Raw genomic sequence first — 57,671 nt, forward strand, 5'->3', positions numbered from 1 at the left:
GGTGCACCGGTAACGGCATCCGACAGTCCATGGGAGCCACCGGGGTGTGCTGGGACAATGCAGTGGCCGAATCGGCGTTCTCATCCCTGAAAAACGAGTTCTATCACCACCACAGCTTTACGACCCGCCAGGAGGCCCGGCGCGGAGTGATGAACTACATCGAAGTGTTCTACAACCGATGGCGACCCCATAGCAACAATGACGGCCTGCCGCCGGCCACCGCAATGGCGGCCTTCATGCCCACCGCGCAACCGCTTCCCGCGGCTGCCTGACCAAAAAGAAACTACGCGACTGTCTCACATCCTTGACACACCTCAGTCTGACCTTCCATAGGGTAAGAACCGAACCGACCAGGGCGAGGACAGCTGCCACTATCACAATCATCCTCTCTTCTGCTGTCTGCTCGCCCCATAACAGCAGAGATACCATCGCGATCAGCGCAACGACGCTGAGCACGAAGAGCGTTGAGAAATACCACCTTGCGCGGCGCTCCCTCGGGTCAATCCACGGTTTCATACCTTGCTCGCCTCTTTCTTAGATTGGCTTACGCCCTTGCTGCCGCATTCAATGGCAAACCAGAACGAGATTGGGTCGCCATCAAAGTCGTAACCCCCCTCTCAAGTTAGGACTATATAGTTCTTCGCGGGCATTTAATCTTCGTTCATGGAAACTTTTGCGTTTTCCGTGTTTTGATAGAAAAGGCCAACCATCAACTCGGAAGTCCGCTTCGTGCAGCGAAATATGTGTTGTCCACGGCCGGTATGCGAGGGTTACCACGCTGGACCAGAATGAACAGCGCAAGCTCGGCGGCCAAGCCTTGGATTAGATTTTCAGCGACAAGGCTTCCGGCATCTGTACCCTCAGGCCTCAATTGGCCGAACTGCTGCGCTCCGCTCGTGACGCAGACATCGTCGCGTTGGGCAAACTTCGTGTTTGGCAGGCGGAACCAGGAGCCAAGTCAAATGCCTGGGGGCCTCCCTGATCAGCCTCAGGATCGTGCCATATCCACATAGCCTGCCCGCCCATTGACCCCGGCGCCCACAGGGGATGCAATGGAAGGAGCAACCCGGAATCCTGGGCCGGGCCTTACGCGGGGAGGTGCCGCAGTGCCGGCATTCGCAGAATCCGTCCTGTTTGGAGCATTGCAGCTGAGTTTCTGGGGTGCAGTGCTGGTGTGCGCGGTGGCGGCCACCGTCCTGGCTGTCCGCCGGCATTCGACGCCGGACCTTGCCGTCCGCGCCCCGGACCCCGTGTTTTGGGACGTGTTTATGGGCTCTGCCGTGGCACTTCCGGCGATCCTTATTCCCACACTCGCGTCACCCTGGTTTGGTGTGGTCCTCGCCACGCTGGGCGCAGGGGCGGGCGTGGCCGCCTACCGTGGCAGCCCCCAGATCCTGGCGTGGCAGGAACGCCGCCGGCAGCTGCGGCTGGACCGGCCCGTTCGCACTGCGGCGCAGGCTGAACATGACGCACTCCTGGCCCGGTGGAGCCGCTACGAACTGGACCCTGCAAGCTGCATCGACTACCCCGCCATGACGGACGTCCGGCTGCCCGAAACGTCTGCGCTGATCCGCGCCATGAGGGAGGCAGAGCAGCTGCGGGCGGTGCCGCACCAAGGGTACGCTCCCGCCGTCGTCCGCTTTGGCGTTGCCCTCGCCGCGGCGGAACGGGCAGCCGGGATCCCTGCAGGAATCACCGCCGGCGGACATTAACTGCTGTGTCGCCGCCACTGGAGTCCTGCGGCGGGGCGCCGTAGCATCCGAGGATGGAACCCACAGAAGCGGAAGTCCGTGACCAGTTCGGCAGGCGCCTGGAGGATAAGGGGGCCTGGCGGCAGGCCATCACTCTTGCAGCGGCCGGGGAACTGACGGCGCGCTGGCTGGAGGGCCGTAGCGAATACCAGGCCGCCACCTTTACGGTCCGCTACGACGACGAAACAGAACCGATCGCCACCGAGCTTGCCGCCCTCAACAGGAACGGGCTGTTTACCAAGGAATCCCAGCCTGGTCTGCGGACCGGCAACTCCGCCCAGCGGCAGTACGTGACCGGCTTCTGCAGTGCAGAGGCGGCAGTGGAACTCCTGGCCCTTTCCACCCGAACTGACCTGGTGACGGTGGCCCATGCCCCGGGCGAGGCCAGCAGCGCCGCCATCCCCGTAACGCTCGACGGCGGCGAGGTAGTTACCGTCCTCGGCTCCAGCGAGACTCCGGTGCAGGAAGAACAGATCCAGGACTGGGCGGAGGAAACCAACGAAACGCTGGCGCTCCTGCTCGCCGACTCCTGGTACGTGGAAATCCTCGACCCAGTCTGGGGCCGCAATGACGTGCTGCTGCCCGCCGTCCTCGCCGCGCTGACAGCCGCGCCGTAGCCTACGGTATTTAGAAGTCGGAGTTTCCGGCGTTGAGCGCAGGGGTCGGCCGTGCGGAACTTCCAACACGTAAATAGAAGGGCGCACTGTGGGCGGCGTTGTCTCCGGAATCCTGATCGTCTCCGTCGTCATTGCTGTGGGCTATTTCGCCGCCCGTCTGCGGATCCTGGGGCCGGAAGTCCAGGGTGCGCTGACCCGCACTGCCTACTACGTCACCAACCCGGCACTGCTGTTCACGGTGGTGGCGGGCAGTGACATCCGTGCCGCCCTGGGAACCGATGCCCCGCTCGCGCTGCTTTCGGCAGCGATAGTGGGGCTTCTCTATTGGCTGGCGAGTTTCCTGTTCTTCCGGCGCCCGGCGGCGGAGACCGCCGTCGGCGCCATGGCCAGCAGCTACGCAAACGCAAACAACATCGGCATCCCGGTGTCCCTGTATGCCGTGGGGACGGCGCAGCACGTGGCTCCCGTGCTCCTGGTCCAGCTCCTGGTGATGGCACCGTTCTACCTGACAGTCCTGGGGCTGGTCTCCGGTTCCAAAATCTCGTGGAAGAAAATGCTGCTGCAGCCGTTGGGCAATCCCATGATCGTCGCTTCCGCATTGGGTGTGGCCGTGGCCCTGACCGGCTGGACCGCACCGGACCTGCTGCAGAAGCCGATCGACATGCTGGCCGGCGGGGCCGTGCCCATGGTCCTGCTGGCCTTCGGCCTGTCCCTCGCCGGCCGCGCGCCGCTGCAGAAGGGCGACGGCCGCACCGAAACCCTCGTGGCCACGTTCCTCAAGATTGCCGGGATGCCGCTCGTTGTCTGGATTCTTGGCCGCTTTGTCTTCGGGCTCGAGGGACAGCATCTCCTCGCCAGCGTGATCATGGCTGCGCTCCCCACTGCCCAGAACGTCTTCCTCTTTGCCTCCCCCTACGGCCGCGGCATGACCGTGGCCCGCGACGTCATCCTGTGCACCACTGTGCTCAGCGTAGGCGCTTTGATGGTTGTTGCCTGGCTCGTGGGATAAGCTGCCGACGCGGATCTCCGGCTCTCCCGCCGGACCTCCAAAGGCAAGTCCGCCGCGTCGCGAGAGCGGGCATACCCCACTCCTGCGGACCGCAACCTGAGAGCCGGAAAATGGATCGTGTGAAGTCGATGAATGGGAATTGACGATAGGTCCATTATCGGCTGCCAGTCGCAAATTGGCTGGGGGAGGGCTTTTCGGGCCTTACTCCAGGTGTGGATTGCCAGCCTTGTTGGCGAATTGCCAAACGATCTGGCGAATTTGCCAGCGAGTTAGCGAATCGCCGGTTCCGATGGTCACGCGAGCCGCGAATGGTGCGTGTTGGACCGGGTCTGCGCTTGGCCTCGGCGACGCAGCCCGACCCTGAACTCCACTGGAACGAACTTTTCGCCAATTCTAGTGGCAACGCGAGCCGCTCGAGAGCTGCTTATTCAGGCGCGTTCTTCTGGGTCAGCTGCCCGCACCGTTGGCCAATAAAGGCCACTCGAATTCCCGCTTCGGCCCCGCTCCTCGGCTCGCCAACTGGGGTTGTCAGTCTCGCCAACTAAGCTGGCAAGCCACACCAGGTCAGCCTCTCGCACGCGATTCCTAGCGTAGTGACTCCTCAGGCTGATCCCATCGTGGTAGGGTCACGGCGATAAGCAGGTGGCCTGAGTTAGGCGGTTCTTCGAGCACACAATGCCATCTCTGTCCTGTCTCAACACCGCAGCGGAAACGGGCTGTTCCCTTTGGTTAGGTGACGGAGAGGCGTTTCACGCGTCTGGAATGTGCGGCATCCGCTCCCAAGCTCAAAGCGAGACCGGTGGCTAGGAACACGATCTCGAGGATTGGAAGTGATCGGATGCCTGCAACGTCTAGTACGAATCCGCCCAAAAGGGCACCGCCACCGATCCCCACGTTGAAAGCCGTCGTTTGTAGCGCTGCTGCAAGATTTCGCATCCGGAACGACGCGGTCTGCAGCATGCGGGTCTGCAGTATCGCCGGGAGGCCGCCGAACGCGACGCCCCAGAGGACAAATGCTACGACGACGATCACGGGGTTTGCCGAGACCAGTGCGAGCACGAGAACGGACGCCATCACGGCAAGGACAGCTAGAGCGAAACAGCGCCTCGGAAATCGGCTGGCAGCGAAGCCTGCGACCACGAGGCCCATGGCCCCGGAGCCGCCGAACAGGAAGAGTAGGAAAGCGATCGACGGCGGAGGGAAATCCGCAACCTGGATGAGCCATGGGGCGATGTAGGTGTAGAAGGTGTTCTGCCCTGCGATGATGATGACGATCACGGAGCACACGATGATCACCCCGCGAAGGCTGTGGTCTTTGTGTAGCGGCAGGGGGGACTCCCCGGTCTTGAGCGTCACCTGGTCTATCCCAGGGCTGCGCGAATACCTGACACCGCGTCCGGCTCAATAGCAGCATTGCCGCGCGCCGGCGTGTCTTAGAGGACGGGGGTGATTCCGGCGGCGGGTCGTACGTTCCCCGGCGGCTTTCGCGCCCGCCTTTACAGAGAATTCCAAGGTTCAGGTACCCATAATGAACCGAAGCTTCGGTCAACCGCTATTTGACCGGAGCTTCGCCAATTTAGCGGTTTCTGGTCGCAGCTGTGGGTCATTTGACTGCGGACATTCGGTGGCCGGCAATGCAGGAACCGCATTGGGACCCTATTCTGACGGTGCTTGAGCAGCTGCCAGACGTCAGGTTCGGGTGTACGTCAGCGAACAAACAGCAGACTGGGGGTGGCTTCCTCCTCGGCGCAACTACGGCTAATAGCATCTAAGCATGACAATGCAGACAAAAGACCAGCAAGTGAAGCACGTAGTCGAGGGACTGGCTCTAGGCGTGTTGTCACGCGGCGTGGTTCGTGTTGCTGGCGGGAAGATTGACATGGAACTGGCGTTTAACCGCGCGTGGCGTTCATGGGCACCTTACGGTAGCTTCCCGGCCATTGGTGGAATAAGTGCCGGGAATCAGATCTGGTTGGGCATGGGAAAATCCGAACGGCGGACCGGTGTCCGGGCAGGATGGGCGAACCACTCGGAGCCATATCTCTTGAACGGATTCGAGCAATGGAGCACAGGGGAATGCCTCGAATTCCTGGCCGACGATCGGGCTTCGGCGGAGGACTGGGTCACCTTGGGGGACTTGCTTCTTGACGGACTGAAACCTGGACACGTTCACACGCACGGTAATCGGTAGACCCGCTGGGGGCCGATGCAGTAACGGAGTGTCATATAGCATTCGCGGCCTCCTTGGCCACTACCGGCGCCAACGAAACCAAAGTGCGCGGGCCGAAGATCGGGGTGATTCCCATGGCCCTCCCTTCCTGGCGCCAGCTACTAGAGCTTCTTTTTCCCTCGAGCGCCCCGCAGCCGGACTGTGCTGCGCCGGGCGCTGGGAGGTAGTTTGGTGAACGTCATTTTGAGACCGCGCAGCGGCGCGATTTCTACAGCATGGTCGCGGTCGGTGGTTCGTTCTTGAGGCCTGCCCCGGTAGCGCGTCCCAATTAGCGACCCATCAGGCTGATAGAGCAGCAACATCGCTCTGTCAGAGTGCGTCTGGTACTGCTTGGCATCCATATATTCGGCCAGGTGGTCCGTGCTCGCATCTTTCGGCGCGACCGACATCGTGAGTAACCAGGAACCAAAGGAACTGGCACCATGCGTTGTCAGGCTACGCTCAATGCTGCCACCCCGGGCTGCGCGCCTTACTGCCTTCAGATTCTTCCCGATACTTCCTTGCGCGCTTTCGCTCAGCCCCACCAGATCGGCGCCAAACCGTAGCCAACCAGGAGGGTGGGTTGCCTCGCTAGCGGATAGGTACTGCTCAACCCATGGCTGCTCCTGCCTGGCTGGCTTTACCACCTGAGACTTTGAGAGGCCTTCTTGCCAATAGAACCATGCATCGAGTGGATCAGTGAGTGTACCTAGCCGAACACGAGGCTGCTCTTCGAAGCGGCGCAGCTCGGAAGCCTTGATAGGCGACTCAACTGGTATGTGTTTAGCGATCTCATGAGGTTCGGGATCGAAGTACATGCCTCCTGTGAGGAACCACATGAACATGTCCAACTCGTCGACGCCATTGACCATAGTTGCCAGCCTGCGGCCTCTGCGACGCCGCAGGTACTCGAGGAACTGGGCAGAGTGATCGACGGTTTGGCTTATCACGATCAAGTCATGCATGCTGACGATCCACGGGACTTCGTCGGACTCGATGATGCCTTTGTCCGCCAGCACGTTCATGGACAAGGATAGGGGCCCCATATCGTCTAGCATTACGACGATTGAGTGGATCTCAGACGCAGACGACAAGTCGATCCATTCACCTTCGACGCTCCAAACGCCTCCGTTGGTGCTTATGAGACGGGTCAATCGGTTGGCCTGCTCGTTGCCCTCTTTGAGAGTCTTCTGCAGATCCTTGGCTAACCGCTGTGCGTTGCCACCCCGGGATTTCTCGGTAATAGACGCGGCTTTCACCTCAACGCATAGAGCGACCCCGTCGACCAGGAACAATATGTCAGATTCGAACTTGTCGGTCACTACAGCAGTACGGTCGGAGTCCCTGCCCAGGCTGGGTGTGTCGTTGGTATCAACCGGGCCAATGTACTTCTGTCCTTCCCAATGCGGCTTAGCGCCTTGTAGGAGCTTGCCAATTAAGTTAGCGGATTTCGACTCGGAGTAAACGGCACGCCGTTTGTCATACTTCGGCCACATCTTCGCAGCATTATTCTTCTTCTCGGCCGCGGCTGCGATCAGCCCCCTTTCGAGATTCCGGCGCAACTCGTCTTCGCTCAAGAAACCGTTGAGAAGGAGGTATTCGTCCTGGTCAGCGATACATCCCCCCGGCGTGGGAAGCTCACCATCAACGAACCGCATGACCGGGTTGACGTCATTCTCCGCCGCCCGCGAGGTGCTGAAGAAGTCCAAGACTGCACGCGCAGTCGATTCCGCGACTCCGGAACGCTCGGCGACATCAGCGGGTGAAACAGCGCCGAACAATCGGCACTCGTTCATCATGAGATTAATGTCGTGCCTGAAGGACTCCGCATCGGCGGGTGGACCGGCTTTGCTGGCTTCCCCAAGTCGGTCCCGAGCCCCGAACAAGCGTTCGTTCATCAGAGCTGTTGACGCCTCGCGGACAGCACGGATGTCGTCGAGGGTGAATCCGAGCACGCTATTTATGACGGACGAAACTGCTGGGTGGCCCAGAAGCTCTGTATTTACTTCCTTGGCGATGGATTCATACTGACGTCCGCGGACGGACAGTTCGTACCCCATGAATTCACCAGCGAGAGCACCGAGCGGCTGGTTCGCTCGCTGGCCGCGAAAGAGGGCCAGAGTCCGCGCGGCGGTCACGATGTTGGCTGCCAGGCCTAGCGCTTCTGCAGGATTTGGTTGACCCGAGTTTTTCCCCGTTAACGGCTGCCGCGGAAGCCCCATGCCCAGTAGCGTTAGTGCCACGACATCCTGGGCAGCCTGAGAGCTCTCTATCTGACTTTCGCTCTCCCGGAGGTCAGTGAAATCCCACGGGCCGGCGGCGAGACGGATGAACGCAAGCGCGTCGAATGAGTCATAGCCCCGCAAACACTTCTCTAGTGAGGTGCGGGCAGCTGATATCGCCTCTCGCATAAATACATGGGGGTCCTCATCGGCCGTCATGTTCTCTGCCATGTGCTGGTAGTAGGCAACAGCTTTGTTGAGGTTGTTAGCCACGTTGCTGCCCACAAAATCTAGGCGTTGGGGTGCGGGGTTCATGCCGCAAGTATTGCAGCGGCCTATGACAAAGGGGGTTGCTGATACTGCTTGCTGGGGCTGGATTTGATACTGTTAGATGAAGGCCAATTTGTCCTGTCAAACTGACAACACGACATAATCTCCATTATCGGCCCTTAAACGACGGGAGTGGCTCCGAAAAAGAGCTGTCCGTTGTGGCTTGCCAGCCTTGTTGGCGAATTGCCAAACGATCTGGCGAATCTTGCCAGCGAGTTGGCGGAGCGCTGGTGAGATCGCCCGAAAACTTGCACATAGTCAGCTCTGGATCGGGTCGTCGCTTGGCATCGGCGCCGGAGACCAAGCCCGAGCGACCCTGAAGCCGAGCCTTTCGCCAACTCCGATGGCAACGCGAGCTGGCGGCGCTCTGTTTGTACGGGCGCATACTTCGGTCCGCTCGCCTGCACCGTTGCCAGCAAGGGACAGCGCGATTTCCCCGCTAGGCCAAGCTCCTCAGCTCGCCAACTGACTGGCAATTTCGCCATCTATCCTGACAAGCCACATCCGTTCTCATTACAGACGCCAGTTTTCGTATGCAGCATGTCTATTTCCGAATCCTGGCGGATTCTCGATCAAGTTGTCAGCGCGCCTAGGTTTTCTGAGTCTGCCCTGCGGTGGGCTACTCAGTTCATCGCCCAGTAGGCTTCGATGGCACTCGGGACGTCGGCCACTGGACATGCGACATTCGGCGATTGTTTCAGCTGCGGTGATATTGCAGTGCCGGCCATAGCCACAACCCTGGGCTCCATCCAAGCCTTATCTATGGTCCCTGGCTTCTGAGTCGGGTAGCGTTCAGCGTCTTCTAGCTCCTCGATGATTTTATCGAGATCTTCGGCGAGGAGATTGTCCTTACGCGCGAAGGTAAGAACCTCGATCAGGCAAGCAAGCAGGGAGTCGCCTAAATACACCCTTCGGAAGTCCCGCATTAGGATCGTCCCACCGGCCGGGAAACCGCCCGTTGGTGGCATGTTCCCATCCGGCCCAAGCGAGTGGTTCAGGGCGATACCCAACCCTCCAAGCCGGGTCCGCCGGTTCGGGTGCTACTACCAATGCCACAACCAGCGTGCGGCTGACACGAAGGCGCGCGCCGCAGCGAGCACTTCGGCGGCGACTTGTTCCTGGTCTCCTTCTCGAAGCAGCCGAGCAGGCGAGCGATCACCCAGTTGCGGGTTCATGCCTTGAACCACGCTTGGACGGTGTCCGCACCGCGGACGTGTACAAGGCGCCATGGCCGGTCATTTGAACCGGAACGGCCGCGGCAGTGTTGTCGTTTCCTAGGCCCCACTACCTCGCACCAGGCGCCTGCGGGGACCATTGCGGGACCATCCGTAGTCGACGGCTGCCGATGCATACCACGCGCCGCTGAGCAATTGACCTGATGTGGAGGCATCTTCACGGACACTGTGCTCCTGAACAAGCCACGACTGCGGACCGGTTGAATTAGTAAGCATCGACTATGAATAACGTAAGCAATAAGTATTAGAAAAATTCAATCCTATCTGTCAAAGTTGCTCTGAACGGGAGGCTGGTTTTGGCATATCTTGCAGTCAGTAGGGAAGGGCACAGGCTTGAGGTGACCTTGACGGATCCTCGACGCCGAAACGCCATGGGCGCGCAGATGCGCGACGAACTCATAGCGGAGCTTACGAAGGCCAACGATGACGCGGACATCCGCGTCATCGTCATCAGGGGAGCGGGCGGTGCTTTTTGTTCCGGTGGCGATCTCGGGGCAATGCCGCCCAAGGATAGGGATGAGGCATCCTTCCGCCTGGGGCAGGTCGAGGTCCTCATCAGACTGCTGGCGGAATCCCCCAAAGCGGTCATTGCGGTGCTGAATGGCCCTGCTGTAGGTCTCGGGGCGAGTCTTGCTGCTGCCTGTGACTACATCTTCATGACCACCGACGCTGTGCTCATCTTTCCGTTCACCCGTCTGGGACTGATCCCGGACGGCGGGATCCTGCACACCTTAGGGCTCAGGGTCGGTTATGCCAAAGCAAAGCAGATTCTCTTGGAAGCGCGCAGCATCGGCGCAGGGGAAGCGCTCAGAACCGGCCTGGCTGATGTTGTGCTCCCCGTGGAGGAGATAGACGCTGCTGTGACTGAAAAGGCGGACCTTCTTGCCAGCCGGGCGCCTTTGGCCGTTGCGGCAATCAAAGCCGTGGGCAGAGAAGGCCCGCCGGACATGGAACAGGTATTCGCAGCCGAACAGCGCGAGCAGCAAAACCTTTACTTCTCCAGTGATTTTACCGAGGGAAAGGCCGCTTTTCAGCAGCGCCGTGCTGCGGTGTTCACCCGCAGTTAGAACGAATGAAGGAAGAACTTATGCCGCTTTTGGAAAACAAGACCAGTGTGATCAGCGGTGGGGCCGGGGGCATCGGGCTGGCGACGGCGAGGGCGTTGGCTCAGGCAGGGAGCAACATTGTCATCGGTGACAAAGATCAAGGCCGCCTGAAACTGGCGCTTGCTGAGCTTGACCTCGGGGCGACCTGTATCGCTGTGGAGTGTGACGTCACCTCTTCCTCGGACGTGAATCGCATGGTGAATGCCGCCGTCGAAAATTTCGGTTCGATTGACGTCATGGTGAACAACGCCGGATTCACCCGGGATGGAACCATGCGGAAGATGCGAGAAGAGGATTTTGACTCGGTTATTGGCGTACACCTCAAAGGATCGTGGCTGGGAACCAGGGCCGCCGCGGACGTGATGCGCAGGGAGGGAACAGCGGGCTCCATCATCAACGTTTCGTCGATTTCGGGAAAGGTCGGCATGCCCGGCCAGACAAACTACAGTGCAGCCAAGGCAGGCATCATCGGGTTGACTAAAGCAGCAGCGAAAGAGCTGGGTTTCTCTGGAATCCGGGTGAATGCTGTTCAACCAGGCATCGTCCGCACCGAGCTCGTAGAAAACCTGAAGCCGGAGATCCTCAGCGCCAAGTTGAGTGAGATTCCTTTGGGGCGGTTCGCCGAACCTGAGGAAGTAGCACAGGTCATTCTCTTCCTCGCCAGCAACATGTCGAGCTATATGAGCGGCAGCGTCCTGGAAATAACGGGCGGAAGGCACCTCTGATCATGACGACACCGCTGCACCAAAAGTCTGCCCATCCGGAGGATACAAATCAGCCGCACAAGGCTTTTCGCTGCGAAATAGCTGTTCGATGGTCAGATCAGGACGCCAACGGCCACGTCAATAACGCCCGTGTTGTGACCCTGATGGAGGAGGCGCGGCTCCTGTGGCTGAACCAGCATGCGGTCGCTGCAGGCGTGGGGAGTTTTACCGATCCCAAATTTGTGGTGGCTCTCACAGTGAATTATCTGAAGCCCATATCCTACGGTCCGGCGCTGGTGCTTCTGCTTACTACCGGCCGGATAGGGAACAGGTCATTCACTGTTTCCTATGAGGGGCTGCAGGACTCAAATACCGTATTCCGCGCTAGTACCGTGCTCGTTCCCATCGACACCGGCTCCGGCAGGCCGCGGGCCCTGACGGACGAGGAAATCGCTTACCTCGGCGCATATGCCCCACAAGACTTAGAAACAAACGACATTGGAGTGAAAGATGACTGACTCAACCGATTTCTACCTCCTCGAGGAGGCGCTGAATGACGAGCAGCGTGAGGTGCAGCTACGCGTCCGGGATTTCGCCAGGACTGAAGTTCTTCCGATCATCAACGACTACTGGGACCGAGCGGAATTCCCTTTCGAGCTAGTGCCGAAGATGGCCGGACTGGGAATCGTAGGCACAACGATCGAAGGTTACGGCTGCCCAGGAATGAGCCGGCTGGCTTCCGCCATGGTCTCCCTGGAAATGTCGCGTGTGGATGGCAGTGTCAATACCTTTTTGAGCGTCCAGTCAGGGCTGACGATGGGTTCCATAGCTCTCCTGGGAGGTGAAGAACAGAAAGGCCGATGGCTGCCGGGCATGGCAGCGCTGGACAAGATAGGGGCATTCGCGCTGACCGAACCTGACCACGGCTCGGATTCCGTAGCGCTGGAAACAACTGCCCGCCGCGACGGGGCCCATTGGGTGCTCAACGGGAGTAAGCGTTGGATTGGCAACGCAAGCTTTGCCGACGTCGTCGTTATCTGGGCACGAGACGAGGCCGACCAGAAGGTCAAGGGCTTCGTCATGGAGAAGAATGCGGACGGGAGTTATCCCGAGGGCTATACGGCGGAACTCATTACCGGAAAGATCGGCAAAAGGGCTATTTGGCAGCCGGATATCACAATCAGCAACCTTCGTATTCCTGCTGAAAACCGGCTTGTTGAGTCGTCAGGTTTCAGGGATGTCGGGCGCGTTCTGATGGCAACCAGGGGCAACGCCTCGTGGGAATCGCTGGGACACGCCATGGCGGCGTATGAGGCGGCACTGGCCTATGCCAAGAACCGGGTCCAATTTGGGAAGTCGATTGCTAGTTTCCAGCTTGTACAGAACAAGCTGGCCAACATGCTGGCCGAACTGACGGCGATGCAGCTGATTTGTTTTCGGATAACCGAGCTCCAGGAAAAGGGAAAGCTCACCGGAGCCATGTCTTCCCTGGCGAAGATGCACACCTCCCAGAAGGGTCGATGGATCTGCGCTGAAGCCCGGGATATTCTGGGCGGCAACGGCCTCCTCCTGGAGTATCAGGTTGCCCGCCACATGACCGATATGGAAGTTGTCCACACCTACGAAGGAACCGACTCGATTCAGTCCCTCATCATCGGGCGTGAGATCACCGGTATTTCCGCCTTCGCCTAAGCGTTGCTAAGACAGGCTGGTCCTGTGCCGGCAGTCGGCACAGGACCAGCCTGTTGTAGAGAGCGGCGGTCTCTCAGCTCCAGCTGTAGAAACCCTTCCCGGATTTCCGCCCCAGCTCTCCACGCTCCACCATGTCCCGCAGGAGCTGCGGCGGGGAAAATCTTTCACCGAGGGTGGAGCTCAAGTATTCGGCTATCCCCAAGCGCACGTCGAGGCCGACGATATCCGTCAGCTTCAGGGGCCCGACAGGAAACTTGTAGCCCAGTACCATGGCCGCGTCAATGTCCTCGGCTGAGGCAACGCCCTGTTCGACCATGCGGATGGCCTCGAGGGCAATGGCAACGCCGAGCCGCGAGGAGGCAAAGCCCGGTGCGTCATTGACGACGACGGGGGTCTTCCCGAGCGCCTCCACCCAGCTGCAGGCAGCCCCGGCCAGTTCTGCGCAGGTGCTCTTGGCGAGCACTACTTCCACCAGCAGGGAGGCCGGTACCGGATTGAAGAAATGCAGACCGAGGAAGCGCTCCGGTCGCCGCAGGTTATCCGACAGCCCGCTTACGGACAGGGACGAGGTATTCGTTGCCAGCCAAGCATCTGCGTCCAGCCGGTCCTCAACCGCTGTCAGGGCTGCGACTTTGAGATCCCAGTCCTCTGGAACGGCTTCCACCACCAGCCCGCACGGTGTAAAGGCCGAGTAGTCGGTGGATACCGAGAACCGAGCCGAGAGTGTCTCCAGGGGTTCGGTGGAGGTGCCGCGCTCTGCGCTCTTTTTCAGGACGTCGGCAACCCTGCCGCGGGCCGCTTCTGCCGCGTCGCCGTCACGCTCGACGACGACGACGGTCGCCCCTGAGGCAAGGAAGGCATGGGCGATTCCTGCTCCCATCCTGCCGCCGCCGAGCACCCCTACAGCAGCAGGAATCTGAGCCGGGTTTTCCGGGTGGGCAGTGAAATTATTCATGGGTCTTCTTCCTATCCGCGTTCTTCTTGCTTAAGAATTCCTGCATCCGATCGAATTTCGCCTCGGATTCAAAGAGGATTCCCTGCGCCAGCTGGTCGATGACCGGATGAGCCCCGGCGGGTGAGTGGAACACCGATTTGGTGATGCGAACAGCGAGTGGATCCTGCCGGCAGATCTGGTCAGCTAGCGCGTCGGCGGCCTGAAGCAACTCTTCCGCGGGATAAATTCCGGTGATCAGATGGAGTTCCAATGCTTCCTCAGCTCCGAGGATGCGTCCTGCAAGCAGGATTTCCTTCGCCACCGGTTCACCCACGAGCTCACGCAGACGCCACGATGCGCCGGCTGCAGCGAGGATACCGAGTCCGGTTTCGGGGTTGCCGATCTTCAACCGCGGAGTGCCGATCCGGAAATCAGCGGCGTAGGCCAACTCCGCCCCGCCGCCCAGCGCATAACCGTCCAAGGCTGCGATAACGGGGAGGGGTAGTTTCGCAATCCGCGTGAAGACTCCGGAATTGATTCCCGCCAGCGCCTCGTTCCGGCGCCGCTCCCGCAGTTCGGCAATGTCAGCACCGGAAGCGAAAACCCCACCTGAGGGCGTTTGTGTGCCGGAAAGGATGAGTACCTTCGGTGTGTCCTCCAAGCTGGCGCAGATATTGTCCAATTCCCGTGCCATGACGTGGTTAATGGCATTGCGGGCCTCCGGGCGGTTCAGCCGCACATGCAGCCGGTCTTCGCGTTCCTCGACGAGCAGGGTCGTGTAGTTATCCGCCATCAGACGCCCTCAAGCAGCAGCGCCGTACCCTGACCGACGCCCACGCACATGGTGGCCAGGCCGATCCGGCGGCCGTTGCCGGCCAGCTCGCGTTCCATGCGGCCCAGTAGGGTGATCACTATGCGTGATCCAGAGGATCCCAGAGGATGGCCAAGGGCGATAGCGCCGCCGTCATTATTGACAATCTCCGGGTCCAGGCCCAATCTGCGGATACAGGCGAGCGACTGTGTCGCGAACGCTTCATTGAGCTCGACGCTGCCGATGTCCCCAATGCCCAATCCGTTGCGCGCAAGGATCTTCTGCGTGGCGGGCACCGGGCCGATGCCCATAATTTCCGGCGGGACTCCGGCGGACCCGCCGTCGATAATCCGGGCGCGGGGGGTTAAGCCGAACTTACGGATGGCGGCCTCGGAGGCGACGATGACCGCGGACGCTCCGTCATTCAGGCTGGACGCGTTGCCGGCCGTGACAATTCCACCCTGCTTTACCACGGGACGCAGTCCGGCCAGCACCTCCAGGGTGGTCCCGGGCCGCGGGCCTTCATCAGTGTCTACCAGGACTGATTTCTTGCCCTGCTGTGTGGGGACGGCAACGATTTCGGCCTTGAAGCGGCCATCCTCGATGGCGGCGAGGGCCCTCTCATGGGAGCGCACCGCGAACGCATCGGCGTCCTCGCGCGAGATGGTATCGACGGCAGCGACTTCCTCCGCAGTTTCCGGCATGGAGAAGGCCGTTTTCTCCTGAGCCTTAAATATCGGGTTTACGAAGCGCCAACCGATGGAGGTGTCGAAGATTTCGCCGGGCCGGGCGAAGGCCTTGGCCGGTTTCTCCTGAACCCAAGGAGCACGGCTCATTGATTCAACGCCGCCGGCCACCACAATGTCTGCAGCGCCAGCCTTGATCATATGGGAAGCCATGATGATGGCGGAAAGCCCTGAGGCGCAAAGCCGGTTTACGGTGATCCCGGGCACGGTTTCCGGTAGTCCGGCCAGCAATGTCGCCATGCGCGCAACATTGCGGTTTTCCTCACCGGCGCCGTTGGCGTTGCCGAAGATCACCTCGTCGATCGTCCCAGGGTCGACGCCGGCCCTGGCCACCGCTTCCCTGATAGTGAGCGCTGCCAAATCGTCAGGTCGGACTCCTGACAGTGCTCCACCATAGCGTCCAACCGGGGTGCGCGCCCCGCCAATCAGAAAAGCCTCAGCCAAAATATCTCCTCAATTAATGCCCCAAGATGTTGGGACGACGTGCGGATTAGCTTCCCGCTTCAGTCGGCAGCGAGCTGGCGCCCGCCGTCGATTATTAGGTTTGTTCCCGTGATGTAACCGGCGAAGTCGCTGAGCAGATATGCGCAGGCATTGGCTATTTCGTCTTTGGCCGCCATCCGGCCCAGCGGGATCCCGGCTATATGCTTTTCCATCTCCTCCGGCGTCCCGAAAAGTGCTTCCACGCCGCCGGTACCTTCGGTGAGGCCGGGGGTGAGCGTGTTGAGCCGGATTCCATGACGTGCCCACGCAGCGGCGAGTGACTTCGTCATGGTCAGGACGCCGCTTTTGGCGCTGGCGGAGTGGATTGTGCTTGAACTGCCCGTTAGGGCCGCCGTAGTTCCGATGTTGACCACGGATAGCGGCGCTCCGGATTCAATGGCACTGCGGCCGACGGCCTGAGTGACGTTCCAGGTGCCGTTTAAGACGATATCGACGACGGCGCGCCATCCGTTCGTGCTCAAATCCAGGGGATCGACCCGGAAATTCCCGGCGGCGTTATTCACCAGCAGGCTGATCGGACCAAGCGTCCGGTAGATCTCCGCGATGGTGTCACTGACTCCGCCCGCGTCGCGTACATCAACGCTGTAGCCCGCTGCTGATGATCCGCTGTGGGATAGTTCGCTCACCGCCGCGGCCAACCGGTCCGGATCCCGGCCAATGATGGCGACATTTGCCCCCAAGTCCGAGAGCCGGTGCGCGATGGACAGTCCAATGCCGTTGCTGCCGCCGGTGACTAGAGCCGTCCGGCCTTGGAAAGTATTTGGGTGCAGCATGGAAGCCCGCCTTTACCTGGTTTGATGGGACTAGCGGAGGTAAACCCTGGAAGGGTCTATTTCCTCTCGGAGCAGACGCAGCTCCTCCGGTGTGGGCGCAGCAGTTACAGTAATGCTCTCCATTAGCCGCAGCGGCCAGCCGGTAGCGGCGCGCACCTGTTCAACAGTGACCCCTTCGTGGACCGATGCCAGGCACAACTCGCCTGTTTCGTCGGCCTTGAGTACGCCGAGGTCGGTGATCACCGTGGTGACGCCCAAACCACGCGTGGGGACCTTTGGGGCCGCTTTGCGCGCCGCAGCGAGGGACGGGCTGGTGCAGAAATCCAATTTATCGACAAAGGATTCCGGGTTATGCCTGCGCAACACCACGAATACTTCGTGGGAATTGGCCATCACCTCCACGGCTCCGCCGGATCCGGGCAACCGGACTTTTGGAGCGTGCCACGGTCCGATTACGGTGGTGTTCAGGCTGCCGTAGCGGTCAATTTGCGCCGCTCCCAGGAACCCGACGTCAATCCAGCCTCCTTGGAGTACGTAGCCGAAGAGCACCGGCATAGTGAGGATTGCCTCGGCCCCGGTGGCCAGGGAAGCATCCGCGATTGTCTCCGGAAGCCGGGGTGGGTGGGCTCCGCATACTCCCGATTCGTAGATCTGCTCGATATCCGGTGAGCTGGACTTCTGGGCCAAGGCGACGGCGAGAGTTGGCAGCCCGATCCCGGCAAATACCCTGCGCTTTCCTTGGAGCAGACGGCAACTGACCGCCGCCAGCAGTTCGCTTGCCGTATAGGAATTGCGTGCCTCCTCCATGCGCTCCGCCTGTTTCGTGATCATAAGACGCTCCCATAGTTAACTGGTGTGGAGAGGAGCGCGACAGGTGTCAGACGCTCGAAGTAGTTGTTTCCTAGCTTGTTCAGGTAACCGGCGTGGTTTCCGACGTCGTGGATCCATTCCTGTATCCACTGCTCAAGTTTTTGAGGATCCTTGCTGATGTCAGACCAGGCCCGGTAAAAGTCGTTGTCGCGGTCGTAATATCCCTGGGCGAATGACGGGTGGGCACCGTAACCGCATTCGACAACGGCATCGACGGCGAAACCCGGAATGATGGTGCGGTTTGGATCCGAGCGGATAACGCCGTCATCGACGATCTCCTCGACAAGAACAATCGTTTTCCTGGATGCGAAGGCCACTTCCTGCTGTGGGCCCAAGATGCCCCAGCTTTGGACATTGCCGCTGGCGTCTGCCCGCTGGGCGTGAACGATAGCGACGTCGGGGTTGAGTGCAGGCACCACATAGGTTTCAACTTCGCTGTCGAAAGGAGAGGTAACCCTTTTTAAGTTTGGGTTGACGCCCGGAAGGTCGCTGCCGGCATAAGACCGGATCGGCATGAACGGAACCCCGGAAGCGCCGGCCTGATAGCGGGCCAGCAAGCCGTAATGGCTGTATTCCTCGATCTCGATTGGCGAGACGCTGCCGTTTTCAACGGCGCGTCGAATCGCATATAAGGATCCGACTGAGCTGTTGCCAGTGAAGGCGAAGATGAGCTTGCTTACGCACCCGGCGCCCACCAACTGGTCGGCGACGATGTCGGGAGTCATGCGTACAAGCGTGAGGTCACGGATTCCCTGCCGGATTATTTCATGACCGGCGGCAAATGGAATCAGGTGGGTGAAGCCCTCCAAGGCCACAACATCACCGTCAGAGACGAGTTCCGAGACTGCGTCCTGCAGGCTGAACTGTTTATTGGTCATTGGGAGCCCTTCATGCCGCAAACTTTGGTGACTCAAGCTTGCATGCCAGGATCCATATACGTCCAATACTCAAAGTATACTCTTCTTATGCATTTTACTTATCAACCGTTGAGGAGCTAGCCATGGAAATCAGGCATTTGGTCGGTTTCATTGCTACTGCCGAGGAATTGCACTTTGGGCGGGCTGCCGCCCGCCTTCACATGGCCCAGCCGGCACTGAGCCAGCAGATCCGCCAACTGGAGAAGGAGCTCGGTGTGGAGCTGTTTCACCGGAACACCCGCTCCGTAGCCTTGAGCGAGGCTGGCCATGCCTTGCTGGGGCCGGCGCGACAAGTCATCGTGGCGGTTGACATGGCCAAACGGGCCGCCGTTCTTGGAGCTTCAGAAATTGTGGGCCGGGTGGTGATTGGTTTCGCAGGGGCCAGCAGCCGCAACGTTCTGCCGCTGTTGGCTCGGGCGGTCCGTGCCGAACAGCCAGGTATCGAATTGGTTCTGCAGGGACAGACCTATGCGGGTACGGCACTGGCGGAAATTGTGGCGGGACAGGTGGACATCGGGTTTTGCCGCCTCCCCGTGATGAATCCTGCAATAGCAACGAGGATCTTCAACTACGAGAAGCTGGTTGCAGCCTTGCCGTCGGACCATCCGCTTGCGGCGCAGGAAACGCTAAACATGTCGGACCTGGCAGCGGAACCGTTCGTCACATTTCCGGGCAATCGTGGGTCAAGCGTGCGTGATGCTTTGGTCCATGAGGCGCTGAATGCGGGCTTCACGCCCCGGATAATGCAGGAGGCCCCGGACTCCTACACGATCCTGAGCCTCGTGGCCGCTGGAGTGGGTGTCACCATCACTGTTTCTTCGGTTCAGCACATTGATACGCCCGGGCTGGTTTACCGTCAGCTGAGCGGAAACATCCCGGATCTCGCCGCCGTCCTGGCATGGCGCAGGGACAACTCATCGCCAGCGGTTCAGGCCGTTCTGGATATTGCGGAACGGGTCTTGCCCACGCCGGAGAAAGCGGCAAGACCAAACGATTCATAACCACGTTCTCTGGGTCACGCACTGCAGGGCCGGAACACGTATACGGTCGTGTTTATCGGACCGTTTGTGAGGCCAAAATTCCAGGCTCGGGGCGACGTCACTCGCTCTGTCGAGGGGTTCTAAAGCCGGCGCCGTCACTCTGCGCCCGGTTACCGTCCGCCTTGCGAAGTCCACTATGGTTAGCAACAGCCAGCCTGGGCAGCGTAGAAGAATCCACTGATTCCGCTGTCCGAGATCCCCGCGGCAGCTCACTTTTAAAGCGCGGGAGGTGCATTCCTGGGAGGAGGGAGAATCATGTTTAGCCGCCGGCGAATTTTTGGTCTACTGCTGAATCTCCTGCTGGTGGCCGTCAGCGTATCGCTGTTCGTGCCCCAAGCCAGCCAGGTTGCAGGAGCGTTAATGATCTGTGGTGCCACTGTAGGCATCACCATGGTGTCGGCGCCGGTCCGTTTGGTATCAGGCATCTTGATTGGTGTAGGCGGAGCCGCGTATTCTGTGGCGCTGGCCCTTGGCCACTCTTTCGATCCGACGGAATTGCTGGCGGTGAATCAAACATTGATTGGCATGATTGCCGCAGTTTCATTCCTGCAGCTCATCACGCGGACGGAAGGCCTCGCGCAGCCCCGCCTTTCCGGCCGCGCTGCTGTCTGGCGAACCACCGGCGTCGTGCACCTGCTTGGCTCGGTAATCAACATCACCGTTGTCGGCTCGGCCGCCGATCACCTGCGCCGTCGCAAACCCTTGCAAATGACAGATGCGTTACTGGTCTCGCGCGCATTTTCCACGGGTTCATTCTGGTCACCGTTTTGGGCGGCATCCGCGGCTGCTCTTATCTACGCACCGGAAGCGGAAATCCAAATTATTATGGTGTGCGGCGCAGCCTTGGCGGGGGTGGCCATTGCGTTCACTTCGGAGTCTGCCGCGCGGCGCCTGGGTGAGCGGCTCGTGGGATACCAGGGCTATGCGCTGAGCCGGCAGTTGCTTGAAGTCCCCGCGGCCATGGTGGTTCTGATCGTGCTGCTGCATTTGCTGGCGCCGGAAATTCCCGTGGCAAAACTTGTGCTGGTGTGTTCCCTCGCTGTCACTGCCGTAGTTCTAGTGGTCCGTGGATACCGGCGCGGGTACCGACAATTCAGAGAACACGCAGCGCACCACATCCCCAAGCATCACGGTGAACTTACCCTGTTCGCTTCCGCGGGGTTATTGGCAGTGGGCTGTGAAGCACTGCTGTCTGTGACCTCCGTGCGCATGCCTGTCGAGGTGTTTGGCGCGTTTGAAGCCTGGCTTTGCATTGTGGTGATGGTAGCGCTCGCGCTGGTAGGAGTGCATCCGGTTGTCTCGATGGCCGCGCTGGCTGCACTTGTTGCCCAGTTGGATCCCGATCCAACTCTGTTTGCCTTGGCAACAATGATCGGGTGGGGCTGCTCCATACCGGTGGGACCCCTGTCCGGGTTGCTGCTGCATCTTGGCGGCAGATATGGCCTGGACGCTTTGGCAATAGTGCGTGGAAACCTTCCGTACCTTGTCTTCGTCACCGGCATGGCCTACCCAACACTGCTCCTATGCGAAGTCCTTGTCCGAAGCTGACACGCCGTAACTACCCCACTGGTTATAAAAAATTCCTCCGACTCTTGTACGAATTGAGTATTGGACTTTATGGGTAGGGGGCTGGCAATCTTAGTGACAACAAGAACCCTGGTGATCCATATCACGTGGCTCACCAACCGCACCTTGGCAAGTCCGCTTTTGCCTGCTGGGCAGTAGCCGCGGTCTTCACACCAAGGGACGGGGTTGTAGTCGTCAAGCTCGAAGGAACAAGAGATGTCAAAGACGCCATGCACTGCCCTCGGTTGGCTGTGCAGCCCGCTGGTCGATGACCGTCGTTGGGTACCCCGCTCGGCGGACCGGAGGCAGCCGCTGATCAGTGCGGTGCTTGAAGGGCGGTGCTAGGTGACGTCCCGAAACAGTCATGTAGGCGGCTCAGGAGACCAGGATCCACTTGCCGTTAATCTGCCGTCCGAAGAGGCCGCTGCACTGTGGGAACAGGACAAGCCGCCGGCGGCCGGACCGATGGCGAACGTGTCCAGCGCGGTGCTGGTGGGCGCCATTGGGCTAAGTTGCATGGCGGGAGCCCTCGCGCTGGGTCTGGGGACGCCGTCGGAGCCCGGCAGCGGTATGTGGCCGTTCATTCTCTCCGTCGTTTTGATCTCCCTCTCGGTGGCTCTGGCACTATTGGCGCGGCGCATTACCGACGTCGAGAAATTTTCCGGCGCCAGTTGGGCGGTTCTTGCGGGTACGGCAGGTCTTGTGGCCTTCGTGTTTCTGCTTCCCGTGATTGGTTTCGAGATTCCGTCTCTAGTGCTGACTTTCGCCTGGCTTCGGTTTCTCAGCAAGGAGACGTGGCGAATGTCTTCGTTGCTCAGCGTGAGCATCGTCGCTGCTTTCTACGCGATCTTCGTCCTCCTACTTGGCGTTCCATTGCCGCATTTGTTTTAAGGAACTGATATGGACTTTCTCGATCCGATGATTAATGGATTCGGCGTCGTCTTGCAGCCGGTAAACCTGCTCTACTGTTTTATAGGGGTAGCCATTGGGATGCTGATCGGCGTGCTCCCCGGGCTCGGACCTACCGCCACGATTGCCATCCTGCTGCCGTTGAGTTACGGCATGGAACCGGTGACGGCCATCATCATGCTGGCAGGAATCTACTACGGTGCCCAGTACGGGGGGACCATTACTTCGGTATTGCTCCGGCTGCCGGGGGAGGCCTCATCTGTGGTGACGGTTTTCGACGGTTATGCCCTCGCCAAACAGGGACGAGCGGGCACTGCGCTCGGTATTGCAGCCATCGGATCTTTTATCGGTGGCACCTTGGCAATTTTCGGCCTAGCGCTATTTGCTCCGATCGTAGCTAGGTACGCTTTAGATTTCGGTCCGCCTGAATACGCCGCAATGACAGTTCTTGGTGTGCTCCTGGTCGCAACCGTCGGCAATGGCCACAAGCTGAAATCCGTCATTGCAGCCACAGTCGGACTGTTACTGGCGACTGTAGGCCGCGACATCTTCACAGGCGCTCCACGGTTCACCTTCGGCAACTTGGCACTCATGGAAGGCATCGGCTTTATTGCCATCGCGATGGGGGTCTTCGGCCTCGGCGAGATTATCTATAACATCGAACAGCGACACCAGAGGGTCTCAGTCCCCGCCAAAGTGGCCAACGTCTGGCCGTCTGGTAAGGATCTCAAGCAGGCATCCGGCGCCATGGGACGCGGCTCGGTTCTTGGCTTCGCACTGGGAGTCCTGCCGGGCGGCGGGGCTACGTTATCGTCCATGGTCTCTTACTCCATTGAGAAGCGGCGTGCAAAGAACCCCGAAAGGTTTGGCCGCGGAGCCATCGAAGGCGTTGCCGGACCGGAGACTGCAAACAATGCGGCAGCAACGTCGTCGTTCATCCCACTTCTCACCCTGGGTATCCCAGCGAACGCCACCATGGCCATCATGCTTGGCGCTCTCCTGATCCAAGGGATCACCCCCGGTCCGCAGCTCGTCTCCGAACACCCAGACCTGTTCTGGGGAGTAATCAACTCGATGTTCATCGGGAACATCCTGTTGCTGATAATGAGCATCCCCCTCGTTGGAATTTTCGTTAAAATCCTCCGGGTGCGTGAAGGCATACTCGCGCCTATTACCGCGCTGATCACGTTACTGGGTGTCTACACGATCAGTAACAGCATCTTCGACATGGTGCTGGTAATCGTCTTCGGCGTCCTCGGTTATCTGATGAAGAAATTCGGCTTTGACGCCGGGCCGCTGGTGCTGGCATTTGTTCTCGGCGGGTTGCTCGAAAGTTCAGTTCGCCAGTCGATGAGGATTTTCGACGGCGACGCTACCGGGTTTCTCACACGCCCAATCTCGGCTACATTGATCGTGATGTTTTTCATCGTGGCACTTTTGCCGGCTATCCAGAAATTGTGGAAGCGCCGTCGCCTCCAGCTTTCTAAAAAAACAGAACCTGCGACTGATGAAAAAACGAAAGTGGAGTCAACCAAGATTGACTGACTTCACCAGATGCCGGGAAAGTGCGGCATAGATGTTAGGGCGGTCGAAAAAACTTTTATTACTCATAAGACAGTTCTTCAAACGGAAAATATAAGGGGAATGCATTGAAAAGAAAGACTATAGCTCCGGCGCTCGTCATGGCTCTCGCTTTGGCGGGGTGCTCCGGGTCCAACCTGGGCGGTTCCCAGGCAGACTCGGCTGCTTCCGGGTCCAGCGGCTGTGAAGGCGATGATTTTCCTTCAAAGACGATAGAAATCGTTGTCCCATATGCTGCAGGTGGTGGAACGGACACCGTTGCAAGGGCGCTGGCAGATGCCGCTAAGGAATATCTCCCGAACAAACCATCGGTCATTGTGACCAATAAACCGGGCGCTTCTTCTACGCTTGGTATTGCCGCAGTTGCCAACGCAAAACCGGATGGCTACACCTTGGCCGCGGTCACGAGTACGGGTCTGGCCATACAGCCTCACCTGCCGGAGACGCCATACGAAGTGGACGACCTGCAGCCCGTGGTGCAGGCAGTATCGTCACCGCAGGTCCTTCTTGTAAAGAACGATGCGCCCTGGCAGACCATCGATGAGTGGCTGAAGTACATGAAAGAGAACCCGGGGTTCAAATACGCTAGCGCTAATACTCTTGGTACCGCCAGCGTTGCGATGACGGCGCTGTCATCCGCTGCCGGTATCGAGACGAAGAACGTCCCTTTTGAAGGCGCAGCCCCATCTGTAACTGCGCTGCTCGGCGGGCATGTTCAGGGCGCGGCAGTACAGTCCTTTGAAGCGATGGCACAAATGAAGGCCGGTACAGTGCGCGCCCTCGTTAACGTCGGCAGCAGCCCGATCAAGGGGTACGAGGATGTACCGCTCGCTTCGGAGGTTTGGCCAGACGTGGAATATGACGTATTTACAGGATTGGCGGCGCCGGCAGGGGTCTGCGAAGAAAACCTCAAGATTCTGGACAAGGCATTTTCTCAGGCTCTGGAAAATCCCAAGGTGATCGAGCAGTTCGCGAACATCGGTGTAGAGCCCGCGTATGCCGGGCCAGAGGACTTTCGTGAAATTATCAAGACTTCCCATGACAAGATCGGCGCAATAGTCGAGGATACTAAGACGCCGTAACTACATTCAGCAGCCCAGTCGGAACCGATCGAGAATGTTCGATTGACTTCGCCCCAGGGATTGATTGAACTTTTGAAGTATCTGGTGTCGCGGCGGCCCGTGTATGCGGCCCGCCGCGACTCTGTATTTTCCGCCCGATGACACTATTTGAAGGCGTCGCATCAACTGCCGTAACAGGCCCTTCCTATTTAGGCATGGATGGTCTGTTTCATCCGGTACGGTCGGTGGCCGTCGGCGGCGGGTAGACATCTGATTCTGTAGCTGGGGAAATTGCGGAAACCGCGTGCGATTCGGCGGGTGGTTTCGATAATGCCGTTGTTCGTTTTCGTGGGTCCGTTGAACGATCCGTTGGTGTCGAAGTAGGCCAAGATCGCCGTCTTCCATTGTTTGACCGTGCGGGCGAGGCGGGCGACTTCGGGGATCGGGCAGGGCGGGAATGACGCGATGACCTCGTTGACGAGTTCTCGGCCCCGTTCCGGTCTGACTGTTAGATGTTGCTGAGCTTCTGGTAGCACTGCCAGGCAAGGGTAACTTCTAGCCGGGGTCCCGGCCGCGAGTTTCACGACGTGAAACGCGTACAGGACCGTGATGGTTTCGGGCAGTCGGGAGATCTGTTCAAAGAACTTCAGATAATCTACGTTGCTCAAATTTACCTTCAGTTTGGGGGCTTTCCAGCCAAGGCATTATTGCTCTCAGAGAAAGAGGTGTCCTACAGTTCTTCATCCATACACTGGTGTGAGAGAAGCGCAACGCACCACTCGGTGCCAACAGGCCTTGCACCTTTGCCCCAACAAGAAAGTCCCACCATGACAGAGACCCACAAAATTGCCGTAATAGCCGGTGACGGAATCGGGCAGGAAGTTGTCCCCGAGGGGGTCAGGGCACTCAAAGCCGCGGCAGAAGCCTTTGACTTCAAGCTGCAGACCACAGTCTTTGACTATGCCAACGGCGATTACTACCTCAAGCACGGAAAGATGCTTCCCGAGAACTGGTTCGATCAGCTCGGCGGCTTTGATGCCATCTTCTTCGGCGCCGTTGGCTCCCCGGAAACCGTCCCGGACCATATCTCCTTGTGGGGAAGCCTCCTGCAGTTCAGACGCCACTTCGACCAGTACGTCAACCTGCGCCCCGTGAAGCTACTGGCCGGCGTCAAGAGCCCTCTGGCGGACCGGGTTCCCGGGGAAATTGATTTCTACGTCGTCCGGGAAAACACCGAGGGTGAGTACTCCAGCATTGGCGGCAGGATGTTCGAAGGGACCGACCGGGAGACCGTCCTCCAGGAGACAGTCATGACCAGGATCGGGGTGGACCGCATCCTCAAATACGCGTTCGACCTCGCCGCCAGCCGTCCCAAGAAGCACCTGACGTCGGCAACCAAGAGCAACGGCATCGCGATCACCATGCCGTACTGGGACGAGAGGGTCGACGTGATGGCGCAAAACTTCAGCGACGTCAGGACCGATAGCTACCACATCGACATCCTCACAGCGAACTTTGTACTGCATCCCGAGCGGTTCGACGTGGTCGTGGCTAGCAACCTCTTCGGAGATATACTCTCCGATCTGGGACCGGCGTGCACGGGAACTATCGGCATCGCACCCAGCGGCAATATCAACCCAGAGCGCCGGTTCCCGAGCCTCTTCGAACCTGTCCACGGATCAGCCCCCGACATCGCTGGAAAGGGCATCGCGAACCCCATCGGCCAGATCTGGAGCGCATCAATGATGCTGCAGCATCTTGGCGAGGGCGCCGCGGCTGCCGCGGTGGTGCGCGCCTTCGAGAACGTCCTTGCAAGGGGGGACCTCTCGCTCACGCCTGACCTGGGCGGCAGCGGCACCACCGCACTGCTCGGGAAGACCATCGCCGACGAAATCCGTGCCGTCGCCGCCGGATGACCGCGTAGAGGACCAAGGCGGTGAGTCTTTGGACCTGCTCGGCCAGGTTGGCGACCTCGACCAGCCATGGAGCCCGAAGACATCGCCAACAGCGTGCTTCATTTTCTCGACGATCGATCCGGTTTTGTCACTGGCCAAACACTGTACGTGTGCGGGGGAAGACGGGGGCAGTGCAGGAATCTGATTTCCCGGTCCCACGCTCGACATCCAAGAACAACGCTCTCCGGGCCGAAACCCGGGCTGCAGGCACTTACTGGAGGTCCAAATGAGAGCAGTGCGCGCAAGTAAGCCGGGAGGTCCGGAAGTACTTGAAATTTACGAGATCCCCATTCCTGTTCCTGCCCCCGGCGAGGTGCTCATCGACGTGGCTGCCGTCGGGCTCAACCGCGCAGACACACTGCAGCGCGAAGGCAACTACAAGCTTCCTGCCGGGGCCAGTGATGTCCTCGGCCTGGAAGTATCTGGCACCATCTCGGCTCTCGGGGATGGAGTCTCACATTTTTCCGCGGGCGATGAAGTTGTCGCACTCCTCATCGGCGGTGGCTATGCGGAGCACGTCGCCGTTCCTGCAGGCCAGGTTCTGAAGGCTCCGGGCGGCATTGACCTGGTGAGTGCTGCAGCCCTGCCAGAAACAATGGCCACCGTATATTCCAACCTTTTTATGTCGGCGCGGCTCGCTTGTGGCGAGACAGTACTGATCCATGGCGGAGCAGGCGGCATAGGAACCACTGCCATCCAGCTGGCGAAGGCCTTCGGAGCCAACGTAGCCGTCACGGCAGGATTGCAGGAAAAGCTGGATGCGGCTGCGGGCCTGGGCGCTGACATCCTGATCAACTACAACGACCAGGACTTTGTCGCCGAAATCAAAATAGCTACGGCCGGGCGGGGCGCCGACGTCATCCTCGACGTGGTCGGTGCAAAGTACCTGTCCCGCAATATCGACGCCCTGAACTTTTCCGGCCGACTTGTCGTCATCGGCCTGCAAGGCGGAGCGAAAACCGAATTCGACATCCGCTCCCTGATGGCCAAGCGCGCCAGTGTGATCGGCACGCTGCTGCGATCGAGACCCGTCGAAGAGAAAACGGCCATCATGGCCGCTCTGGCCGAGCACGTCTGGCCGCTCGTGGCTGCAGGTACGGTCGAGGTGCCCGTAAGCAAGACCTTTCCCCTCGCGGAGGTGGCTGCCGCCCACAGCTACTTCGACTCGGGCACCCATATCGGCAAAGTACTACTTACGGTCTAGCCGTAGAGACGGCCATGGGATCACGTGTAGCGTCCAAACGTTGCGACCCGGCCGGACCGAGGTGAACACTGACGCCGCCTCCATGATCACCGGGCACACACGCTTGCCATAGACGGGAGGCTACACCATCCGTCAAAACGATCCGGTCCATCCGATCTGCCCGAACCATCTTTCCTAGGAGGATCTTCATGACAAGCATAGACACCATTAGAACCGCCCGCCGTTGTCGGCTCGGGCTACATGGCCAGGGAATCGCCCAAGTCCTGGCGATGCATGGCTACAAAGTCGCGCTGGGCGACGTCGACGGTGAGACAGCCGAGCGGGCGCATGTCCGTCTCGTCGAACAGGCTCGGGGGTTCGAGGCCCGCGGGCTGTTTCCGGAAGGGGCCTCCGAGGTCATCGGGGGAAACCTCGCCGCTGCCGGCAGCATAGAAGAAACCGTGGCCACGGCGGACTACATCGTCGAAGCCGTTCCCGAAGAACCCACATAGAAGGCCGGTATCCTCCGCAGGATCTCGGCCGCCGCACCGCCCACTGCGCCGGATCCCTCCAGAAAGAGAAGGCACTGCGGAAGCTCATGCCTGAGCCCATCCGCGCAGACGAAGCCTACGAACGCGGCGCGGTCACCAACTACACCCGCGACGAGAACGCACCCCGCGTCCAGGCAGCCGATCAGATCCTCCGCCGGATCGAAGCAGAGCAGATGCTGCGCCGCCGACTGCCCGAACCCGCGGCCACGGCCACGGCCCCGGACGGCCTGCCGGCATGGATGGCCCCAGCCGACGTCATCACCCACCAGGACACCCCGGCCCTATGGCGCAAGGAACTCGAAGGACGCCGCGAAGTCATGTCCCAGGAGGTCAACCGGCTCGGATCCCAGCTGGCCGCAGAACCGCCGGCATGGGCCAAAGCACTCGGGCCCGTACCGTCGGACACGCAAAAGCAGCAGCAGTGGCGGGACCTGGCTGTGGAAGTCAAGTCCTTCCGCGACACCTACCGGATCCCGGAAACGGAAACGACAGTCCTGCCCGCCGAGTACACCGAAAAGGGAACCGGTGCCGAGCTGGCCGCCCGCGTGACAGCCATGCACAAATACTCCGCACAGACCGCGAAGGAGCCGCTGTCGCCCGACGACGCCAAGCTCATGGCCGAGGCCGCCGAGGTCCAGGCAACGGTGGCCACCGAGCTAACTCCGGCAGAGCGTGTCGTGGACGTACTGCGCGAGGAACGCTCCCAGGACGTCACCCTGACGCCGGAGCAGGAACGGGATGAACACGTTGCCGCTACGGCCCGCAAGGTCCGGGAGAACCTGAAAGCACGCCAGAGTGAACAGGCGCCGGAGCAGGCTCCGGAAGCCGTTAACGAGGCGTTGAAGGACATTGCCTCACGCAGGGAGGCAGAGCGCTCCACCGGCGAAGCTGCTGGCGAGGAAGCCAACAAGTCATGGCAGGACCGGTTGGCCGCGGCACGACAGAAGCAGCCTGCGGCCAGCCATGACTTTGCCGAGAAACTGGCCCAGATCCGTAAGGCCCAGGAAGACCAAGTCGCGGAGGAAACACAGCGGAAGGCTGCACGCCGCGGACCCAGCGCCGGACCCGAACAAGGCCGCCGCGGCCCCACGCTAGGACGCTGACCTGTTCGCCGAATTGATCAGAGCCAAAAAGAAGTGCGCGACGCAGACACAGCGACGAACATTCGACCCTTGGCCTGATGAACAGCGTGCCATGGTCCAACTTCGAACAACAGGCCCGGAAGTCAACAGCGGACAAAAGCCCACAGAACAGAAGACACCCACGACTGGCGCCTGCGCCAAGCCCGGCTCCTGCCCAGCAGGCCGTCTGCGATCAGCAGCAGGCTGACCGGTCGCGCCGACCGTCCTGGGGTGGCGCTGCGTAACGGAGGACCGCCAGTATTGCCGTTTCGGGCGGCCCTTGATCGATAGGATCAAACGCATGACTGACGCACGTGACCTCGCCCTCCCCACCGGCTACACCGACCTCCTTGGCGAGCTCAAGAACCGCGTCCGCGCCGCCCGCACACAGGCGCTACGGACCGTCAACACCCAACTCATAGCGCTGTACTGGTCCATCGGAAACGACGTAAGTGCACAGCAGGACATCCAGGGCTGGGGGAGTGGTGTCATCAAAAGACTGGCCGAGGACCTTCGTGCGGAGTTCCCCGAGATGAAGGGATTCTCCCCCCGAAACCTCCAGTACATGACCACCTTCGCCAAAGCCTGGACGGGGACCTCAATTGCGCAACAGGCTGTTGCGCAATTGCCGTGGGGCCACATCACTGTGCTACTGGACAAGGTCAAGAGCCAGAAGGACCGGAACTGGTACGCATCGGCGGCGGTCGAGTACGGGTGGTCCCGCAACGTCCTGATGAACATGATCATGAACAAGACCTTGGAACGCACAGGAGCAGCACCCTCGAATTTCGCGCAACAGCTTGTTGCGCAAGACTCCGAGCTTGCTCAACAGGTGGCGAAGGATCCCTACAACTTCGAATTCCTCGGCCTCTCCGGTGAAGTGGCGGAACGCGACCTCGAAAATGCCCTCACCAGCAGGATCACCGAAACCCTCCGAGAACTGGGCCCAGGATTTGCCTTCGTCGGCCGCCAGGTCCACTTCGATGTTGACGGGGACGATTTTTACGTAGACATGCTGTTTTTTCACATCGAGCAGCTCCGGTACGTCGTCATCGAACTTAAGACCGGCAAGTTCCAGCCCGAATTCGCCGGGAAACTCAACTTCTACGTCGCCCTCGTGGACGACGTGCTCCGACGCGACCACCACAACGAAACCATCGGCATCCTCATCTGCGGCACTAAAAATGACCGCAGCGTCCGCTACAGCCTCGGGCGCTCCACGTCACCCATGGCCATTGCCGCCTACACGTTCGACAAACTTCCCCCGGCCGAACAGAAAGCACTACCCAACGAGGGACACATTGTCGCCGCCCTCGAATGGGCCGAACCGGACTCCGAGTTGATACAAAGCGACTAGAAAGGCTTCGCCGGTCGGCATTTGCTCCATGCCAATCCCCAGTTCCGGCGCAACCGAAGCCGGCGAACGTCCCGAGGAGATCACCAGCGCAACGGCATCGGCTTTGAACTCATCGGAATAGGTTGGTCGAGCAGACATGGGCACAATCCTTTCAAACTGTGTCTCACATCAGTAGTACACCTCAGACTTTGGTTCGACGGTTTCGAAAGTACTCAGGTCACCGCCGGTGTTGGCCAGAAACGTGGCGCCCGGCACGGGCCCGAATCCGGGCATGCTCAGCAGGATCTCCGCATCGATGCTGTTGATCTGCTCGGCCAGACGAACGACCAGGGCCGAGCCTGTGCTCTGGGTTGGCAGGACTGTGTGCTGGGCGTTCGCGGCGTCGACGGCTTTTACTGCCATGGCGACGCTGTTCCGGCAGCCACGTTTCCTCAGCCATCCCGTGAGCCGGGTCAGTCCGATCCGGCGGATGCCCTCCGGGGTTTGGTAGCCGCCCAGGAGGATCAGGGGCGCCTTCTTGGAGTAGTCGAACGCCCGCTCGAGTGCCGGGAAATATTCCAGCAGTGTGGCCCGGAGGCGGTTTATGGACCGGACCCGGTCACAGATCAGGTCGGTGCGGCGGGCGGTGAGCAGGCGCAGGTTACTTTGATTTCTTGCATCTCTTGTATCGCTTTCTGTATCAGCGTTCGCCGACGGCTGCTTGAGCCTTCTCGTTTGCCTCACGGATCTGGTCTGTCATGTCTGTGTAGAACTCGTCGTTGGGGTCCTTGACGCCCCAGCCGCGGCCGAGATTTTCGATGTAGCCGCACCAGTGCCATCCGATGATCCACGGTTCGGCGGCGACTCGAGCCAAGCCGTTGGCGTAGTCTGCACCGCGTTCGGCCTGGGTCTCCATATCGCTCGTGCGGTGCGGGTTCATCTCCGTGGGGACCCAGTTGCCGATGTCTGCGATCACGACCGGCTTGCCCGTGAGCTCGTGCCAACCACGGAGGTCTTCAATCATCGTGGAGTACTCTTCGTCGGACTTTCCGGTGAAGTACTGGACGGAAAGAACATCGATGAAAGGGACCATTGCGCGCAGGGCTGCTTCTGGGATGCCTTTATTGCCGTTGTACCGGTCCCCGAGGATCAGGTGGTTGGGGTCGTAGCGCCGGATGGCCTCGGTGATTGTTTTGTAGTACTGCGTGGCCACGTCGAACAGTTTATGATCGTGTTCTTCTTGCGTCAGGCCCTCGAATCCGGGCCAGAATCTGCCGGCAGCGTGGGGCAGCCAAGCGGGAATGTCAACGAGAAAGTAACCGATGAGGTTCGTGCTGTTCTTGTGATCGGACACCATACGGCGGGCTATCCAGTCGGCATACTTCTGGAAGTCTTCGCCAAAGACGTCCCTGAACGCCGGGTGGCCGTTCCAGTCTTCAATCTCTTGCGCACGGATCTGCACAACGTACGGGAATCCGGAGTCAAGTAGATGCTGGTCCGGCCACGGGGAGGAGTGGCCCAGATCGACCGGGTCGCCGAACCAGTCCAGCGCTTCCCCCCATCCGCCGCTGATGTACTGGGAGGTCCAACCGATGGTATTGAAGTTCAGTTCTTGCAGATCCCGGACAACTCCCTTGGTCCAGGCTTCGCGTGTGCCGTACTTGCGCTCGAAGATTTCTACGTTGTGCGGGTAGCGAAGGTCAGAGTCGTCCAGGTGGTTGAGCGCGAGAGAGATGAACGGCTTGCCCTGGGGGTCGATGAAGCTCCAGGCTCCGGTCTCGTTCTGACCTACCTGAAAGAACGAACGGGGTGCCGATGTATTTGATGACATTGCTGGTGATTTCCCTTCGATTTCTTGGCGCTGTTACTTCTTGCTGAGCGAAACGGCAGCGATGATGATGAGTCCCTTGATGATCTGCTGGACCGAGGAATCCACGCCCATGAGTACAAGGCCGTTGTTCATCATGCCGATGATCAGGGAGCCTGCGAGGGCGCCGATAATGGTGCCGCGCCCACCGAAGAGGCTCACGCCGCCAAGGATCACTGCCGCGATGACGTCAAGTTCGAGCCCGACGCCGACGTCGGGACGTGCCGCGTGGGCTATTCCGGTGAAAAGGAGGGAGGACAGTCCGACGAGCCCGCCGGTGATGACAAAGGAAAGGATGATTGTGCGCTGGGTGTTTACGCCCGTGAAGCGGGCTGCCTGGGGGTTGCCTCCGGTGGCGAAGACCCGCAGGCCGAAGACGCTTTTATGGAGGATTATGACCCCGAGGGCAACGATTACCACCGTCCAGACGACGGCTATTGGAATTCCAAGGATGTTGCTGTCACCGAAGATGCTGAAGAACGGACGATTAGCGATGAGCACAGGTCGCGTATCTGTGATGATCAAGGCGATTCCGCGTGCAACACCAAGCATGCCCAACGTTACGAGGAAGCTGGGCACCCCTAATTTGACGGTAAGTAAGCCGTTGATGAATCCAAATATCACTCCCACCGCAATGGCGGCCAGCGCTCCCAGGAGCCAGAAGTTGGAGATGTACTGCAGGGCTAGGCCGGAAACCATTCCACACAGGGCGAAAACGCTGCCTACTGAGAGGTCGATCTGTGCGTTGACGATGACAAAGGTCACACCGACGGCGATGATCGACACGATGGCTGTCTGTCGGCCGACGTTGGCGAAGTTCTGGGCGCTGAAGAACACCGGAGAGGCGATCGAGAAGAACGCCACCAACGCCACCAGTGCGATGTAGACAAAATATTCGCGGATGAAATTTCCCGCTGATCTGCCGCTCCACAGCGGCCGCACAAATCTAGTATTGGTCGCGCTCATGGCTCTCTAGAACCCTCTCGTTGAGTCTTGAATAGATATATTGATCAGTCGTATCGCTTGTTACTTTTTCCGGCTCGCTCATCGAGGTGGACGTCATGAAGTAGATTTCGTCGCAAAGTTCCTGAAGCTCGACGAAGTCCGACGAGGCAACAACAATTGCGGCCCCCTCTTCTGCGAAGCGATGAATCACCCGGTAGATTTCCTGCCTCGCCGCCACGTCGACGCCCTGTGTCGGCTCGTCCAGGAGAAGCACCTGCATCCCTGGTTGCATCCATTTGGCGAAGACGACCTTCTGCTGGTTTCCGCCGGACAGGGACTGTACAGGGCTGTCGATGGAGCTCGTCTTCACCTGGAGCGTGTCCACCAGTCCGTGAATCAGTGTGCGCGCGGCCTTGTTGTCGACCAGCCCGCCTTTACGCAAGGCCTTGTAGTGGGCGAGCGTTAGGTTACGTTGGATCGAGTGCTGCAGGATTATGCCGGACCGGTGCCGGTCCTCGGGCACCAGTGCGACCCCTGCATGCAATGCTTCCCACGGGTGCTTAAAACGCACGAAACGACCATCGAGCGTGATCTCTCCTGCTGTGCCCCGGCGCACACCTCCGATCGTTTCCAGCAGCTCTGTCCGCCCCGTTCCGATCAGACCGGCGATGCCGACAATCTGACCGGCAGAAGCCGTGAAGCTGATGTTGGAGAACCGGTCGCCCGCCAGACTTGAAACCTGCAGTTTCGGCCCGGACGACGAAGTGGTCGTCAGCTCCGGGTGCGTGTAGCGGTCGAAATCCTCCTTCGCCGGGCCGGGCTCATCCGGCTCGGTCCCAGTGATTTCGCGGACCAGAGATTGCATCTCCATGTCGGCTACGTCCGCCGTAAGTACTTTCCGCCCGTCTCGGATGATCGTCACGCGATCGGCGAGTTCGAACACTTCGGTCAGGCGGTGAGTAACGTAGATAATGCCCACGCCGGATTTTTGGATGTCCCGGATGCTCTTGAAAAGCAGCAGTTGGTCCGCTTTAGTCAGGGTGGATGTGGGCTCGTCGAGCACGAGCACGCGGGCGTCACGGTGTATGGCTTTGGCGATCTCAACGAGTTGCCGCGATGCCACCGAGAGGTTTTCGACCAGTTCTTCCGGGGGCAGATGAAGGCCGAGGCTGTCGGTGAGTTCCTTCGCGATGCTGTTCATTTTCTTCTTCTGAACGAGTCCGAGCGCGTTACGGATTTCGTTGCCGAGGAAAATGTTCTGAGCCACCGAGAGGCACGGAACGAGGCTCAATTCCTGAAAGACGGTCGCGATGTCAGAGTGGGAGCGTTCCCGCCCGTCGACCTCAACCGTTCCTTCGTCTTGGGGCTGCACCCCGTCAAGGATCTTGATGAGTGTCGACTTACCGGCTCCATTGGGGCCGAGAAGGGCATGGACTTCACCCGCCCGCAACTCAAAGTCGACGTCCTTGAGAGCGTATATTCCGTTGAATGCTTTACTTACTCCCTGGGCTACGAGAACGGTTTCACCTGCGGGGTGTTCGACTGGAATCGCTTCGGCGTGAGCATTCATGCCCTTATCCTTCCTGTAGTCCGCGTACGGTTTCTGGTCATTTGAATTGCTAGCCGCAGATGCCTGAAGACTTGCAGGCGTCGAGGACTTCCTGTGGCGGCTTCGTGTGGAAGATCGACTCATAGCTCTTAAGCAGGTTGCCGGGAGTCACAGCCACAGGGGGAAGGGCAACCCAGGCAGGGACCTTGTTCCCGATGAGTGCGTTGGCCGCGGCCAGCGCTTCCGCTACTCCCTGGTCATACGGCTGTTGGGCACCGATCGCTTTGATGTATCCGCCGCTGGCCATTTCCACCGCAACCTCTGTTCCCAGGTCGATGGTGGTGATAGGGATGTTCACGCCCGCGTTCCGGAGGGAAGCAACGGATTGCATTGCCGGGGAGTCCCAGATGACGAACAGGCCCTTGACGTCCGGGTTGGCGGTCATGAAGTTGGCAGCAACGGGCCCGACCGCGTTGGTGTCTGTGAAACTGACGGTCTTTACCTTGACGTCGGGGCGGTTTTGTTTGAACCACTCCGTGACACGCAGGGTGCGTTGGTTCGTAGTGTAAAAGTCCACACCGTAATCCACGATCCCGGCGGCGCCGTTTTGCGGAATGTACTTGGAGAGCCCCGCAGCCGCAATTTCGCCGTTGCCCTGATTATCCGGAGCAACCACAGCCTGGTAGTCGGCAGGATATGTCAGGCCGGACGCCGGCATGTGGATGAAGATCAGTTTGATGCCGGCAGCCGCAACCTTTTTATACGTCGCGGCTGTGGCCACATCGTCCGTGGGGATGCTGATGATGGCATCAGGCTTCTTCGTGATGAGGTTTTCAAGGTCAGATATCTGCTGCTGGACTTTGAACTTCGCATCGGTCACGCCGACGACCTGCACGCCGAGGCCGGTGAGTGTTTTCTGAATGCCTTCGATGGTCAAACGGGACCAGTCGATGTCCATGGTGTTCATCGAGATGCCCACAGAGAACTTTCCGTCAGCGACCTTCTTTTTGTCCGCGTCGCTGAGTTGGAGTTTGTCGACGAGGGCTGGTTCCTCACCGTTCTTTCCCTTGCCGACGATGCCGGCCGGGGCGATCGATGCGGCATCTACCACGACAGCTTTCCCGTCGGAAGCGCTTGATGTGCCGTCGGAGGCGTCGGACGAGCATCCTGAAAGGAGGAGCGCGAAGGCGGTGAGCAGACCTGCGCCTGCGGCAATTCTCTTCTTACTGCGTGTCATGATCCGTGTTTTCCTTCTCTTGTGGGCAGGCCTGGTGCGGGATGCGCATTACCCGGTGAAATCCGGTGTGGGTTGGGTAAAAAGATTCTTGAGGTCATTCCTACTGATTTCGGCTGCCTCTCGAGGATGGCCGTCATAGTAATCAAGTTCCACCATGAGTCAGCTGTCGTAGTCTGCTTTCCGAATGGCCCCGACAATGCCCGGGAAACGGCCATGTCGCCGTTGGTGCGATAATCACATCCCTGACGCTGGTGACGCCGCCTGGGGCGGCTACGCCGCCGCCCAGGCAATAGCCGGATAGCCGACTTTCGTCGCAACCTCCACGGAGAGAGGACACGGACTGGGCCGCGTCACTGCCAATGGCCCGGAATGGGGTCAGGCCGTGGTTCGAGGTGTTGCGGGCGCAGAGCCGCCGATTGCTGCTCCGTTCTATGCCCGAGCGGAAGTTATTCGCGACCGAAGAAGTCCAGGTAGGCTGCCGCCAGGGCCTCAGGGTCTTCTTCTGCAAGCTGGTGCCCCCACGGCAGGATGACTCCGCGAACGTCTTCAGCGACTTCTCGCATCTGCCGCTCGTTGTCTGCGCCGATAAAGTACTCGCTTCCGACGGCCAGCACGGGCATTTTAAGTTTTGTCTTTGCTGACTCGCGGTTCTGATCAGCATCATCGAGTGTTGCGCGGTAAATCGCGAGCATGCTCCTCAATCCACCAGGCGACGAGTAGCAGCGCACGTACTCGTCCAGAGCGTCAGGGGTGATGGCCTGCGGGTTGTGTGTTTCATGTTTGATGAAGTAATTGAAGTACTCCCGTTCCTTACCTGTGATCAACAGTTCCGGGAAGTCAGGGACGCTGTAGAAGTTGATGTGCCAGAGCCAGACATAGGTGCTGACGTTTTCACGGGTGAGGAAGGAGTAATCTTCGAGCCCGAATCCGGGGAGGATCATCTCCTGGTATACGAGCTTCTTGACCCGCTCAGGGTACTGAGCTGCGACCTGGTAGGCGGTCGAAGCCCCCCAGTCTTCTCCGACGAGGTTGAAGGTCTCGTATCCGAGGTGTGTGGCCAGCTGTGCGATGTCCTCTGCCATATTCTTCATGTCGAACCCGTCCTGCGGGTGCTCCGAATCGCCGAGGCCCCGAAGGTCTGGGGCGATGACCGTGTAGTACGGGGTCAGCAGCGGGATGACGCGGCGCCAGTGGTAGGAGGTCTTCGGCACCCCGTGCAGCAGAAACAGCGGTTCACCTTCACCGGCGATTGTGTAATGCAGCCGCACACCGTTGACGAATGCTCTACCGTGCTTAGCGGGTACTCCGTTGTGGTCCTGAATGATTTCCACGATTACTACTCCTTTGTTGTGCTTGTGGTCAGTACAGTGGGGCAGCGATTATTTGCTGCCGTTAGTGGCTTGGCTGGCTTTGACGAGCTCAGCAGGAGGGTCCTGGTGGTAGACCTGTTTCCAGGCATCCAGGACGTTGTTCTGGAGCACCGGAACCGAAGGAAAGGCAACCCAGTTAGGGACGCTGCCGCCCAGAAGAACCTTGATGGCCATATCTGCTTCAGCAAGCCCCTGGTCGTAGGGCACCTGAGCGCCTAGGGCTTTGATATTTCCGCCTGTTGCCAGATCCATGGCAACGTCGGATGCAATATTGACTGCGGTGATCGGGACGTTTTTGCCCTGGGCGCGCAACGCCTGGTCAATGCCCACGGCGGGGACTTCCCATTCCGTGAACATTCCCTGCACATCAGGGTTGGCGGTGAGGAAGTTTCCGGCGTCCTTCCCGGAGTTCGCGGGATCGAGGAATTCGGTGGTCTTGATCTTTATATCGGATCGGTTCGCCTTCATCCAATCAACGAATCCCTTCATGCGTTCCTTAGTCACGAAGAAATCGACACCGAAGTCCAGCACGCCGACTGTGCCGCCTTTCGGGATGAACTTGGCGAGGGCCTGAGCGCAGACTGCGCCGTTTCCCTGGTTGTCGGAGGACACCATGCCCTGGTAGTCGTCGGGATACTTAAGTCCCTTGGGGACGTTGTCCATCATGATCAGCTTGATACCCGCGGCGCCAATCTTGCGGTAGGCCTCGGCTGTTGCCGTGTCATCAACGGGGATGCTGATAATGGCGTCAGGCTTCAGCTGGATCATGTTCTCGATGCCGGAAACCTGCTTGGTGACATCAAAGTTGGGGTCAACAACACCGATCACTTCTGCGTTGTATTCCTTGAGCCGGTTCTTGATCGCCCGTACCTGCTCGGTCGACCATTCGATGTTCATGGTCTGCATCACAATGCCCACGCGGAACTTGCGTTCCCTTGCCTTAGCTACTTCGTCGTCAGTCAGTTTGATCTGATCGAGAGTGCCTGACTTGACGCCGTTCGGACCCAGGCCGACTATTCCGCTGGGTATGAGCTCTTTGGCGGTGACGTTGGCCAGCGGGTCTCCCGATCCGGTGGACCCGGCACCACCGGATCCAGTGTCCGAGCTACATCCGGTGAGTAGTGAAGTGATTGACGCCAATGCGACCATAGCGACTGCGGCTGATCTTCTCATGTTCTAGTTCCCTTTCAGGCGGTCTACGTTGACCAGGACCGTTGCCTCTCCCTGTCCCGGGCCGGGGACCCGTGGGACTCCTTAGGCAACTTATGACGAATATCGTCATTAGCTGTGAGCGTATCGGCTTCTTATGTGAGATGCAACACTTTATGTGGTGTGGGAGGCGCCTTTTCTCCATTGCTGTCGATGAAAGTTGCTGTAGTGTCGATCTATCCCAAAGAGTTTGGTGAGTACGCATCGCGGACCGACTGCCGCCTCAAGAAAGGATCATGATGATCGGGCGCAACATCCCCCCTGGCCTGGGCGCCAGCGAATTGTTCCAGCTACTGCGCGACGGTGTACCGCGCACCCGGAGCCAATTGGCGGCTTCCACAGGAGTGGCACGATCGACGATAGCTCTGAGGCTCGACGAGCTTCTCAGTCTCGGCATGGTCTCACCGGTCGGAGAGACTTCTTCCACAGGCGGCCGTCCGTCCGCCCTGGTTGCGATGAACCCAGGAGCACGCGTCGTGATAGCTGCCCAGTTCGGGGCAACCCAGGGTACTGTCGCCCTGATCGACGTTGGATCGACCGTCATCTCCGAGCACAAGGAGACGTTGGATATAGGCGTAGGACCAGTACCAGTACTTATTTGGTTCCTCGATGTGGCCGAGCGGCTACTGTATGAAGCGGGAAGACCAGAAAGCGACCTCGTGGCGATCGGGATCGGCCTCCCCGGGCCGGTTGAACATGAAAGCGGACGTCCGAAAAATCCGCCAATCATGCCCGGCTGGCACAACTTCGATGTACCGGCGTTCGTGCGTTCCCGCTTCGAGGTTCCAGTCCTCGTCGACAACGATGTCAATGTCATGGCGCTGGGAGAAAGAGCCGTCGCCGGCCCGGAAGCCGACTTTATGATCCTCGTAAAGGTCTCGACCGGTATCGGCTCCGGGATCATTAGCGAAGGGCAGTTGCAAAGAGGAGCACGGGGTACGGCCGGCGACCTCGGCCATATCCAACTCGCTGCCCACGACGACGCCCTATGTGCCTGTGGAAACTTCGGCTGCTTAGAGGCAATCGCCGGAGGCAGTGCCATTGCCACAAAACTGCGTGACCAGGGTCTCGATACACACTCCGTTCAAGACATCGTGACCGCAGCCATATCTGGAAATATGCTCGCCATACAAGCCCTTCGTCAAGCGGGGCGGGATATCGGAGAGGTTCTCACCACCTGCGTAACACTTTTCAACCCCTCGCTGATAAGCATTGGCGGCTCACTTGCCAATGCAGGGGAACACCTCATTGCTGGCATCCGGGAGGTCGTGTATGCACGGTCTAAACCCATCGCGACCGAGCACCTCTCGATTAACCGTTCAAAAGCCGGCGAAAAAGCGGGAGTTCTCGGCGCAGGGATCATGGCCATCGACTGCGCGCTGTCGCCTGAGGGGATCAACAGGATGTCAGAACGAAGCGGCGCCAACGCCGCCGTGTAGTGCAAGCCTGGACACCAGTTGATTGAGTCCGTTGGGGGTTTTCGAGGCGGGCGTCCGCAGTGGATCCTGAGGCGGGGGACTTCAGGGTTCTTGCCTTCGATCCAGACGACCGGCACCTCCGTCCGCGTGACTTCGATTGGACGCTTCCCGGCCACGCCGCATGACCACGGTGGGGCGCCCCGGCGCGGTCAGGGATACCGAGCGGCTCTACCTTGAAGCGAAAGGCACTCAGAGCAGGGGTGACTTGGTCATCGTTACGCGCAATGAGGTCTATCACGCCCGTCAGTATCCGGGGCTGTGCAGGATGGGCGTGTGGTCCGGGATGCGGATGACCACGGACGGGTTAGTGGATCCTAACGCGGGAACTTTCAGGATCCTTCCGTTCAATCCAGACGATGGGCAACTCCTCCCGCGTGACTTCGAGTGGACGCTTCCCGGCCACGCCAAGTGATTGACGACAGAGAGCGCCCGCCGTTGTCCGCGGGACGGCCGCCGCACCAAAGCCCCCATCAGAGGGGGAGCAGCACTTGGATGGTTTCTGAGGGGCGCTTCGCTCCGCCGTGGGGACGGAAAATTTGGCCGCGCCACGTCTCTTCCCCGGGATCTCTGGTGCTGCCAGACGCTCTCGGGACACACTTGATGTGTGTGTTTCGGTCGACCCCGATTCTTCTATGGTGCCGGTGAGCCTGTGGGCTAGTTTGGCGGTGGAGGGCACAGCTTTGTTGTCCGCGGGACCGTGGACTGTTGCCTTTGAGCACGAATGTCAGATTTGTTGGTTTACCCGCCCTCCCCGGAACGCATGCACCTTGATTCCTGCCGAAACGACTGGGAAGGGTGATCCGAGATGGAAGTGATCCACCCGCGGTGCGCGGGTATTGATATTCGAAGAAGGATGCGAAGGTCTGCGTCCGTGTCCAGGGCCGGGGGGCAAGGGCAACCGCGTCGACGGTCACGACCTGGGGTGCGATGACGGGACAGATCCTGGACCGCAAGGAACACCTGACCACCTGCCGGAACGCGTACTTCCTCTTTCCGCGCCACCCGCCACGAGGCACTCGCTGACTGGACATCGGCCGAGCTCGTAACCGGCACTTGGACCACACTCCCCGACGCCACCGGTCGTCCTGGAGTGCTGATCCTAGACATAAACAATCAAGCCACAGACGCGGAACTGGCCATCAAGAGTTCCGGCACAGGGACAAGCCTCAGTTATGGCTACCGCAATCCTGAGTCAACTGACGTCCTGAACTTCACCCGGCCCTAAACCGGAGATGCCTCGCATGCGGCAAAGCCCGCGATTCTAGTGCTTGTACCCTCAGGAGACCCGCCCTGCACAGTCACGTCACCTGCGCCGACGACGGCTGCGGGCTTGCCAGCCCGCGTCTGTGTAATTGTCCAGACACCGTCAGGACAAACTGAGCAGCGAGGAAGCTCGGATGTGTGGCGTGGCGCGGCGCGGGAGATGTGTTCACAGTCCAAGCAGTGCTTGCTTTGCCCCAGCTCCCGGATCGGGTCTCCTAGGTACTCGTCATTTAATGGCTCTAGTAGTTGCTGCCCTCGATCTGTTTCGTGCTGAACCGAACGGGCGAGGCAGGGGCACTGTGGAGGGTCAGGAGAGCAGTTCGAGCTCCCAGTCCTTGACGTCGGCCACCGGGGCAAACAGGCTCGCGTCCAGCTCATCGAGTGGCCGGCCGTTTTTGACCCGGTCAGGCCAGTCCCTGTTGCCCAGGGCCGCCTTGCCCAGGGCCACCACGTCGGCGGCGTGGTCAACCAGCATTGACACTGCAGTCTCGGGGTCATCCAGGTGGCCGTTGGCGATCACCGGCAGCCCGGAGTGCTGCTTGGCCAGGGCGGCCAGTGAAGGGCCCTGGTCGCCGAAGGCCGGGGCGTAGGCTTTGTACTCGGTGGTGTGGAGGAAATCGACGCCCGTGGCGGCCAGGGTGGAGAAGATCACTTCCGCTTCCTCGGCCCCGCCGGCCCACCGGTGGTCGTGGTCACTGACCTTGGACTGGGAAATCCGGATGCCGACGGTCATGTCCGGCCCGACGGCATCGCGAACGGCGCGGGCGATTTCCGCGGGGAAACGCACTCGGTTCTGCGCGGAGCCGCCGTACTCGTCGGTGCGAAGATTGAGGTAGTCCGTGAGGAACTGGTCCAGCAGGTAGCCGTTGGCGCCGTGTATTTCCACACCGTCGAACCCGGCCTCCTTGGCGCGCAGCGCAGCGGCTACGAAGCCCTGGCGAACTTCCTCCATCTGCTCACGGGTGATTTCCACGGGCACCCGGTAGGGGCCCTCGCCACGGTAGAAGTCCAATTGCTCCCCCTTGGGGGCGACCGCGGAAGGGCCGATCGTGCTGTCTCTGAAGCGGTTACCTTGCGCCTGCGACCCGGCGTGCATGAGCTGGGCGAATATCGTGGACCCGGCTGCATGGACGGCGTCGACGACCGTGGCCCAGGACCGGGCCTGATCATCCGTGGCAAGGCCAGGCTGGTACAAGTAGCCCTGGCTGTAAGCGCTGTCAGGGTAGATCCCTTCAGAGATTAGCAACGCGAAGCCGCCCCGGGCAAAAGCCTCGTAGTAGGAGACCATCTTCTCGGTCACCAGCCCATCCTCAGTTGCGCTGATACGGGTCATTGGGGCCAGGGCCACACGGCTGGCCAACTGCGTAGAACCGATCTGCAGGGGCGACCAGAGCGGGTTGAGGTTCGTCATGGTAATTTCCTTAGATTCGTGGACGGTGCCGGTCTTAAGCACTTACCCAATCGATTGGTATAGCCGGATGGCCGGTAACGAGTGAATTATGTGGACACTGACTTTGGTTGGGGGACTGAAGCGCTCACAGCTGGAGGCCAAGGTTTCCCAGCCTGAATGACATGCGCTCTATCCTAAGCCAAAAGGCAAGTACGACACCCTTCGTAGTACGAGATTTATCGTACAATGAGTTCAGAGTCAACGGGCAAAACCAGGGAGATCGATATAAAAGTGCGCACCCTTGCCCACCCCAGCCGGGGCGAGTTGCAGCTGGATGCGGTCCTTTCCGCTTTGTCGGATCCAATACGACGCCAGATTGTGAGTCAGTTGGCGGACGTCCCAGGCGAGCAAGCCTGCAGCGCCTTTCAGCTACCGGTCAGCAAATCAACCTCCACGCATCACTTCCGAGTTCTGCGCGAAGCCGGCGTGATCGAACAGCACTATAGGGGCACCGCCATACTCAACTCGCTGCGAGCAGCGGACCTCGAAGCGCAATTTCCAGGGCTGCTTCGGGCGGTCCTACAAGTCGGCATCAAGGAAGCACCATCTTCCGCCACTGCCACTGCCACCGCCGGCGAGTCGCAGGCCCGCCATCCCAACGCGAAGGCATAAAGCCTGCAGCGTCTCCCACGAGCTAGTTTCCGAACGCCGATAACGGACCTTCTGTCAATCTACTCGCGGAGGTATTGGCGGAGTCCTGGGATTGCGAAGTCCACTTTGCCGTAGCCTGCGGACTCAATCAGACCCGCAGCGATGAGCCTCTTTCGGTACTTGGACACGACGTTGGGCTTGGCTTTGAGGATGGTGCCGATCTGGCCGGCAGCAGAAGGACCATCCAGGGTAGCCATGGCGTCGAGGAACTCGCGGTCTTTGTCGGAGATGTCCGATAGCGCCGACTCGACGACCACCATTGTGTTCCGTCGTTGGGCGGCAGTAATGGCACGCTGAACGCTGCCCTGGTCCAGTTTCCAGGCTGCCTTGCCTGCTTCCAGCCAAAGGTAGTAGCCAACAAGTTGAATCAGGAAGGGATACCCTTCCGTGGCCTCGGCTGCCTTGTTGATGAGGTCGGGGGAGATGCTGATGCCTCCCTGGCTGAAGAGCTCGTTGTACGAGGCGGTGACTTCGGCGATGGCTGCTTCGTGGAGATTGATCCTGTCAGCCCGCCGCAGGAAAGTGGCAACGCCTTCATTAAGGAGGTCGGACACGGCTGATGGCAGGCCGGCGAAGATCAGGCCGACGGGCAGTCCATCGCGGATGAAGTGCTGGACATCGGCGGCCAGCTGGGAGATCTCCGTCCTGTCGACGGCATGAATCTCGTCAATGGTGATGACGAGTCCTGTGCCTTGGGTGTCCAGCCAGCGCAGCAGTTCGTTCCCGGTTCGGCGCCAGTCCATGGCCCGTTCCGGGGGGAGTTGGGTTGTAAGTCCGAACCCTGCTGCGGAGAAGGCGGTGATTTTCCGGGAAGGAGGTCCGTCCCCGAGCTCGTCGAGGAGGCGAAGCATGTCATCGCCGATCCCGGCCAGGAAGCCTGGCGTGGCTGTCCGGGAGATGACCGCCCAGCCTTGAGCCCGCGCGATCCCCTCGGCTGCGCTCAACATAACTGTCTTGCCGATGCCCCGGGAGCCCGTAATGATGGTCAAAAGCCCCGGCGCGCCGGAACCTTGCTGCAGGCCGTACTCGAACTCGTCCAGCAGCCCTGCCCGCCCGACCAACGCAGGAGGCGTCGCTCCGGCCGTCGGCTTGAAGGGGTTCTGCACGGGACCTCCAGGGTGAAAGTAGGTGAAACTGGTGAAAGTGGTGAAACTCCTGCCACCCTAAGCCGGATGCGTCGTCCCAAGCAAGGCCGGCAGGAGGACGCTGTAGCATCGGGGCCATGACCCGGGAAGAGAACTACATTGAGCACGCGCTCCACGTCGGCGAGGGACTTACCGGCCTGAGCCTGGAGCGGTTAGGTTTCGAGCCCCGGATGGAGGATCTGACGGAGGACCAGCGGAGCCGACTGAACGCTGATGACCTTGCGTGGATAGGTTCAATCACGCCGGAGCGGCGCGACAGGAGCCTGTTTCAGGCAAAGCTCCTGGCCGGCGCCCTGTGGGAAGCCTCCGCCGTCCTGATAGACCAGCTTTTCGAAGATCTCGACGCCCTGCGGAACCTTGACCGGATCGATCGCCAGGACATCGCCAACACCTTCGTCCTGTCCGGACTGCCAGCCAGACCCGCCGACAAATACGATGTCCGCTTCGCCCAGCAGTTTCTGGTCACAACTGCGGACATGACCGGGGCGCTGACCCGTGGCTGGACCCGCCCGGCATGTGTCGCCCAGGAGCTCGCGCTCCGCTGCCTTTTCGACCAGGTTGAAGTTGTTCAGGACCTGTACAGCCTGGATCTTGCGGACGGTTGGCGGGGCGTGCTTGAACAACACATGCTCGAGGACACGGACAGCGAGATGCTCTACCAGAACGCCATGGATGGCTTTGAAGGCGACATCGAACTGAACATGCAGCTGGGCCTTGCGCCCATGAAAGTCCAGGACTGGTTCGAGCCATTCAACGACGCCTCCGTCCCGCCATTCGTTCGCTAGAAAAACCGGGTATTCTCCCCAAATCCGCCACGTTTTCAAACGCCGTAACGCAGATTCCGTCAAGCTATCCGGCTGTGGCGTACGGTCGCGCCAGCAGGGGAGAAGGTTCATTCCAGCTTTGCGTGGCGTAGGTACTGGTAGACCGTTTCCCGGCTGATCCCGTAGTCACGGGCAAGGACGGCCTTCGGTACACCGCTTCCGGCGCGCTGGACCATTTCGGATGCCCGTTCCGGGGTGAGGGTCTTTTTCCGTCCTTTGTAGGCGCCGCGCTGCTTGGCCAGGGCGATGCCTTCCCTTTGCCGTTCCCTGATGAGGGAGCGTTCGAATTCAGCGAAGGCCCCATAACGGAAAGCATGAGGTTGGCCATGGGGGAGTCCTCCCCGGTGAAGTCCAGGCCCTCTTTGACGAACTCCACCCGGACGCCCTTTCGGGTCAGGCATTGAACAAGAGCACGCAAGTCATCGAGGTTCCGGGCGAGCCGGTCCTGCTGTGCACCACAACGGTGTCCCCGTCACGGGCGAACCGCAGCATTTCCGTGAGCCCTGGCCTGGTCGTGTCCCTGCCGGAGGCCTTGTCCATGAAGACCCGGTCCAGAACCTGGCCTTCCAGCTGTCGTTTCTCGTTCTGGTCCAGCGTGCTCACGCGCACGTACCCGATCCGCTGTCCGGCCACTGTAGCCTCCAACCCTCGTCCTGTCAGGTTGAGTTCTAGGCTCGTCTGAGAAGAAAGTCAAGGCTCCCGTTCTCCGCTCGTCAGGTTGGGGTGTGCCTCAACCAGGCATTACTCTCCACTCGTTGAAGCTGCCAATTAGCATCAGGAGGATTCGGCTCTCCCTGGGACGCCAGCTCACCGAGGCCGGCCATTACCTAGGAGAAGAGCTTCTGTCCAGGGAGCTGCGAGGCGACTGAATGCAAGTCTCGACGGGCCAAGTTTCCGAAGACGGCAAGGAGCACCGCCTGAAATGCACCCGGCTGGTCGAGCATCACAAAATGCTGGGCGCTCTCCACAACAACATCGGGATCCCGCCGAGATGAACTCACCGCCCGGTCATCCAAGCGCAGCTCACCGCGAACAAGCGTAGTGGGCACACTCGTGTCGGTCGCGGAGCAGGGCGTGCAGAGTCCTCCCCAGTACGGTGTACAGGGCGACGGCCAGGCGTCGGATGGCGCGGCAAGGGGGCGTGAATTGTGGATAAGAGCGAACCGTTGTTGCCATGCCTTGTAACCAAGAGGCGAACATGTTTAGGTCAACGCCGGGCCGGCGAATATTCTTGCTGCTTGAGGTTGAATTCCGTTCACCTAGTTGTGTAGCTGTTTATCTGGAGGATCTTTGGCCGACTATCGCGAACGGCTCATAGCAAAACTGACCGGCGGCAAGGTCATAGCAGTTGTAGGCGCTGGAGTAAGTGCCGCACTAACCGCCCGGGCTCCGACGGCGGCATGGCTGGGCCTCATTGAGGACGGGATCGAACGTGCTGCCTCCTTCGCGCCGAACCCCAATTGGAAGAACCTTCGTTTGGACGCCCTCACGACGGCCGTAGAGTACTCGGACACCAACGAACTGATCGCGGTGGCCACGTCGGTCTCAGACATGTTGAAGGAAAGCCGTCAAGGGTATGCTGACTGGCTTCGGGAATCCGTTGGTGAACTACCTCTAAAACACACCGAGCTCGCCAAGGCACTCGACGCCCTTCGTGTCCCCTTGTTCACTACGAACTACGACACACTGCTCTCTCGGGCTTTGAAGAAGAGATTTGTCACATGGAAATCAACGGAGCAGATGCGGTCGGTCTTCAATGGGGACAGCATGGACGTGGTTGGTCATTTACATGGCGTTTGGGACGATCCTGATTCGGTCATCTTGAGCGCCACGGACTACAAGAAGCTGACTCTGACCGAGAACGCCCAGTTTCTTCAACATTCGCAGTACGCAAGCAAGTCGTTTCTGTTCATTGGCTGCGGCGACACCGTCGACGACCCGAACTTCACAACGATGCTGAGGCTGCATCGACAGATGTTTCCCGAGTCAAAGGGCGACCACTTCCGTTTGAGTCGGAACTCCGAGGTCGCCGCATTGGAGAAGAAGCATGTAGACGATGACATTCGAGTCGTCAGTTACGGTTCGAAATATGAGGACTTAGCCCAGTTCTTGGGGCAACTCGCCGAGTCGGCGCAGGGCCCCTCGAAGTTGGAGCGACGCGTCGATACTGTTGCATACGCTCGAGAATCTCTGTTGGACCGCGTTAGGACTTCCTCGGTCACCCTCCGCTCGAACGAAGCAGGGGAAAAGTCGCTCGAACACTACGTCGTGCCGCCCCTCCTGCTGCCCATGAGCCACGAGCAGTTTGCGTCAATGCAGTCCTCAAAGGACCGAGACAAGCGGCCACGGCCGTTGGATCCGCATGCTGTGGCCCGGGGAACGAAAAGTCGAGTGCTTGTCGTGGTTGGAGATGAACATAGCGGCGTCACCACGGCCCTGCAGTGGCTTTTGGCGATGAATGCACAGACAGCAGGGGATCGATCCCCTATCTACATTGATGCCAAAAAGTGTTCTAGGGAAGCCAAGCAACCATTTATTCGTAGCCTTCGCCGTGAAGCGATGGGCCTCCGATTGATTGACACATTGGAGGGTGATCTCCCTATCTTTTCTGTTGCCCTCGATAACGTGACTTATCGGGAGGACGCGTCATTCTTGAAGATCATGGATGATCTTGCATCGGTTAGCTCTGAGTTTACTTTGATCGGCTGTAAACCGAGTGATGAATCCTTTATCGTCCGGGCTCTAGAGGAAAGGGATGTCACTGTATCCATAGTGCACATGGGCAAGCTTTCAAAAAATGAAGTTAGCAAATTTGCCTCGCTCATAGCTCCCATGGCCCACGTAGAAACAACATGTGACGCAGTCCTTGAGATTGCCAAACGAGAACACCTACCTCGAAACCCGTTCACGATTTCGCTGCTTATTTCCCTCATATCTGAATTAGGGCAACGCGACGAACGCTATGACTCTGAGACAACCGTCCTCGATGAGTATACAAAGCTCCTACTTGGCATGTTTGGCGAACGTATTGATGCTCGCTTTGCACTGACTTACAAAAATAAAGAAACAATACTGGCTCGCTTGGCGAAGGAGTACGTTCTTGCCCGCAAGGGCTCCCTGCGGGGGTCCCGTGTACTCGCCTGTATTGAGGACACGTTTGATGCCTTGTCCTGGAAAGAGGACCCGGAGCAGTGCCTGCTCGGGTTCTACAAGTCCCGGGTTCTACGAAGGGACAGCGATCAAATAAGCTTCCAGCAATCGAGTTACCTGTACTTGTTTGCTGCCAAGGCCGCGATCTCGGACCAAGCGTTCCGCGAGCACATTTTTGAAGATCCTCTGTTTTTTTCACCTGTGATTCGACACTTTGCGGCTCTGAAAGGCGACAGTTCTGAAGCCGTCCAGAGGATGTTGGAGCTGTTGGATGATTGGGATAACTACGAAGCGTCTGGACGGATATTTGGCGACATCGAGGTAGCGGAATACAAAGAGGGAAGCGAAAAGCAGGATGAATTCGATCTAGACGAGGGCCGACCTGCTGAAAAGGAGAAGGAAGTCGGCTCTACGAAGCATGACGCCGCATCAAAGGTGACACCATATGACACTTCTGATGATGCCGACATGGTCCCCTTCCCAGTTGATGACCTCTCGAACCTCTCGGAGAGTGCTCTGCTGGCGCGGCGAATTGATCTGGCATCCAGAGTTCTCAGAGACTCGGACGATCTTGCAGATAAAGAGTTGAAATCGAAGGCGCTTCAGAAGGTCCTACACAGCTGGTCGGTTCTCATAGAATTGGTCGAGCAAGAAGCGGACTTCGCAGCACTCCTGCACATGATCATCGAAAATGATGAAACGCTCAAGAACATGTCCGAGGAAAAGAAGGAAGAAGCAGCACAACGCGCAAATCTCCTCCTCCCTACGTTCTATGTGATGGCCGCAATGAATTCCTGCCTTACCTCCAGGAAACTACTCATCACACATGACAACCTGGTGGCTGAAGAAGGGTTTGCAGATCAGGTATTTGCACCGGTTGGTGCGGCGCTTTTTGCACTCCTGATGCATGAAGAAAATTGGTCAACTGGCCTTCAGTCGCTGCTTGAAAAAAATGGCAGTCGTTGGATTGTCTCCGGTTTCATTGCCCTGATGGCCCAGATGATTCACAAAACTGAAACCATGCCCAAAGATGATGAGCAAAGGGTGAAGGAATTCATCATTGGGAGTGAAGTCAGAAAACGCACGTTCAACTCGGTAGCCCAGAAGAAGACTTACATAGCGAATCTCGGCCAGCGGCTTGACAGAACGCGTAAGCTCAATCGACGTGAGCGACTCGAACTGGGTGAATCAGCGGCAAGCAACATCGTCGCAGGATGATGGCCTAACAATGGGGTTTAAAAGATCTTTTGGGGATGGGCAACTTCAACCCAATGCAATCACGGTTGACATGACACCGATATCGGTTGTTCCTGCGCCTGTTGCGGGGGAGTCCAATAAGCTTCCAGACGCGGCGCGCACTAGGCATTCGGCGAAATGTTCCCCGGTGTTTCCAGACGCCGCTAGTGCTCGGTCGGACCTCAGATTTGACGTGTCGATTAAACAAGAGATTCGCAGGGACTCCGAGGAGGCTCTTGCGAGAGCTCTTACGTAAGCCGAAAATCCGCTGCCCAGCAAACTCAACCTCCAAGTCTTCCTCGTCTACCTGCTTCCGCCGTACACCCACGCTGGCCGGACCATCCTCCGTACTGGCCGAAGGACGGAAGGTAATGACCGCGGCGGCCGCTATCTGGGCACCGGCATATTGCTCTGGCATTTGGATGACGCGGGGAATGCACCGGCGCGGTTCGCGTAATAGCCCGCGTGACGTCCTCCGGTCCTTTGACATGGGAACAACGGCGCATTGGTGTACGTTGCAGTCTCGTTAGAAAAAACATCGTAGAAACGTCAGAAATGAGTATCACCTAAAGTGGCAACCGATTACGACGAGGTCCGTTCCGACGTCAAGGAATCCCAGGACCGTTCCCTGGAGGCGTTGCAGTCTGCGAATGCTCCGGATGCCCGCAGCGTCGTCAATGAACTGGACGAAGCGGATGCACTCGATGAGGGCTTGACTCCCGGGGGAGAGATTGTCTCCGAGGAGCTCATCGTTCAGGTCGTTCCCCAGGCCGCGGACGAGTTCACCTGCGATTCCTGTTTCCTGGTCAGGCACAGGTCTCAACTCGCGCGTGAAAGCAATGGCCACTCGTACTGCATCGAGTGCGAAGGCTAGGCCACCTTCGTCAGGACGCAGTATCTGACAGCCGGCCGTCAGCGTGACGTGTCCTCCACCAGCGGGGCGTAAATCTTCAGAAAGCGCGGGGGAGTGGCGCCATCAGGTGCCGCTTCGGGGACTCGAGCCGCCATTTTGGTGGCTTTCTACCTCGATGTGGGGGATTGCTGTTGCGGGTCAGGCTGCCTGTGTAGCCATTGCTGCCAGGGGCGCCGCGTTGTCCGGGGCGAGGATGCTCAGCCTGTAGTCGGACTGGAGCGGATCGACGCGGGCCGGCAGGTGGTGGGACCTCGAGCAGGCCCGGAGTTCTTCCAACGCGTCGGGCTCGATCCGGGCGCGGGTCATGTCAAGCTCCAGGGCCATGCCCGCGGTGAGCGAGTTGGCGCGCTTCATCACGGCATACAGACCGTGCACGGTTTTGGACGTCACATGACCCTGAGCGGCAACCTGGGCCGTCGCGCAGTCCAGGTCCACCCGGACCAGCACCCGAAGTTTGTCTGTCGTCACGAAATTTATCCGCTCTAAGTCGGGTGCCACGACGCTGTGGCGCCCCGGACAACCATAGACCAAATGTGATCCATGCAACACACCTGCCGGCGTTGGTTTTTTGCCGCGGCCCGGGACGCGGGAGGGGCCTGTTCGGAGCGGTGGCAAAAGCCCGATCGGAGACCCCTCCTGGCCGCAGCTTGACGTAATCTTCATTATCGGCGTTCCAAAATGCGCGGGGGAGGGCCCGCAGAAGGGGCAGTTTTCCTGCCTTCATTCGTTGGCGTATTCTCCCGGACTCCGGGGTCAGACCTGCTCAGCCAGCGCCCGGTTCACGGCGGGAATGTCCACGAAGGCAGGGTCAAAAGGCGCATCGGAGCCGGTTATGTCTGCCACCCATGCGGAATGTTCGGCATGGTCGGGATGCGACGGGTCGGCCAGGGCATCCATGATCTCCTCGTAGCCGGGAAAACCGCCGGAGTCTTCCAGCGGGCCACGCCGGGCGCCGTCAATCAACCGGGCCGTCGGACTGCCTTCGTCCGCGGGCCAGCGGGAAACCAGCCCGATCCGGTGAATCCAGCTGTCACCAAAGTCGTACTCGTAGAACGCTCCGCCCGAGCCCAGCGCGAGCAGCTGATCCAGGGAGCAATCCTCCTCAGGCCAGTCGCCCGGTTCTTCACACTCCTGCCCGGGAAGCCACTGCGGGACTTCCGGAAATTCGCCGTCGACCGGCCGCAGCGGCGCGAACGGATCGCTGGTTACAAACCTGTGCAGGTGCGCGTCCTCCCAGCCAAATGCTGCCTGCAGGACCTGATGGACCTGGCTCAAAGTAAGGGAGCCCCGGAGCTCGAATCGACGCCAAATCTCAGGCTCGCTGTCGACCAGCTCCACGCGAACCTCCAGGACCGAGTCCTGTCCAACCCCGGTCCCGGCCTTAATTTTGTCCATGCCACCCATTTTTACAGGCCTCACTGCCCTACTACCAAGTGGGGGCGACCTCTCCCCCGGTGCGGCCTATAGCATGACGAAAGGTCGATTATCGGCGTTAAACCAACGTGAGTAGAAGTAGCTGTGAGAACGCCCGTTCTTCCTCGGGGTGTGTTGATTCAGTTCGTCCGGCGCAGCCTGTCCAGTTCCGCAATGTCGGCCAGCGAGGGCCTCGTTCCTCTGTGGAGCACTATGCCCTCGGGCAGGCCCTTAACTTCGACTCTGGATCCCCACACATCGAAAGAGAAGCGGGCTTCACCCATGGCCACGTTCTCGGCGTGAAAGTCCCCCCACGTTTCCGGCAACACGGGGTCAATCCAGAGCCCGCCGAGTGAAAAGTGGGCATCGTGCCGCAGGAGGCTCCGGATCAACATTACCGGGGTCGTCGCAGCCCAGGCCTGTGGCGAGCAGGCCGTCGGGTAGGGCAGCGGCTCGGGGCAGTCGGAGCGACTGAACCCGCAAAACAATTCGGGCAGGCGGTGGTCCGTGTACTGGGCCGCCTCCATTAATGCCGTGGCGAGCTGTTGGGCCACTTTCACGAAGCCGTAGCGCATCAGGCCTGCGACGATCAGCGCGTTGTCGTGCGGCCAGACGGAGCCGTTATGGTAGCTGACCGGATTGTAGGCCCCCATGTCAGTGGCCAAGGTGCGTACGCCCCAGCCGCTAAACATTTCCGGGGACATCAGCCGGTCAGCAACCTGCAGGGCCTTGTCCTCATCCACAATTCCGGACCATAGGCAGTGGCCCATGTTGGATGCGCAGGCATCGACGGGCCGTTTGTCCTTGTCGAGGGCGATCGCATAGTAGCCTCGGTCCGGCAACCAGAACTGCTCGTTGAACTGTTTTTTCAACCGCTCCGCGCGTTCCCGGAATTCGGCGGCGAGGGCCCGGTCACCGGCGTCATGGGCCATCCATGCCCGGGCGATGTAGGCGCTGTACACATACCCCTGGACCTCGCACAACGCGATGGGGGCCTCGGCAATCCGGCCGTCGGCAAAATTGATCCCGTCCCAGGAGTCCTTCCAGCCCTGATTGATGAGACCGTGGTCGTTGAGGCGCTCGTACTCGACAAACCCGTCGCCGTCACTGTCGCCGTAATCCCGGACCCACTCCAGTGCTCTGTCCGCGTGGGGCAGCAGAGCGGCGATGTCAGCCGGCGCAACTCCCCACCGGCTAACCTCACCGAGCAGCGCCACGAACAACGGTGTCGCATCGGCGGTACCGTAATAGGCCGACTTACCGCCCAGCGCCAGAGCCGTGCCGACACCGAAACGCACCTCGTGCAGGATCCGCCCGGGCTGTTCCTCGGTCAGCAGATCCACTTTTGAGCCCTGCCTGTCGGCCAGGGTCTGCAGCGTGCCCAGTGCCAGCGGTGGGTTGACGGGCATCACCATGAACGAGGCCAGCAATGAGTCGCGCCCAAACAAAGCCATAAACCACGGCGCCCCCGCGGCGACCACCATTCTGTCGGGATTGTCAGGGTCAACGATGCGCAACGCGCCGATGTCAGCATAGCTGCGCGCGACAATACGCTCGAGGGACGGGTTGCCTATACGGACAGGAGGGATGCTCGCAACCCAGGACTGTAGCCGCCGCCCCTGGGATGAGACAGCATCCATATTGGCGGCGAGGAGCGGCGAGGCCGGATCGGCGTCTGCCAACATCGGCGCGACGACCGCCCGGACACTCCACTCTCCATGCGGGGGTATGACGGAGTGGAAGAGAAAACCATCGGTGCTGGCTTCGCCGCCCTCAGCCCTTATGACGACGCCCTTCTTCACATCCTGCCAAACGGCCTCCACCCTTACTGAACTGCCCTCGAATCGGCGAGTCCGTTTCCACTGCCTGTGAAACCGTCCGTCCTTGACTTCAAAAAGATCGGCGAAATCCGCATCCACTGACAACGTGACCTCGCAGGTCGCGGGAATGAGTGCGTAGTTGTGGATCGTTATGTCCTCCAGAATGCCGGCACCCACCTCGCGCTTGCGCTCGACCGTAAGTGGGCTATCGGACCGGCCGTCGGCACGGACGGCCCTGCCAATGTAGGTCCCCTGATACGGCGAAGGCGTCCACGCGCCCAGGGGCTCCACCGGCTGGGCGTTAATGGTCAGGCACCATCGGGACAGAATCCTGGTGTCCTGATGGAAAACACCATGAGGATGATGGGGAAAGATGTCACCGTTCTGCAGGGAAATGCAGAACGAGGAGCCCTCTACCAGTGTCACAGCCCCCTGCCCAGTAGACCCCGCCACGTTATCCGCATTCCATCCGACCATCGCAAGCTCCCCTTTGAAGCATCCGAGCCTCATGCTCACTCGAATCTACGCCCGCCCCGGGACGGCGCGCCAGACCTGCTTGCGCCGCCCTTTGTGTTCACCACCTTCGTCAATCTTGTCCCGGGCGCCACGATGAAAGTAGGGCGCTGAGCCCTTGCATGGGCGCTGCGACTGCTACTCCTGAGAGCTGGGTCAGACGGCGGATCGATCAGACCTACGCAGTATGGCGCAGGGATCTGCATTCGGAGCCAAAGGGCGAGAGGGCAGGCGACTTAACCGTACGCGGAACCTCGCCGTCTGAGTTCACCCGGTTACTCCCAGAAGCCACCCGTTGAACCGTGGGCCTCTCCAGCAGGAGCCAACCCAGGACCTCTCGCCGGTCTTCGCGGAACCGCGGTTCGCTGCCGGTCGCGACCAGCGGGTGCCGGCTCACAATCGAACGAGTCCCTCGTCGATCATCAGGGTCTGACCCGTCATGAACGCGGCGTCGTCACTGGCCAGAAATTGCACGGCGCCCACGATGTCGGTTGCGCCGCCGAATATTCCTCACTGTGAGTTTCTGGAGGGATTTCGACGGCGGCTCGCAATTGACCGGGCTGAACCGTGCCTGAGCAGTGCCATGATCAATGAGCGCCCGATCACTTGGAGACGCAGTGATCGTCACCATCGACGCCGCCCGCGAATTGACACGCCTCATAGGCGTGTCTTAGGCGTCGTTCGTGGACGTCGGTCACCTCTTGGGCTGCTAGGCGAGGTTGAGGAGGCTTTCGGCGGTGCCGTGCGCGATGGCTTCTTTCACGGCCGGCTCGAGCTTTGCTTCGTCGAGGAATTTGGCAGCCTGGTCGTTGTCGACGAAGGGGTAGTCGACGGAGTACATGATCCGGTCGGTACCGAGCGTGTCGACGCAGTACTGCAGTTGAGCGTGGCTGAACATGCCGCTGGGGGTGATGTAGACGTTCGACTTCACGTATTCGGCGACGGAACGGTCAAGGCCGGTGAGTCGGGTGGGGAATCCCTCATCGAGGCGGTCGAGGAAGAACGGGACCATTTCTCCCCAGTGTCCGAGGATGATCTGGAGGGTGGGGTATTTGTCGAAGACACCGCTGAGGACCAGGTGCAGGAAGTGGATGCCGGTTTCCATGTGCCACCCCCACCCCGCAGTTTGGAACCGGGCCGTGACGAGCGGGTCGAGGCCGGCGTAGTTGATAGCGCTGCTGGCGGCGGGTGGGACTCCGGGGTGCAGGTAGATCGGCACGTTCAAGCTCGCCGCGCGGGCGAGGATCGGGTCAAATCGGGTGTCGCTGAGGAATTGGTCCTCCGTGCGCCCCATGATCATCGTCCCGACCATCGACAAGTCCCGGACGCCGCGTTCGAGTTCGTCGGCGGCGTGTTCGGGCAGGACTGTTGGCAAGGAAGCGAACGCGGCGAACCGGTCGGGGTGCCGTGTGACCGCGGCGGCGAGTGTGTTGTTGAGGTTGGTCACGAGTTCGGCGGCGTGCTCAGCGGGGAGCTGTTGCGTGGAGAGTCCAGAGAGGACCTGCATGCTGATGCCGTGGGCATCCATGTTGGCGATGCGGCCTTCGTCGAGGTCTTGTAGAACGTCGGCGGACGGGGACCAGGAAAAGCCCAGCTTCGGATCGAAGGTGGCGTTGAAGTTGGGGCTTTGGTGGGATGCGATGCCCGCGCTTGCCCGCGCGATGGAGATGTCGAGGTAGTGCTCTTCGAGGGTGATGAGTTTCACGAGGTGGGTCCCTTGGGGTCGGCAGTGGTGGATCGGATGATCAGGACGCGGGGATCCCAGCGGCCCAGACCTGGTCGATGTTTCTTGTGGCGGCAATATCGGCGGTGGGGTCGCCAATGACGAGAAGCAGGTCCGCGCGGGACCCTTCTCGAACGCTGCCGCGATCCTCCAGGCCGAACAGGGCGGCTGCGGTGCTGGTGGCGCTGCGGAGCGCTTCTGTGGGGCTCAGGCCGACGTCGACGAGAAGCTGCAATTCGTCGTGCATCGATTCACCGAGAACCGGACTGAAGGGCACGAAAGGAGCCCTGTTAGCGTCGGTGCCCGCGGCTATCATCACTCCCGCTGCCCTCATGGCGGCGACCGAGGCGGATGCGTTCTGATATCCGGGGCCGTCGCCGGAGTCGGGAAGACCGACCGCCGAGGCGGTGCCTTTCATCATGGTCAGGGTTGGAATCGACCGAATGCTGCCAGCGGCCATCGACGCGGTCATCTCGGACGTGACGGGGCCATTGAGAGGAACGTGCGTGAGGATGCCGACGCCGGCGTCGATGCCGAGCTGGAACGCTGCGGTCGAGGAGGCGTGCGCGACGGTCTGAAGACCAACCGCATGCGCGGCCTGCACGATGGCGGCGATCGTGTCAACGCTCAGGGCGACGTCCCCGACGCTTGCGGGATCCTCGATGATGATCTTGATGTAGTCGGATTCTTCGGCGACCCGGTCGGCCACGAACCGGGAGGCGTCGTCGGGCCCGGTCACCACCGTGGACAACGCGAAACCGCCCTTGGTGGTCTGGTTGCTTCCTGGGCCGGACGCCGGACTGCCGGAGCTTCGCACATCGGTCAGTCCCCGCTGGTTGCGGATGCTATCCACCAGCGACTTCGGGTGGGTTCCCATGTCCAGGACTGTCGTCAGACCCCATCGGGTGAATTCGCCCAGATCAGCGTAAGAATCGAAGTGCACGTGAGCATCAATCAGTCCGGGAAGCAGCGTTTTGCCGGTCCCATCGATGATCGTGCCCGACTCGCCCCGTTCTTCGGTGCTTGGGGTGACCGCGCTGATTCCTTGTTCTGTAAATGTGACGTCGAACGATCCCTCGAGCATGGCTGTGCCGTCGAACACGCGGACGGTGGTGATCGTGGTGGTGGTCATGCGGTGTGCCTTTCGGTGGTGGATCCCGGTGCGGCCAGCCATGCGGCTGC

51 protein-coding genes and 2 pseudogenes (1 of these 53 running past the window's edge) are annotated in these 57,671 nt (G+C 59.9%); 25 read left to right on the forward strand and 28 right to left on the reverse strand.

The window, feature by feature from the left end:
* The 4 genes from NG698_RS08590 to NG698_RS08605 all read left to right on the forward strand — a co-directional run.
* The coding region (locus NG698_RS08590; protein ID WP_252609209.1) for an integrase core domain-containing protein at positions 1 to 272 on the forward strand (272 nt) is incomplete at its 5' end.
* Positions 273 to 1,106: 834 nt separating this feature from the next.
* Positions 1,107 to 1,712: a hypothetical protein gene (locus NG698_RS08595; protein WP_252609211.1), complete on the forward strand. Its 606-nt coding sequence runs from the start codon at positions 1,107 to 1,109 to the stop codon at positions 1,710 to 1,712.
* A 53-nt stretch (positions 1,713 to 1,765) separates the two neighbouring features.
* Complete coding sequence (locus NG698_RS08600; protein WP_252609212.1) at positions 1,766 to 2,368, forward strand: DUF6919 domain-containing protein; 603 nt, start codon at positions 1,766 to 1,768, stop codon at positions 2,366 to 2,368.
* Positions 2,369 to 2,456: 88 nt separating this feature from the next.
* Positions 2,457 to 3,377 (forward strand): AEC family transporter, encoded by a 921-nt coding sequence (locus tag NG698_RS08605; RefSeq protein WP_252609214.1) that lies wholly within the window; start codon positions 2,457 to 2,459, stop codon positions 3,375 to 3,377.
* A gap of 729 nt (positions 3,378 to 4,106) precedes the next feature.
* Here the strand turns inward: NG698_RS08605 and NG698_RS08610 are convergent.
* Positions 4,107 to 4,733, reverse strand: a complete 627-nt coding sequence (locus tag NG698_RS08610; RefSeq protein ID WP_252609216.1) for an MFS transporter — start codon at positions 4,731 to 4,733, stop codon at positions 4,107 to 4,109.
* Between the two features lie 418 nt (positions 4,734 to 5,151).
* On the opposite strand from NG698_RS08610, the gene NG698_RS08615 reads away from it, so the two are divergent.
* On the forward strand, positions 5,152 to 5,568 hold the full coding sequence (locus tag NG698_RS08615) for a hypothetical protein (RefSeq protein WP_252609218.1): 417 nt from the start codon (positions 5,152 to 5,154) through the stop codon (positions 5,566 to 5,568).
* A 140-nt stretch (positions 5,569 to 5,708) separates the two neighbouring features.
* Here the strand turns inward: NG698_RS08615 and NG698_RS08620 are convergent, their stop codons facing one another.
* Both NG698_RS08620 and NG698_RS08625 read right to left on the reverse strand, forming a co-directional pair.
* The gene (locus NG698_RS08620; RefSeq protein WP_252609220.1) at positions 5,709 to 8,123 is read right to left on the reverse strand and encodes a hypothetical protein; all 2,415 of its coding nucleotides are present in this window, start codon (positions 8,121 to 8,123) and stop codon (positions 5,709 to 5,711) included.
* Between the two features lie 638 nt (positions 8,124 to 8,761).
* Complete coding sequence (locus tag NG698_RS08625) at positions 8,762 to 9,148, reverse strand: hypothetical protein (protein ID WP_252609222.1); 387 nt, start codon at positions 9,146 to 9,148, stop codon at positions 8,762 to 8,764.
* A gap of 563 nt (positions 9,149 to 9,711) precedes the next feature.
* Here NG698_RS08625 and NG698_RS08630 point away from each other — a divergent pair.
* The 4 genes from NG698_RS08630 to NG698_RS08645 are packed head-to-tail and all read left to right on the forward strand — an operon-like array spanning position 9,712 to position 12,875.
* Positions 9,712 to 10,440: an enoyl-CoA hydratase/isomerase family protein gene (locus NG698_RS08630; RefSeq protein WP_308293025.1), complete on the forward strand. Its 729-nt coding sequence runs from the start codon at positions 9,712 to 9,714 to the stop codon at positions 10,438 to 10,440.
* Positions 10,441 to 10,445: 5 nt separating this feature from the next.
* Positions 10,446 to 11,204 carry a 3-oxoacyl-ACP reductase FabG gene (gene fabG, locus NG698_RS08635; protein WP_252609226.1) on the forward strand — a complete coding sequence of 253 codons (759 nt, stop codon included), beginning with the start codon at positions 10,446 to 10,448 and terminating at the stop codon, positions 11,202 to 11,204.
* Between the two features lie 2 nt (positions 11,205 to 11,206).
* The gene (locus NG698_RS08640) at positions 11,207 to 11,701 is read left to right on the forward strand and encodes an acyl-CoA thioesterase (RefSeq protein WP_252609228.1); all 495 of its coding nucleotides are present in this window, start codon (positions 11,207 to 11,209) and stop codon (positions 11,699 to 11,701) included.
* Complete coding sequence (locus NG698_RS08645) at positions 11,694 to 12,875, forward strand: acyl-CoA dehydrogenase family protein (protein ID WP_252609230.1); 1,182 nt, start codon at positions 11,694 to 11,696, stop codon at positions 12,873 to 12,875. The genes NG698_RS08640 and NG698_RS08645 overlap by 8 nt, the downstream gene beginning before the upstream one ends.
* Positions 12,876 to 12,948: 73 nt before the next feature.
* Here NG698_RS08645 and NG698_RS08650 read toward each other — a convergent pair whose 3' ends face one another.
* From NG698_RS08650 to NG698_RS08675, 6 genes are read right to left on the reverse strand one after another with little or no spacing between them, the layout of a single operon-like run.
* Complete coding sequence (locus NG698_RS08650; protein ID WP_252609232.1) at positions 12,949 to 13,830, reverse strand: 3-hydroxyacyl-CoA dehydrogenase family protein; 882 nt, start codon at positions 13,828 to 13,830, stop codon at positions 12,949 to 12,951.
* Complete coding sequence (locus tag NG698_RS08655) at positions 13,823 to 14,602, reverse strand: enoyl-CoA hydratase/isomerase family protein (RefSeq protein ID WP_252609233.1); 780 nt, start codon at positions 14,600 to 14,602, stop codon at positions 13,823 to 13,825. The genes NG698_RS08650 and NG698_RS08655 overlap by 8 nt, the downstream gene beginning before the upstream one ends.
* A complete protein-coding gene (locus NG698_RS08660) occupies positions 14,602 to 15,810 on the reverse strand; it encodes a thiolase family protein (RefSeq protein WP_252609234.1) in 1,209 nt (402 codons plus the stop codon). The genes NG698_RS08655 and NG698_RS08660 overlap by 1 nt, the downstream gene beginning before the upstream one ends.
* A gap of 59 nt (positions 15,811 to 15,869) precedes the next feature.
* Positions 15,870 to 16,643, reverse strand: a complete 774-nt coding sequence (locus NG698_RS08665; protein WP_252609235.1) for an SDR family oxidoreductase — start codon at positions 16,641 to 16,643, stop codon at positions 15,870 to 15,872.
* Between the two features lie 30 nt (positions 16,644 to 16,673).
* Positions 16,674 to 17,474, reverse strand: a complete 801-nt coding sequence (locus NG698_RS08670; protein ID WP_252609236.1) for a CoA-transferase subunit beta — start codon at positions 17,472 to 17,474, stop codon at positions 16,674 to 16,676.
* Positions 17,471 to 18,391 carry a CoA transferase subunit A gene (locus NG698_RS08675; RefSeq protein ID WP_252609237.1) on the reverse strand — a complete coding sequence of 307 codons (921 nt, stop codon included), beginning with the start codon at positions 18,389 to 18,391 and terminating at the stop codon, positions 17,471 to 17,473. Before NG698_RS08675 ends, NG698_RS08670 begins: the two co-directional genes overlap by 4 nt.
* A 38-nt stretch (positions 18,392 to 18,429) precedes the next feature.
* Between NG698_RS08675 and NG698_RS08680 the strand changes: the two genes are divergently transcribed.
* From NG698_RS08680 to NG698_RS08700, 5 genes are all read left to right on the forward strand, one after another.
* Positions 18,430 to 19,431 carry a LysR family transcriptional regulator gene (locus NG698_RS08680; RefSeq protein WP_252609238.1) on the forward strand — a complete coding sequence of 334 codons (1,002 nt, stop codon included), beginning with the start codon at positions 18,430 to 18,432 and terminating at the stop codon, positions 19,429 to 19,431.
* A gap of 294 nt (positions 19,432 to 19,725) precedes the next feature.
* Positions 19,726 to 21,018 (forward strand): hypothetical protein, encoded by a 1,293-nt coding sequence (locus NG698_RS08685; protein WP_252609239.1) that lies wholly within the window; start codon positions 19,726 to 19,728, stop codon positions 21,016 to 21,018.
* Between the two features lie 363 nt (positions 21,019 to 21,381).
* Positions 21,382 to 21,927 (forward strand): tripartite tricarboxylate transporter TctB family protein, encoded by a 546-nt coding sequence (locus tag NG698_RS08690; protein WP_252609241.1) that lies wholly within the window; start codon positions 21,382 to 21,384, stop codon positions 21,925 to 21,927.
* Positions 21,928 to 21,936: 9 nt separating this feature from the next.
* Positions 21,937 to 23,490: a tripartite tricarboxylate transporter permease gene (locus NG698_RS08695; protein WP_252609243.1), complete on the forward strand. Its 1,554-nt coding sequence runs from the start codon at positions 21,937 to 21,939 to the stop codon at positions 23,488 to 23,490.
* Between the two features lie 104 nt (positions 23,491 to 23,594).
* The gene (locus NG698_RS08700; protein ID WP_252609245.1) at positions 23,595 to 24,608 is read left to right on the forward strand and encodes a Bug family tripartite tricarboxylate transporter substrate binding protein; all 1,014 of its coding nucleotides are present in this window, start codon (positions 23,595 to 23,597) and stop codon (positions 24,606 to 24,608) included.
* A 188-nt stretch (positions 24,609 to 24,796) separates the two neighbouring features.
* Here NG698_RS08700 and NG698_RS08705 read toward each other — a convergent pair whose 3' ends face one another.
* Positions 24,797 to 25,255, reverse strand: a complete 459-nt coding sequence (locus tag NG698_RS08705) for a transposase (protein ID WP_252609247.1) — start codon at positions 25,253 to 25,255, stop codon at positions 24,797 to 24,799.
* A 159-nt stretch (positions 25,256 to 25,414) separates the two neighbouring features.
* Between NG698_RS08705 and NG698_RS08710 the strand changes: the two genes are divergently transcribed.
* The 5 genes from NG698_RS08710 (at position 25,415) to NG698_RS08730 (ending at position 30,754) form a co-directional block, all read left to right on the forward strand.
* Positions 25,415 to 26,503, forward strand: a complete 1,089-nt coding sequence (locus NG698_RS08710; protein WP_252609249.1) for a tartrate dehydrogenase — start codon at positions 25,415 to 25,417, stop codon at positions 26,501 to 26,503.
* A 265-nt stretch (positions 26,504 to 26,768) separates the two neighbouring features.
* Positions 26,769 to 27,746 (forward strand): NAD(P)H-quinone oxidoreductase, encoded by a 978-nt coding sequence (locus NG698_RS08715; RefSeq protein ID WP_252609251.1) that lies wholly within the window; start codon positions 26,769 to 26,771, stop codon positions 27,744 to 27,746.
* 188 nt (positions 27,747 to 27,934) lie between these two features.
* Positions 27,935 to 28,237 carry a 3-hydroxyacyl-CoA dehydrogenase NAD-binding domain-containing protein gene (locus tag NG698_RS08720; RefSeq protein ID WP_252609253.1) on the forward strand — a complete coding sequence of 101 codons (303 nt, stop codon included), beginning with the start codon at positions 27,935 to 27,937 and terminating at the stop codon, positions 28,235 to 28,237.
* Positions 28,238 to 28,323: 86 nt separating this feature from the next.
* Positions 28,324 to 29,379, forward strand: a complete 1,056-nt coding sequence (locus tag NG698_RS08725; RefSeq protein WP_252609255.1) for a hypothetical protein — start codon at positions 28,324 to 28,326, stop codon at positions 29,377 to 29,379.
* Between the two features lie 319 nt (positions 29,380 to 29,698).
* Positions 29,699 to 30,754: a PDDEXK nuclease domain-containing protein gene (locus NG698_RS08730; protein ID WP_252609257.1), complete on the forward strand. Its 1,056-nt coding sequence runs from the start codon at positions 29,699 to 29,701 to the stop codon at positions 30,752 to 30,754.
* Here NG698_RS08730 and NG698_RS21940 read toward each other — a convergent pair.
* The 8 genes from NG698_RS21940 to NG698_RS08765 all read right to left on the reverse strand — a co-directional run bounded on the left by NG698_RS21940 (position 30,680) and on the right by NG698_RS08765 (position 38,874).
* The gene (locus tag NG698_RS21940; protein ID WP_374209954.1) at positions 30,680 to 30,892 is read right to left on the reverse strand and encodes a transposase; all 213 of its coding nucleotides are present in this window, start codon (positions 30,890 to 30,892) and stop codon (positions 30,680 to 30,682) included. The two genes, NG698_RS08730 and NG698_RS21940, sit on opposite strands and share 75 nt — an antisense overlap.
* A 30-nt stretch (positions 30,893 to 30,922) precedes the next feature.
* Positions 30,923 to 31,477 carry a hypothetical protein gene (locus NG698_RS08735; protein WP_252609259.1) on the reverse strand — a complete coding sequence of 185 codons (555 nt, stop codon included), beginning with the start codon at positions 31,475 to 31,477 and terminating at the stop codon, positions 30,923 to 30,925.
* Positions 31,434 to 32,564 carry a glycoside hydrolase 5 family protein gene (locus tag NG698_RS08740; protein WP_252564143.1) on the reverse strand — a complete coding sequence of 377 codons (1,131 nt, stop codon included), beginning with the start codon at positions 32,562 to 32,564 and terminating at the stop codon, positions 31,434 to 31,436. The genes NG698_RS08735 and NG698_RS08740 overlap by 44 nt, the downstream gene beginning before the upstream one ends.
* Before the next feature lie 33 nt (positions 32,565 to 32,597).
* A complete protein-coding gene (locus NG698_RS08745; protein WP_252609261.1) occupies positions 32,598 to 33,566 on the reverse strand; it encodes an ABC transporter permease in 969 nt (322 codons plus the stop codon).
* A complete protein-coding gene (locus NG698_RS08750; protein ID WP_252609263.1) occupies positions 33,547 to 35,115 on the reverse strand; it encodes a sugar ABC transporter ATP-binding protein in 1,569 nt (522 codons plus the stop codon). Before NG698_RS08750 ends, NG698_RS08745 begins: the two co-directional genes overlap by 20 nt.
* A gap of 49 nt (positions 35,116 to 35,164) precedes the next feature.
* Entirely contained in the window at positions 35,165 to 36,331 is a 1,167-nt protein-coding gene (locus tag NG698_RS08755) for a substrate-binding domain-containing protein (RefSeq protein ID WP_252609265.1), read from the reverse strand.
* 446 nt (positions 36,332 to 36,777) lie between these two features.
* Positions 36,778 to 37,662: an alpha/beta fold hydrolase gene (locus NG698_RS08760; RefSeq protein ID WP_252564135.1), complete on the reverse strand. Its 885-nt coding sequence runs from the start codon at positions 37,660 to 37,662 to the stop codon at positions 36,778 to 36,780.
* 48 nt (positions 37,663 to 37,710) lie between these two features.
* Entirely contained in the window at positions 37,711 to 38,874 is a 1,164-nt protein-coding gene (locus NG698_RS08765) for a substrate-binding domain-containing protein (protein ID WP_252564133.1), read from the reverse strand.
* A 272-nt stretch (positions 38,875 to 39,146) separates the two neighbouring features.
* Here NG698_RS08765 and NG698_RS08770 point away from each other — a divergent pair, with 272 nt between their 5' ends.
* Positions 39,147 to 40,349: an ROK family protein gene (locus NG698_RS08770; RefSeq protein ID WP_252609267.1), complete on the forward strand. Its 1,203-nt coding sequence runs from the start codon at positions 39,147 to 39,149 to the stop codon at positions 40,347 to 40,349.
* Positions 40,350 to 41,193: 844 nt separating this feature from the next.
* A pseudogene (locus NG698_RS08775) lies at positions 41,194 to 41,351 on the forward strand (IS110 family transposase); the annotation flags it as partial.
* 607 nt (positions 41,352 to 41,958) lie between these two features.
* Here NG698_RS08775 and NG698_RS08780 read toward each other — a convergent pair.
* Positions 41,959 to 43,062: an oxidoreductase gene (locus NG698_RS08780; protein WP_252564130.1), complete on the reverse strand. Its 1,104-nt coding sequence runs from the start codon at positions 43,060 to 43,062 to the stop codon at positions 41,959 to 41,961.
* A 225-nt stretch (positions 43,063 to 43,287) separates the two neighbouring features.
* Here NG698_RS08780 and NG698_RS08785 point away from each other — a divergent pair, with 225 nt between their 5' ends.
* Entirely contained in the window at positions 43,288 to 43,713 is a 426-nt protein-coding gene (locus NG698_RS08785) for an ArsR/SmtB family transcription factor (RefSeq protein ID WP_256470924.1), read from the forward strand.
* A 59-nt stretch (positions 43,714 to 43,772) separates the two neighbouring features.
* Here NG698_RS08785 and NG698_RS08790 read toward each other — a convergent pair whose 3' ends face one another.
* Entirely contained in the window at positions 43,773 to 44,858 is a 1,086-nt protein-coding gene (locus tag NG698_RS08790; RefSeq protein ID WP_252609269.1) for a DUF8462 domain-containing protein, read from the reverse strand.
* A gap of 116 nt (positions 44,859 to 44,974) precedes the next feature.
* Here NG698_RS08790 and NG698_RS08795 point away from each other — a divergent pair, with 116 nt between their 5' ends.
* Positions 44,975 to 45,682, forward strand: a complete 708-nt coding sequence (locus NG698_RS08795; protein ID WP_252609271.1) for a hypothetical protein — start codon at positions 44,975 to 44,977, stop codon at positions 45,680 to 45,682.
* Between the two features lie 107 nt (positions 45,683 to 45,789).
* On the opposite strand, the pseudogene NG698_RS08800 reads toward NG698_RS08795, so the two are convergent.
* Positions 45,790 to 46,354, reverse strand: a pseudogene (locus tag NG698_RS08800) (recombinase family protein).
* A 657-nt stretch (positions 46,355 to 47,011) separates the two neighbouring features.
* Here NG698_RS08800 and NG698_RS08805 point away from each other — a divergent pair.
* Positions 47,012 to 50,089 carry an SIR2 family NAD-dependent protein deacylase gene (locus tag NG698_RS08805; protein WP_252609273.1) on the forward strand — a complete coding sequence of 1,026 codons (3,078 nt, stop codon included), beginning with the start codon at positions 47,012 to 47,014 and terminating at the stop codon, positions 50,087 to 50,089.
* Between the two features lie 589 nt (positions 50,090 to 50,678).
* Positions 50,679 to 50,981, forward strand: coding sequence for a DUF4193 domain-containing protein (locus NG698_RS08810; RefSeq protein ID WP_252609275.1), 303 nt, complete (start codon positions 50,679 to 50,681; stop codon positions 50,979 to 50,981).
* A gap of 177 nt (positions 50,982 to 51,158) precedes the next feature.
* Here NG698_RS08810 and NG698_RS08815 read toward each other — a convergent pair whose 3' ends face one another.
* From NG698_RS08815 to NG698_RS08840, 7 genes are all read right to left on the reverse strand, one after another.
* Complete coding sequence (locus NG698_RS08815; RefSeq protein WP_252609277.1) at positions 51,159 to 51,488, reverse strand: hypothetical protein; 330 nt, start codon at positions 51,486 to 51,488, stop codon at positions 51,159 to 51,161.
* A gap of 285 nt (positions 51,489 to 51,773) precedes the next feature.
* Positions 51,774 to 52,415: a plasmid pRiA4b ORF-3 family protein gene (locus tag NG698_RS08820; RefSeq protein ID WP_252609279.1), complete on the reverse strand. Its 642-nt coding sequence runs from the start codon at positions 52,413 to 52,415 to the stop codon at positions 51,774 to 51,776.
* Between the two features lie 158 nt (positions 52,416 to 52,573).
* The gene (locus tag NG698_RS08825; RefSeq protein ID WP_252609443.1) at positions 52,574 to 54,730 is read right to left on the reverse strand and encodes an amylo-alpha-1,6-glucosidase; all 2,157 of its coding nucleotides are present in this window, start codon (positions 54,728 to 54,730) and stop codon (positions 52,574 to 52,576) included.
* A gap of 429 nt (positions 54,731 to 55,159) precedes the next feature.
* Complete coding sequence (locus NG698_RS21945; RefSeq protein ID WP_374210089.1) at positions 55,160 to 55,273, reverse strand: SDR family oxidoreductase; 114 nt, start codon at positions 55,271 to 55,273, stop codon at positions 55,160 to 55,162.
* 202 nt (positions 55,274 to 55,475) lie between these two features.
* Positions 55,476 to 56,471, reverse strand: coding sequence for an amidohydrolase family protein (locus tag NG698_RS08830; RefSeq protein ID WP_252609281.1), 996 nt, complete (start codon positions 56,469 to 56,471; stop codon positions 55,476 to 55,478).
* A 40-nt stretch (positions 56,472 to 56,511) separates the two neighbouring features.
* The gene (locus tag NG698_RS08835) at positions 56,512 to 57,621 is read right to left on the reverse strand and encodes an amidohydrolase family protein (protein ID WP_252609283.1); all 1,110 of its coding nucleotides are present in this window, start codon (positions 57,619 to 57,621) and stop codon (positions 56,512 to 56,514) included.
* A protein-coding gene (locus NG698_RS08840) for a nuclear transport factor 2 family protein (protein ID WP_252609285.1) crosses the window boundary here: on the reverse strand, positions 57,618 to 57,671 show its final stretch. 558 nt of this gene lie beyond the right edge of the window; only the last 54 of its 612 coding nucleotides appear in the window; its start codon lies beyond the right edge, outside the window; it ends in the stop codon at positions 57,618 to 57,620. The genes NG698_RS08835 and NG698_RS08840 overlap by 4 nt, the downstream gene beginning before the upstream one ends.

The organism is Pseudarthrobacter raffinosi (assembly GCF_023913735.1).
Lineage (GTDB): Bacteria > Actinomycetota > Actinomycetes > Actinomycetales > Micrococcaceae > Arthrobacter > Arthrobacter raffinosi.

Bases quoted from the DNA above. Each gene is read 5' to 3' on its own strand.
- NG698_RS08600 (WP_252609212.1), top strand. From the start codon at position 1,766: ATGGAACCCACAGAAGCGGAAGTCCGTGACCAGTTCGGCAGGCGCCTG.
- NG698_RS08615 (WP_252609218.1), top strand. From the start codon at position 5,152: ATGACAATGCAGACAAAAGACCAGCAAGTGAAGCACGTAGTCGAGGGA.
- NG698_RS08620 (WP_252609220.1), bottom strand. From the start codon at position 8,123: ATGAACCCCGCACCCCAACGCCTAGATTTTGTGGGCAGCAACGTGGCT.
- fabG (WP_252609226.1), top strand. From the start codon at position 10,446: ATGAAGGAAGAACTTATGCCGCTTTTGGAAAACAAGACCAGTGTGATC.
- NG698_RS08640 (WP_252609228.1), top strand. From the start codon at position 11,207: ATGACGACACCGCTGCACCAAAAGTCTGCCCATCCGGAGGATACAAAT.
- NG698_RS08645 (WP_252609230.1), top strand. From the start codon at position 11,694: ATGACTGACTCAACCGATTTCTACCTCCTCGAGGAGGCGCTGAATGAC.
- NG698_RS08650 (WP_252609232.1), bottom strand. From the start codon at position 13,830: ATGAATAATTTCACTGCCCACCCGGAAAACCCGGCTCAGATTCCTGCT.
- NG698_RS08655 (WP_252609233.1), bottom strand. From the start codon at position 14,602: ATGGCGGATAACTACACGACCCTGCTCGTCGAGGAACGCGAAGACCGG.
- NG698_RS08665 (WP_252609235.1), bottom strand. From the start codon at position 16,643: ATGCTGCACCCAAATACTTTCCAAGGCCGGACGGCTCTAGTCACCGGC.
- NG698_RS08670 (WP_252609236.1), bottom strand. From the start codon at position 17,474: ATGATCACGAAACAGGCGGAGCGCATGGAGGAGGCACGCAATTCCTAT.
- NG698_RS08675 (WP_252609237.1), bottom strand. From the start codon at position 18,391: ATGACCAATAAACAGTTCAGCCTGCAGGACGCAGTCTCGGAACTCGTC.
- NG698_RS08685 (WP_252609239.1), top strand. From the start codon at position 19,726: ATGTTTAGCCGCCGGCGAATTTTTGGTCTACTGCTGAATCTCCTGCTG.
- NG698_RS08695 (WP_252609243.1), top strand. From the start codon at position 21,937: ATGGACTTTCTCGATCCGATGATTAATGGATTCGGCGTCGTCTTGCAG.
- NG698_RS08710 (WP_252609249.1), top strand. From the start codon at position 25,415: ATGACAGAGACCCACAAAATTGCCGTAATAGCCGGTGACGGAATCGGG.
- NG698_RS08715 (WP_252609251.1), top strand. From the start codon at position 26,769: ATGAGAGCAGTGCGCGCAAGTAAGCCGGGAGGTCCGGAAGTACTTGAA.
- NG698_RS08720 (WP_252609253.1), top strand. From the start codon at position 27,935: ATGACAAGCATAGACACCATTAGAACCGCCCGCCGTTGTCGGCTCGGG.
- NG698_RS08725 (WP_252609255.1), top strand. From the start codon at position 28,324: ATGCCTGAGCCCATCCGCGCAGACGAAGCCTACGAACGCGGCGCGGTC.
- NG698_RS08730 (WP_252609257.1), top strand. From the start codon at position 29,699: ATGACTGACGCACGTGACCTCGCCCTCCCCACCGGCTACACCGACCTC.
- NG698_RS21940 (WP_374209954.1), bottom strand. From the start codon at position 30,892: ATGTCTGCTCGACCAACCTATTCCGATGAGTTCAAAGCCGATGCCGTT.
- NG698_RS08740 (WP_252564143.1), bottom strand. From the start codon at position 32,564: ATGTCATCAAATACATCGGCACCCCGTTCGTTCTTTCAGGTAGGTCAG.
- NG698_RS08745 (WP_252609261.1), bottom strand. From the start codon at position 33,566: ATGAGCGCGACCAATACTAGATTTGTGCGGCCGCTGTGGAGCGGCAGA.
- NG698_RS08750 (WP_252609263.1), bottom strand. From the start codon at position 35,115: ATGAATGCTCACGCCGAAGCGATTCCAGTCGAACACCCCGCAGGTGAA.
- NG698_RS08755 (WP_252609265.1), bottom strand. From the start codon at position 36,331: ATGACACGCAGTAAGAAGAGAATTGCCGCAGGCGCAGGTCTGCTCACC.
- NG698_RS08765 (WP_252564133.1), bottom strand. From the start codon at position 38,874: ATGAGAAGATCAGCCGCAGTCGCTATGGTCGCATTGGCGTCAATCACT.
- NG698_RS08770 (WP_252609267.1), top strand. From the start codon at position 39,147: ATGATGATCGGGCGCAACATCCCCCCTGGCCTGGGCGCCAGCGAATTG.
- NG698_RS08780 (WP_252564130.1), bottom strand. From the start codon at position 43,062: ATGACGAACCTCAACCCGCTCTGGTCGCCCCTGCAGATCGGTTCTACG.
- NG698_RS08785 (WP_256470924.1), top strand. From the start codon at position 43,288: ATGAGTTCAGAGTCAACGGGCAAAACCAGGGAGATCGATATAAAAGTG.
- NG698_RS08795 (WP_252609271.1), top strand. From the start codon at position 44,975: ATGACCCGGGAAGAGAACTACATTGAGCACGCGCTCCACGTCGGCGAG.
- NG698_RS08820 (WP_252609279.1), bottom strand. From the start codon at position 52,415: ATGGACAAAATTAAGGCCGGGACCGGGGTTGGACAGGACTCGGTCCTG.
- NG698_RS08825 (WP_252609443.1), bottom strand. From the start codon at position 54,730: ATGGTCGGATGGAATGCGGATAACGTGGCGGGGTCTACTGGGCAGGGG.
- NG698_RS08835 (WP_252609283.1), bottom strand. From the start codon at position 57,621: ATGACCACCACCACGATCACCACCGTCCGCGTGTTCGACGGCACAGCC.